Origin of the sequence: Luteitalea sp. (genome assembly GCF_022842525.1) — a bacterium.
GTDB lineage: Bacteria > Acidobacteriota > Vicinamibacteria > Vicinamibacterales > Vicinamibacteraceae > Luteitalea.
The window spans coordinates 1-53,175 of sequence record NZ_JALHPM010000023.1; the positions used below are offsets into that span (position 1 = coordinate 1).

Below are 53,175 nucleotides of genomic sequence, written 5' to 3' on the forward strand. Positions count from 1 at the left end.
CGTCGTCGCGCTCGTACGGGATCACCGCCTCGTCGAGGAACTGCCGCAGCGGCACGTCGGCGAGGGCCATCTGCGCGGCCGCCCGCTGTTCCGCCGAGGCCGCCGCCACGCCAGCCAGTCGATCGCCGGACCGCTCGGGCGTGGCGCGCGCGAGCAGCGTGCGGAGGTCGTCGAACACGTGGCGCGTGCCGTCGATCGTGTGACTGTAGCTGGCCATGGATGCCGCCTCAGTGGCCGTCCGTCGCGGTCGCGCGCGGGCCGCGCACCAGCAGGAACCAGACGAGTCCCGCCCCCATCCCCCCGAAGAACCACGACGCCACGACCGGGTTGAAGTACACCATCGTGACCAGACACAGCACGGCGGCGGCGAGGGCGAAGGCCGGGAACCAGGGGTAGGCCGGCGCCATGAAGGGACGCACCATCGCGGGCTCGACCTGCCGCAACCGGAACAGGCTGGCCATGCTGAGGATGTACATCACGATGGCCCCGAAGACGGACATCGTGACGATGGTGGCCGTCAGAGTCTGGCCGGCGATCTGGACGAGCCCATCACTGAAGATGGCGGCGAGGCCGACGACGCCGCCGGCCAGGATCGCCACGTGGGGCGTATGGAAGCGGGGATGCACGCGTGCCAGCACGCGCGGCAGGTACCCGGCCCGCGCCAGCGCGAACATCTGTCGTGAGTAGCCGATGATGATGCCGTGGAAGGAGGCGACCAGCCCGAAGAGGCCCAGCCAGAGCAACATGTGCAGCCAGCCGCTGTCCTCCCCCACCACCCGCTTCATCGCCTGCGGCAGCGGGTCGTTGATGTTCGAGAGCGCTCGCCAGTCACCGACGCCACCCGCGGCGATCATCACGCCCACTGCCAGCACGATCAGCGTGACGATGCCGCCGATGTAGGCGCGCGGGATGGATCGCTGTGGATCCCGCACTTCCTCGGCGGCCATGGCCACGCCCTCGATCGCCAGGAAGAACCAGATCGCGAACGGCAGCGCGGCGACGATGCCGCCGAGGCTCGCGAGCGAGAACGTGTCGGCACCGGCCCAGCCGCCGTCGACGAAGTTCGCCAGCGAGAAGCCCGGCGCCACCACCCCCATGAAGACGAGCAGTTCGAAGATGGCGACCAGGGTCACGACCAACTCGACGCTGGCGGCGATGTGCATGCCGACGATGTTCAGCGTCATGAACACCAGGTAGGCGCCCACGGCCACCCAGCGCGGCTCGAGCCAGTCGTACTGCACATGCATGTACGCGCCGATGGCCAGCGCAATCGCCGGCGGCGCGAACAGGAACTCGATCAGGGTGGCCATGCCGGCCAGCACACCGCCCACCGGCCCGAACGCACGGCGGCTGTACTCGAACGGCCCGCCCGCATGCGGGATGGCCGTCGTCAGCTCGGTGAAACTGAAGATGAACGTGCCGTACATCAGCGCCACGAACGCCGACGACACGAGGAAGCCCAGCGTCCCGGCGGACGCCCACCCGTAGCTCCAGCCGAAATACTCGCCAGAGATGACGAGTCCCACGGCGATGCCCCAGAGCTGGAACGTCCCCAGCGTCCTCGAGAGACCCGGCGTCGTCGGCGCGGAGGCGTTCACGCGACGCGCGGCTCAGGCCGTCGGCTGCTGGGTCGAGGCGAACCAGGCCACGGTCTGTCGCAGCCCGTCTTCGAGATGCACCAGCGGCGTGTAGCCGAGGAGATCCTTGGCGCGGCTGATGTCCGCCAGCGAGTCCCGCACGTCGCCGGCGCGAGGCGGACCGTAGGTGGCCTCCACGTTCGCGCCGGTGATGCGCTTGAGGGTGTGGAACAGGTCGTTCAGCGAGATTCGCGACCCGGTGGCGACGTTGATGACCTTGCCGCTCACCGCCGTCTCGGCCTGGCTGGCGCGGAGCGCGCCATCGACGACGTTGGCCACGAAGGTGAAGTCGCGCGTCTGCTCCCCATCGCCGTGCATCGTCGGCGACCGGCCCTCGACGAGATGGCGGATGAAGAGCGAGATCACGCCCGAGTAGGCCGACGACGGATCCTGGCGAGGCCCGAAGACGTTGAAGTAGCGGATGGTCACGGTGGACAGCCCGTAGAGCTCCGTGAACATCTGCATGTACTGCTCGCCCACGAGCTTCTGCAGCGCATAGGGCGAGAGGGGCCCGGTGGGCATGTCCTCCTGCTTGGGCAGGGCGGCGGCATTGCCGTAGGCCGACGAACTGCCGGCGTACACGACGCGCTTCACGCCGGCATCGCGCGCCGCCACGAGCAGGCTCAGCGTCGCGTCGATGTTGGCGCGGTTCGAGGTGAGGGGGTCCTCGACCGAACGCGGCACCGACGGGATGGCCGCCTGATGGAGCACGTACTCGACGCCCTCGACGGCCCGGCGGGCGACCGCCTCGTCGGCGAGATCGCCTTCGAGGAACTCGACCTCGTCGATGTGCGCGAGGTTGCGGCGGTGACCGGTCACGAGGTTGTCCACCACGCGCACCCGATGTCCGCGGCCGCGCAGGGCCTCGACCATGTGCGACCCGATGAAGCCTGCTCCGCCCGTGACAAGGTAGAACGCCATCTCGTGTGGTCTCTCCTCACGCGTCCTCACGCGTGTGTAGGATGCTGGAAGTGCGGCAGCCATCCGGTAAGCCGAATTCTGTCGGTCCGCGCGCCCTTGCGGGCCCACGAACGGGCGATCATTCCTCTGGGACCGGCATTGCTGACGGCCTCGAGCAACCTACCCGGAGGCTTCGGACGGGCCGTCCTCGAGCGCCTCCCTATTTGGTCTTGCTCCGTGCGGGGTTTTGCCTGCCACGCCCGTTGCCGGCCGCGCGGTGCGCTCTTACCGCACCTTTTCACCCTTACCCTTCGACTCGGCGTCGGCGGCGCTTGCGCGCCACCGACGCCTCGCTCAGGGCGGTATATTTTCTGTGCCACTTTCCGTCGGGTTGCCCCGCCCGGGTGTTACCCGGCGCACTGCCCTGCGGAGTTCGGACTTTCCTCCAGCAGCGGACTCACGTCCCTCTGCCAGCGATCGCCTGGACGACTGCCGCAAAGGGATGATACCTGACAGGCCTTTGTCCCTGGGCCTTGGGCCTTCGCCACCGTGCAGCATTCCGGCATCGCGGCATCGCGGCATTGCGAGATTGCCGGCCCTAGCCGTCCTTCTCCTGCGTGATCTCGTACTGTTCGAGCTTCTTGTACAGATTGCTGCGGGGCGTGTCGATGACCTCGGCCGTCCGCGAGATGTTCCAGCCGTGCTCGCGCAGCTTCTCCACCAGGAACTCCCGCTCCACCTGCTCCTTGAACTCCCGCAGTGTCGTCGGCTTCGGAGCAGGGGGTCGCGAGGCCCCGGTCGATGGCAGCAGCTCGGGAACGATGGGCGGCATCTGATACGCCGGAAGACCGGCCGCCCCCTCCGCGACGGTCACCGCGGCCGGCAGCGGGGCCAGGACGGGCGCAGCGGGCGGCGGCGGCGCAGTCGTGGCGCCCGTGCCGTCCACGCGGAGAAACTGGCGCACGTCGGCCACGTCCACCACGTCGCCGCGCGCCATGATCAGCACGCGCTCGATGGTGTTCTTCAACTCGCGGATGTTGCCGCGCCAGCGATGCTGCTGCAGCACGCCGAGGGCGTCCGGGGTGAAGCGCCGCGTCCGCCCCCCATCGGCTGCGAACAGGTCGGCGAAGTGCTTGACCAGCGCCGGGATGTCCTCGGGGCGCTCGCGCAGCGGCGGCACGTGGACCGGAATCACGCTCAGGCGGAAGTAGAGGTCCTCTCGGAAGGTGCCTTCGCCGATGGCCGCCTCGAGGTCCTTGTTGGTGGCCGCAATCACGCGGACGTCCACCTTGAGGGTGCGCTGCGAGCCGATCCGCTCGACCTCGCCCTCCTGCAGCACGCGGAGGACCTTGGCTTGCGTCTTCTGGCTCATGTCGCCGACTTCGTCGAGGAAGATCGTGCCGCGGTCTGCCAGCTCGAACTTGCCGATCTGCTTGTCGGTCGCCCCGGTGAAGCTGCCCTTCTCGTGACCGAACAGCTCGCTCTCGATCAGTTCCTCGGGAATGGCCGCGCAATTGACCTGCACGAACCGTTCGCGGGATCGCAGGCTGTTGCGGTGGATGGCACGAGCCACGAGTTCCTTGCCGACGCCACTCTCCCCCAGCACGAGGACGGTGGCGTTGGTCGGCGCGGCGCGCCCGACCGCATCGAGCACCTGCATCAGCACCGGACTCTGTCCGACGATGTTGTAGCGCGCATCTTCGGCCCCGCGCAGGCGACGATTCTCCTGCTCCAGGCGGCTCGCGTTCAGCGCATTGCGCACGGTGAGCAGCACGCGCTCGGTCGACAGCGGCTTCTCGATGAAGTCCATGGCGCCGAGCTTGGTGGCCTCGACGGCCGTCGCGACGGTGCCGTGCCCGGAAATCATCACGACCGGCAGCGACTCGTCGTGGGCCTTGAGGCGCGTCAGCACCTCCAGCCCGTCGAGTCCCGGCATCTTGATGTCGGAGAAAACCAGGTCGGGGGCCTCGCTCCGCGCCAGGGCCAGCCCTTCCTCGCCGGTGGCCGCGAGCACACAGCGGTACCCCTCGTATTCGAGAATCATCCGCAGGCTTTCGCGGATGCCGGCTTCGTCGTCAATCACCAAAATGCGTCCGCTCATACAGGCTCAGGGCTCACGGTTCAGGGCTCTCAGGTTGGGCTCAGGGCTCAGGGCTCAGGGGCAGGGCCGCCTACAGACTACAGGCTACGGGTTCCCTGACGGCCACTGCGAGGGATCGCCCAACAACCGTTGGAGGGCTGCCTCGTCGGCGACCGTGATCCCCAACTCGCGCGCCTTGATCAGCTTGCTGCCGGCGTCCTCGCCGGCGATGACGAGCGAGGTCTTCTTGCTCACCGACCCGGCCACCCTGGCGCCGAGGGCCGTCAGCCGCTCGGTCGCCTCGTCTCGGCTCATCGTCGACAGCGTCCCCGTCAGGACGATGCTGCGCCCTTCGAGTGGGCGCGGCCCGCGTCCCTCGGCCACCGGCGTCCCCATGTGCACGCCCGCGGCCGCCAGGCGGGCGATGAGCCGCTGGGTCTCGCGCGCGTCGAAGAAGCGACGCACCGACGCGGCGACGACCGGGCCGATGTCGGGCACCGCCTGCAGTTGTTCGACCGTGGCGCCAGCCATGACGTCCATCGTGCCGAAGGCCTCGGCCAGCGCCTGGGCCCCCCGTTCGCCGACGTGCCGGACGCCGAGGCCGAAGATCAGCCGCCACAGCTCGTTGCGACGGCTGTTGTCGATCTGCGCAACGAGCGCCCCGGCCGACTTCTCGCCGAAGCGGCGCGGCGTGAGCACGCGCGCCGGCGCGTCGGCGGCGGCCTTCGGCGTGCGCGGCTGCGCCTCGAACTTGAGGTCGGCCAGCGTCTCGACGGTCAGGTGATACAGGTCGGCAAAATCACGCACCAGTTCGAGCGCGACCAGCTTGTCGACCAGCGCCTCCCCCAGGCCGTCGATGTTCATGGCGCGCCGACCGGCGAAGTGCTCGAGGCTGCGTCGCAGCCGCGCCGGACAACTCGGATTCGGACACCGCCAGACGACCTCGTCCTCTGGCCGCTCGAGGGTGCTCGCGCAGACGGGGCATGCGGCCGGCATGACGAAGGGCGGCAGCCCCTCCGGCCGGTGCGCGAGGATGGGCATGACGATCTTGGGGATGACGTCGCCCCCCTTTTCGAGCAGGACCTCGTCGCCCGGACGGATGTCCTTGCGGCGGATCTCCTCCTCGTTGTGCAAGGTGGCGTACTGGATGGTCGAGCCCGCGAGCAGCACCGGCGCGAGCACGGCGAGCGGCGTCACCGCGCCCGTGCGGCCGACCTGCACGTCGATCCGGATGAGCCGCGTGGTCGCCTGCTGGGCGGGGAACTTGTACGCGGTGGCCCAACGCGGGAACTTCGACGTGAAGCCGAGCCGACGTCGCTCCTCGCGGCGATCCACCTTGATGACGATGCCATCGGTGTCGAAGGGCAGCTGTTGGCGGGTCTGGGCCCAGGAGGCGCAGAACGCCTTGACGGCCTCGATGCCCTCGCAGTGACGCCAGTGCTTCTCGACCGGCAGCCCCCACGCCGCCAGCGCCTCCATCAGCGCGCCCTGTGTCGATGGCAGGCCATCCGTCGGCGCGTCCGGGTCGTCACCCCGACTCCCGACTCCCGACTCCCGACTCCCGACCTGCTCTTCCCGCACGGCGTGGTAGAAGAACGCCCGCAGTCCTCGGCTGGCGACCAGGGACGGGTCGAGGTTGCGCAGGGTGCCGGCGGCGGCGTTGCGGGGATTGGCGAACAGCGGCTCGGCGTCCGCCTCGCGCGACTCGTTGAGGCGCTCGAAGGCGGCACGCGGCAGGTAGATTTCGCCGCGCACTTCGAGACGGCCGTCGGGGGCCGACTTGAGGCGAAGCGGGATCGACTGAATCGTCCGGACGTTGCTCGACACGTCCTCGCCGAACACGCCGTCCCCGCGCGTGACGCCACGGCTGAACACGCCATCCTCGTAGGTGACGGCGATGCTGAGGCCGTCGATCTTGAGTTCGGCGACGTAGTGGACGGGGCCGTCGGTGGGGCCGTCGGTGCCGAGGCCCTTGCGCACGCGCTCGTCGAAGGCGTCGAGTTCCTCGTCCGTGTAGGCGTTGTCGAGGCTGAGCATCGGCCGCAGGTGCTCGGCCGTGGCGAACCCCTCGGCGGGCCGCCCGCTGACGCGTTGAGTCGGCGAATCGGCGGTGACGAGGTCGGGGCGCGCCGACTCGAGGTCGCGCAACTCGCGCACCAGCGCGTCGAACTCCGCGTCGGCGATCTCGGGGGCGTCGTGGACGTAGTAGCGCTCCTCGTGGTGCCTGATGAGGGCGCGCAGGGCGTCGATGCGGTCAGCTGGCGCGGCGGCCATGCGGCTCGGCCTACCGGTCGCGCGCCAGCACGTAGTCCGCGAGGCCGGCCAACGCATCCCGCTCCCGGCTCTCCGGGAAGGACGCGAGCTGACGCCGCGCCTGCTCGACGTACTCGCCGGCGCGTCGCGTCACCTGCGGGATGATGTCGTACTCGCGCAGGAGGCCGAGGAGTTGCCGCCAGGCCTCTTCACTGACGTCGGCATCGCGCACGACCTGCTCGATGATCGGGCGAGCCTGGTCGGGGACCCGATCGCGCAGCAGGATGATCGGGAGCGTCAGCTTGCCTTCACGCAGGTCGCTGCCGATGGGCTTGCCGAGCGCCGCCTGGTCGGCGGTGTAGTCCAGCAGGTCGTCGACCAGCTGGAAGGCCACGCCGAGATTGAAGCCGTAGTCCCAGAGCGCCTGTTCCTGCGCCGGCGTGATCGTGCCGACCATGCCGCCGATACGGGCCGAGCCGGCAAACAGGTAGGCCGTCTTGCGCCGGATGATGTCGAAGTGCTCGTCCTCGGTGATCTCGGTGTCGCCGTTCTTGGTGAGCTGGTAGAGCTCCCCCTCGATCATCTTCAGCGTGATGTCGCAGAGCACGCGGAGGACGTCGATGCGGTCGTACTCGAGCGCCATCCCGAGGGACTTGATGTACAGGTAGTCGCCCAGCAGGACGGTGACGTCGTTGCCCCAGCGCGCGTGGACCGCCAGGCGGCCGCGGCGCAGCTCGGAGTCGTCGATGATGTCGTCGTGGACGAGCGTGGCGGTGTGGATGAACTCGATGACCGAGGCGTAGAGCACGGCCATGTCGCTCTTGTCGTGCCCGCCGGCCAGGCGGCTCGCCATGAGCATCACCGCGGGGCGCACGCGCTTGCCGCCGGTGTTCTGCAGGTACTTGCCGATCTCCGGGATCAACTCGACGCGCGAGTCGATGTGCCTGAGAAACGCCTGGTTGACGCGTTCCAGGTCATCCCTGACGGGCTCGAACAGCTGCGCTAGATCAGAGGGGGACGAGGAAGGCTGCACGTGCGAAACCTCAGGAATCTCAACACATTGGGGTGGCGCTGTCAACGCGCGCCTACCTGTTGGGCCCGCTGATACCGAAGAGGGCCGCCGCATTCGTGTACGCCTGCTCGGCGGCCTCGTCCAGGGACATCCCCCGCACGCGCGCCACGGTGTCCAGCACCCGGCCGACCCGCCCCGGCTCGTTGCGCCCGCCGCGCTGAGGCGCCGGCGACAGGTACGGACTGTCGGTTTCGACCAGCCAGCGATCGGCTGGCACCCAGGCCGCCACCTCGCGGATGCTCTCAGCCCGCGGGAACGTCGCAATGCCGGAGAACGACAGGTGGAAGCCCCGCGCGACCGCCGCCTCGGCCAGCGCCTGGTCGCCCGTGAAGCAGTGAAACACCCCTCGCGCCCGCCCGCCGCCTGCCGTGTCGATCACCTCCAGTGTGTCGGCATCGGCCTCGCGGGTGTGAATCACGACGGGCAGGTCGCGCGCCACGGCCAGCGAGATCTGACGACCGAACACCGCCTGCTGCTGCGCGCGCGGGGAGAAATCGTAGTGGTAGTCGAGGCCGATCTCACCTACGGCCACCGCCCCCGTCTCCTCAAGCGCGGCACCCACGAGTGCCTCGACCTCGTCCACCGACACCTTGCCGGCATGATGCGGGTGCACGCCCACGGCGAAGGCCACGCCGGGCCAGGCCGTGCGCACCCCGGGGACTCTTTCGAGTTCGACGCGAGCGGTCGCATCGAGGATGCAGATGGCCTGCTGCACGCCAGCCTCGCGCGCGCGGGCCACGACGGCCGACAGGTCGTCGACGAACTCGTCGCCCGCGATGTGACAGTGGGTGTCGATCAACATTCAGAGGGCCTTCGTCAATCGGCCTTCGGCCTTCGGGAGTCGGACGTCAACGAATACGCGTACCGGGAGCGGGTGGCGTCTCGAACGCGATGAGTTGCGCCTTGCCGTCGGTGTCGGCGGCGAGCACCATTCCGTGCGACACCAGGCCCATCATCGGCCGCGGCGCGAGATTGGCGACAAAGGCGATCGTGCGGCCCACGATGGCCTCAGGCGTGTAGGACTCGGCGATTCCCGCCAGGATGGTCCGCTCGGACGCCGCGCCATCCTGCACCGTCAGCTTCAGCAGCTTCTTCGACTTCGGCACGGCCTCGGCGGCCAGGACCTTCCCCACCTTCAGCTCCACCTTCATGAAGTCGTCGATGGTGATGACCGCGTCCTCGCTGGCGCCCGGCGCCGGACTCGTCGGCGCCGGTGCGGGGGCGGACGCGGCGGGAGCGGCCGGGGCCGCGACAGGGGACACGGGAGTGGCGGACGACTGGTCTTCGGGCACGGACGAGACTCCAGACAGGGCGCGGACCTGCACGGGCGCAGGCGCGGCGGTGACATCGGGGGTGGTGGGCTCGGCGGTGACCACGCGCGGCCACAGGGCCTCGCCAGCCGCCACCGTGCGCGCGCCAGCGGCACGCCACGCGCCATCGACCGCCAGACGACGGTCGACGAGCGGCGTGTGGTCGCCGAGGCGCGCGAGGATGGCCTGGGTGGACGCGGGCATCACGGGGCCCAGCAGCACGGTGGCCAGCCGCAGGCTCTCGGCGGCCGTGAACAACACCTCATCGAGGGCCGCGGCGTTGGCCGGGTCCTTCGCGAGGGTCCACGGGGCCCGCTCGGCGAGGTACTCGTTGGTGGCGTCGAGCAGGCGGAACACCGACGCCACGCCCTGGTGCAGGGCGTAGGTGTCCATCGCCGCCCCATACTCCCGCACCGTGGTCGCCGCCAGGTCCTGCAGGCGCGAGGGCGAGCCCGTCGGGGTCAGGTGCCCCTGGCGATAGCGGGCGCCCATCGCGGTGACACGATTCACCAGATTGCCGAGATTGTTTGCCAGGTCGGCGTTGTACCGTTCCTCGAACCGCTCGAAGGTGAAGTCGCCATCGGCGCCGTACGGGATCTCCTTGGTGAGGAAGAGACGCAGGGCATCGGCGCCGAAGCGCTGCGCGGCCTCGAGCGGATCGATGGCGGTCCCCAGCGACTTGCTCATCTTCTCGCCCCGCAGGTGGACCCACCCGTGTCCGAACACCTGCCGCGGCACGGGCAGGCCGGCGCTCATGAGCATGGCCGGCCAGATCACCGCATGGAACCGCGTGATGTCCTTGCCGACCACGTGCAGGTCGGCGGGCCACCAGGTGTCGAACAACGCCGGGTCGGTCCCGAGCCCTACGGCGGAGGCGTAGTTGATCAGCGCATCGAACCACACGTACACCACGCTGGACGGGTCGGTCGGCAGCGGAATGCCCCACGACTGCCCGGCGCGGCTGATCGAGATGTCCTCGAGCCCGGCCTCGAGCAACCGCAGGATCTCGTTGCGTCGGACGTCGGGCTGCAGGAACTCGGGATGCTCGGCAAAGTGCGCCAGCAACCGGTCACGGTAGGCCGACAGCTTGAAGAAGTGGTTGCGCTCCTTGATCCAGTCCGGCTTCGTCCGATGAATCGGGCACAGCCCCTCGACCAGGTCCTTCTCCTGCTTGAACGCCTCGCAGCCGACGCAGTACCAGCCCTCGTAGTCGGCCTGATACAGGTCGCCCGCCGCCGCGATCCGGGTGACGATCGTCTCGACGGCGGCCTTGTGGCGCGGCTGGGTCGTCCGGATGAAGTCGTCGAACGACAGGTCGAGGGCCCGCCAGACGTCGCGGAACTCCTGCTCCATGCGGTCACAGTACGCCAGGGGTTCCTGGCCGAGCTCACGCGCGCGGCGGAACACGTTCTGCGAGTGTTCGTCGTTGCCCATGACGAAGTGGGTGTCCACGCCGCCGAGCCGCTTGTAGCGCGCGATGACGTCGGCCGTGATCTTCTCGTAGGCCGTGCCGAGATGCGGACGGCTGTTCACGTAGTCGATGGCGGTCGTGAGATAGAAGCGCGGCATGGTGTGGGGTCAGGGGGTCAGCTTGCCGAGGTCGCGAAGGCTGCAGTAGCTCGTGTCGCCCAGGATGATGTGGTCGACCACAAGGATGCCCATCAGCTCGCCGGCCTTCATCATCCGCTGCGTCAGTTCGAGATCGTCCGGGCTCGGCAGCGGATCGCCGGACGGGTGGTTGTGAAACAGCACGACCGCCGCGGCGCCGGCCAGGGCCGCCTCGCGGAAGACATCGCGTGGGTGCATCGACGTGGCGTCGGCGGTCCCGCGCGTCAGCACCCGGGCCTGCAGCACCCGGTGCCTGGCATCGAGCAGCAACACGCCGCCCTGCTCCACCTCGGCCCCGCCGAACCGCGGCAGCAGATACCGGGCCGCATCCACCGACGCGGCGATCTGGAGTCGCACCGGCCCCGCCCGCACCACGCTGCGACGGCCCAGCTCGACCGCCGCCACGAGACGCCCTGCCGTGGCCGGCCCGACGCCGCGCGTCTTGGCCAGTTCCACGGGCGACACCCGGGCCAGCCCTCGCAGCCCGCCGACGTCGGCCAGCAGGCGATTGGCGAGGTCGAGCGCCGTCGCGCCCCCGGTGCCGTGACCGAGCAGCACCGCGAGCAACTCGTTGTCGCCGAGCGCCCCCTTGCCACGGTCGGCGAGCTTCTCGCGCGGGCGATCCTGCGGCGCCAGGTCCCTCACACCGCACGTCCCCTCGTCGTCGGCCCCGCCGTGTGGGCCAAGCCCCTCATCCTACTACGCTCACTCGGTATACTCCTGCGCATGTCCGATCGTCCCGGCACGGTGCGCGCCGTGCTGCGCGCCGCTTGTGCGGCTCTTGCTCTCGCCTCCCTCACCGCCTGTGCCGCCCCTCCCCAGAAGGAGATGGATCAGGCCGAAGGCGCCATCGCCACGGCCAGGGCCGCGGGCGCGCCCCAGTACGCGCCGGAGGAGTTCACCGCGGCCGAAACCGCCCTGCGCCGCTCGCACGAGGCCGCCGGGCAACGGGACTTCCGCCAGGCCCTCAATCACGCCCTCGATGCGCGGCAGCGCGCCCAGACGGCCGCCCGTGACGCCGGAGACCGCAAGGCCGTCGCCCGGGGCCAGGCCGAGCGTGCCATCACGTCGGCCGAACTGGCGCTCGCCATGGCCCAGCAGCGCCTGGGCGCTGCCGTCGCGGCGGCCCCGACGACCGGCCGGCGCCCGGCGACGGCCGTGGCGGCACAGACGGCCCTCCAGCAGGCCATCGCCACCGCGACCAGCGGCTTGCAAGAAGCGCGCTCACACCTCGACGCGCAGCGGTTCGATCAGGTGTTGACGGTGGTCACGCCCGTGGGCGCGCAGATTCAGGCCGCCACACGCGCGTTCGAGGCGGCCACGATGGCCGCGCCTCCGGCCCGACCGGCCCGACGCGGTCGCTGAGCACGCCGCAGGGTGGCAGGAACTGCCTCGTGGGGCGCCGCGAGCGATCGCAGAGGTCGCACCCTGGCAACGTCGGTCAGAACAGCAGCGGGCCCAGCACGGCCAGCAGGCCGACGATGGTCAGGAAGCCGGCGACGTCGAGCACGATGCCGTAGCGCATCATGGCGCTGATGGGCACGTGCCCGCTGCTGTAGACAATCGCATTCGGGGCCGTGGAAATGGGCATCATGAAGCCCATCGACGCCCCCAGCGTGGCGCCGAGCGCGGGCAGCATCGGGTCGACGCCCGAGGCCGTCGCCACCGCGATGGCGACCGGCACGACCATGTTGGCTGAGGCGGTGTTCGAGGTGGTCTCGGAGAGCAGGATGGCGACGCCCGTGAACACGGTGGTGAGCAGCATCGGCCCGGCGCCGGGCAGGTAGGCCGTCAGCCCTTCCCCCATCGCGGTCGCCAGTCCCGTCGAGAACGCCAGGTCCCCCATCGCCAGCCCACCGCCGTACAGCAGGACGATGCCCCAATCGATGCGGGCGGCCTCCTCCCACGTGATGGTGAAGCGGCGGGCGGCCCAGTGCACCGGCAGCACGAACAGGAGCATGGCGCCGAGCATCGCCGCCACCCCCTCCGGCATCGACGTCATGTAGGCCCGCGCGATGGGCGCCTCGGACAGGCCCGCCACGGCCAGCACTCCAGGAAAGGTCCAGAGCACCACCGTGACGCCGAACGCGAGGCACACGTTGCGCTGCGCCCGCGACATCGGCCCGAGCCGGGCCAGTTCCTCGCGCACGATGCGGGCGCTCGCCTCGCCCACCTGCACGCCACGCGTGCTCGTCCAGGCGAAGAACGCCGCGAGGACCGCGAACAGGATCAGCACCAGCGGCACGCCGATGGCCATCCATCGGAAGAAGCCGATGTGGGTGCCGGTGATGCGCTCGATCAGGCCAATCCCGATCAGGTTCGGAGGCGTCCCGACGGGCGTCGCCATGCCGCCGATCGAGGCCCCGAACGACGTGATCAGCATCATCGCCGTCGCGAACCGCCGCAGCCCCTCGTCCTGCCCCATCGTCCCCCGCCGGAGTTGCGCGACGATGGAAACGCCGATGGGAAACATCATCGCCGTGGTGGCGGTGTTGCTCATCCACATCGAAATCACCGTCCCCACCAGTCCGTAGACGATGAGGATGCGGGTGCCGCTGGTGCCCACCCATCGCGAGGCCAGGGCGGTGAAGGCGATGCGCCGGTCGAGGCCGTGGACGAACATCGCCTCGGCCAGGATGAAGCTGCCGATGAAGAGGAAGATGATCGGGTCGGCAAATGGGGCCAGGGCGGCGCGCGCCGGGGCCACCTGACAGATGACGGCCAGCACCGGCCCGAGCAGCGCGGTGACGGCCATCGGCAGGGCCTCGGTGATCCAGAGGACCACGACCATCGCGAGGATGGCGGCCATGCGGTGTGCCGGCGCCGGCAGGTGCAGAGGCGCGACCCACACGAGCACGAGGACGAGGGGGCCGAGGAACAGCCCCCAGGTTCGGCGCCGGCGGTTGAAGGCCTCCTCCGCCGGGGAGTAGGTCTCGACGGCGCCGATCGCCTCGTGCAGCGTTCTCACGCCAGCCAGGTCCCGTCGCAGATCACCTCGGCCCACCCCGTCAGGTACACGCCGTCGTCGCGCCATTCGACGCGCTGGCGTCCACCGGGAGCAAGCACGTCGAGCCGGCGTTCGGCCCCGCCGAAGGCGGCGGCGGCCACCGCCGCCGCGCAGGAGCCGGTCCCCGACGAACTCGTCGGCCCGACGCCCCGCTCGTAGATGAGGATCTCGACTTCCGTCGGTGACACCACGCGGGCGAGCTCGAGGTTCACCGCGTCGGGGAACGCCGGGTGATGCTGCAGCGCGGCGCCCACCCGCAGCATCTCGCGCGTGTCGAGCGCGTCCACGAGCCAGACGGCCTGCGGATTGCCCATCCACAGCGTGACGAGCGGGAGCGTCTCGTCTCCGAGCGCCACATCCTGACGGGCCACCCGCTCCGGCTGCCCCATCGCTGCCCGAAACACCGGGCGTCCCTTGTCGTCACGCGACACGAGTTCGAGCCGCTTGGCGCCGGCGTCGGTGTCGATGACGAAGGTCGTGCCCGTGGCGGCATTCTGCTCCTGGGCGAGGATGGCCCCGAGGCCCCGGACCCCGTTGCCCGAGACCTCCGCGATCGACCCGTCGGCGTTGTGCAGGCGCATCCGCGCGCCACCGCGCCGGGTCTCGAAGAGGATCAGGCCGTCGGCCCCGACGCCCGTCGTCCGCGCACACATGTGGCGAGCGAGGTCGGCCAGGTCGTTACTGACGACGTCGGCGAACGCGGCGTAGAGGAAGTCGTTGCCGTACGCGTGGGCTTTCCAGAAGTGCATGGGTACCAGGGCCGGTCACCGGGCTGCGCGCCCCGGTCACCGGACAGGATCATCGGACACGCCGATTGAGGAACGCGATCTGCGCGGTGCCCGGTATTCGGTCGACGTGCCCGCGCGCTGCGTGGTCAGGGTGTCAGAACTGCTTGCGGCTGTCGAGCAGCACGGTGACGGGCCCGTCGTTGACAAGTGCCACTTGCATGTCTGCCTGAAAGACGCCGGCTTCGACGGGCACGCCGTGCGCACGCCACGCGTCGAGCGCGCGCTCGTACCACACGCGAGCGTCGTCGGGCCGTGCCGCCCCGTCCCAGGAGGGGCGCCGTCCCTTGCGGCAGTCGCCCGCGATCGTGAACTGGGAGACGACGAGCAGCGCTCCGCCGGTGGCCCGCACGTCGACGTTCATCCGTCCATCGGCATCGGGGAAGACGCGCAGGCCGATGGTCCGCTCCACGATGTACGTGAGGTCGGCCTCGGTGTCACCCACGGTCACGCCGAGCAGCACCAGCAGACCGCGGTCGATGCGTCCCACGGTGGCACCCGCGACGGTCACCGAGGCCGTACGGACCCGCTGGAGGACGGCTCTCATCCCGCGATGGAGGCGTTCGTCGTCGGCCGCCTGACCAGCGGCAGGGGCTGCGCGCCCGTCGCCTCGTCCGCGCCGGGCGCCAGATCACGCGCGAGATCGGACAGGGGCGTCAGGCGCCGGTCGAGCAGGTGCCGCGGATGCACGTTCTGGATGGCCTTCAGCATCGACGACTTGATGCCCGGATGTTCGCGGTCGAGATCGCCGATCAGCCGCTTGAGGCGCTGCCGCTGCAGGCCGAGGTCGCCACACGCCGGGCAGCAGCAGCCGACGATGGGCAGTTCGCAGGCCAGTGCGTAGTCGAGCGCTTCCTGTTCCGACACGTAGACCAGCGGACGGATGACGACGTGCCGTTCGCTGTCGGACACGAGGCGGGCCGGCATCGCCTTCAAGGCTCCGCCGAAGAACAGGTTCAGCAGCAACGTCTCGATGAAGTCGTCGAGGTGGTGGCCGAGCGCGATCTTCGTCGCGCCCTCTTCGTCCGCGATCCGGTAGAGCACGCCGCGACGCAGCCGTGCGCACAGCGAACAGGGCGTGGCGTTGGCCTCGAGCAGATCGTCCATCACCTCGCCGATCTCGGTGTGCTCGATGCGGATCTCCCAGCCGCGGTCCTCGCAGGCCTTCCGGATGACGTCGTGCTTGAAGTCCTTGTAGCCGGAGTCGACGTTGACGGCGATGAACGAGAAGGGAAACGGCGCCCGCTGCCGGATGACGTCGAGGATCTGCAGCAGGGCCCAGCTGTCCTTGCCGCCGGACAAGCCGACCATGATCCGATCGCCGGCCTCGATCAGCCGATGGTCGATCGAGGCCTTCGCGACTTTCCTGGCGATGCGGGCTTCGAGGGGGGTGGCGTAGGACATGACGTGCCTGACGATGGTAATGCCGCGATGCCGAATGCCGTGAATGCCGTTCCGCATCCGGCATTCCGCATGCCAGCATCGCGGCATTCCTACTTCGGAGGCGGCTGGTAGCGGTCGTCGCGGTAGCGCGGCGAGATCCGGATCCGGGCTCCAAGGAATCGGGTGTCGCGCCCGCCCTCCTCGAACAGCGGGACGAACCCCTCGCTGGCGGCGATCGAGATCGTGTAGACACGGTTGAGCGGCTGCCCCGGGATCGCCTTGTAGGGGAACCCCTCGGGCATCGCCACCCGGACGGTCTCGCCGCTGTTGGCGCCGGGGGCCACCCGCACGCGCTCGGCCCCCGTGTCGATGCTCACGACCGACGCCGCGGCGCCGGTGGCCACCTCGATGTCCAGGGCCGTGAGCGCCAGCGACGTGAAGGCGCCGTCGGCATGGGGCCGGGCCGGCGCCCGCAGGATGATGTCAGCGCGTGACTCGCCGCGCACCCAGAACCACTCGCCCTCGCGGGCATAGGCGTTGTCGTCGAGGAAGTACGCCAGCACTGGCGGGTCGCCGGCCAGCGGCTGCTTGGCCCGATGCGGTGTGACGTTCACCGGCATGTCGTTGACGAGCGAGAGCTCGATGGGCAGCCAGCGGAAGAGGCCGTACTTGGGGTGGACGTGCGGCAGGAACGACGAATAGAACGGGTTGGCGATCAGCTGCGCGGTGAACAGGCCGCCGATCGCCGCAGCGGCGACCGCGGTGCGGATTGTGATGGCCGTCGGCACCAGGAAGAGGAAGAGAGCGTAGTAGCCGAGGAAATAGCGGTTGCCGACCGGTCCCCCACCGCCCGAATACGTGAACGGCATGTAGATGAGGATGGCCACCGATGCGACCAGCAGGGTGAGCACCACCAGCCACTGGAAGGGCTCGCGCCGCTGTCGTCCCGCGAAGAGGAAGATGAGCAGCGTCAGCACGCCCGGGAAGAAGTACGGGACCAGGCCCGTGTGCCGCCCCAGCAGGAAGTAGCCGACGTTGTGCGCGAGCACGGTGGTCAGGGCGTCCCGATTGAAGATGACCTCGGTCAGCAGCCCATCGGTCGCGCGCACCATCCCGGTGGTCTCGAACGTCGCCTCGGGCGACTGGAACGGAAAGCGCCCATAGAACGTCGACCGATCGGGGCCACCGCCCTGATAGTTCATGTCGCCGCTGCTGAGGCCATTGGCGAGGAACAGTCCGCCGGTGGCGGCGACGAACACCGCGCTCACCACCACGACTCGCCCCCACTGCCGGCGCAGCAGCGCCAGCCACAGCACCGGCGCAGCCGCGAAGACATTGAGCGGCTTGGAGAAGGTGGCAATCCCCAGCAGTGTGCAGGCGATCACGTCCGACCACGGTCCACGCAGCAGCCGCGCCCAGCGATCCAGCCAGGTGCCGGTCGGCACGGCCGCCGGTGCCACTTCCTTGTACGCCCAGAAGAAGAGCCCCAGCAACACGAGCGACAGATTGAACAGCTCGGGCGTCAGCCAGACGAAGTAGACCGGGGCCGCCGAGGCGAAGAGAAACACCACGGCATAGCCCAGCGCGGCCGGGGCGCCCGACCGCGCGCGCACGAAGGCGTAGGCGGCGCCGAAGCAGGCCGTCAGCAACAGGGCATGGAGCACGAGGAAGCCGTTGGTGCCCAACAGCATGATGAACGGCGCGGCCGCGAGCGGGTAGACGAACGACTTGCCGTAGTACAGGCGATCGCTGCGCGTGTCAGGCCCCTTGACCCAGCGCACGAACGGCGGACGGCCCTGCGGCTCGAGACGGACGCTGCGCCCGCGCTTGAGGAAAATCCCCTCCGGACCGGTCGGGAACTCCTTCCAGACCCGCACGAGATCGCGGCGCTGGAACTGCATGTCCCAGTCCTGCGCGAGGCTGTGGCCGAGGCTGTAGTAGGTGGCCTCGTCGCTCTGGAAACCGAGGGCCACCACGGGGAACTTCACCGAGACCGCGAACCCGAGCAGCAACAGGCCCAGGATCAGCGTCGCGACGGCGCCGGGATCGCTCCACAGGCGCCCGAGCCGGGCTGCCCGAGGGATGTTCACGGCTGCACGTCTCCATCGAGGAACGACAAGTCCTCCCGCAGGAGGCCCTGTCGCTTCGTGGGGCGGGAGACACGCGCCATGAGTTCGTAGAGACGCTCCATCTTGCGCACCCACGTGGCGATGTCGTACCGGCGACTCGTCCGCTGCGCCTCGGCCCCGAGCGAGGCCCGACGCGCCGGATCGGCCTCGAGCGCCACCACCGCGTCGGCGATGGCCCGCCCGCTCTCCTTCGGCACGATGACCGCGTCCACGCCGTCGCGCAAAATCTCGCACAGGCCGTCGGCGTCGGTGGAGACGATGGGCTTGCCCATCGCCAGCGCCTCGAACGACGTCAGGGGCGTGCCCTCCCAGAGCGACGGGAACACCACGAGGTCGTACGCCGACAGGACACTGGCCACGTCACGCTGGAAGCCGAGGAAGTGCACCCGGTCGGCCACCCCGAGCGCCTGCGCCTGCGCTTCGAGCTCGGCCTGCAGTTCCCCCTCACCCGCGATGTAGACGTGCGCCTCGGGGATGTGCTCGACGATGGGCCTGACGGCGTCGATGAGGTACCGGTTGCCCTTGGCGGGCATGAGACGGGTCACGGTGCCCACGGCGAACGTCCCGGGGGCGATGCCGAGCGCGGCGCGAGCCGCGGCGATCTCCTGCGCACTGCGCGGGCGCCCGAACTCGTCGAGCGGCGCGCCAAGGTAGACCACCTTCGTCCGGTCGGCCGGCACCTTCCGGGCCCGCGTCGTGAACTCGGCCGTGGATTGCGAGACGGCGATCGCCAGGTCCGTCCACGGCGCCAGCACCGTATCGGCCACCTGCTGGAACCACGGTGTCGTGGTGTGGTTGGCGTGCTCGTGCAGCAACACCGCCGTGCCCCGCATGGCCGCAGCGAGACGCCCGAAGGTCGTGGCGCCATAGCCATGCAGGTGGAGCACCTGGGTGCCCTTGCGGTCCATGATCTTGAGCAGGGCGGTCAGCGTCGCCGGATCGAACTTGCCCTTGTGCAGGTACGTGACGTCGATACCGAACTGCTCCAGCGTGTCCTCGGACGTGTCCTTCTTCCGGAGACTCACGAGCGAGACGTCGAAGCGAGTCGGGTCGAAGCGCGGCAGGGTCCAGGCGAACAGCCGCTTGACGCCGTGCATGCGCGAGCCCGTCCAGCCGAGGTGATCGCAGACGTGCAGGACCGAGATGCGGTCGCTCACAGCAACCCCTGAGCGCGATACCACGCGATGGTGCGCCGGATGCCTTCCGGCAGGTCCACGGCAGGGGCGTAGCCGAGTTCGGTGCGCGCCCGCGACGTGTCGAAGGCGCGGCTCTTCGTGTAGAAGTCCACCCGGCGACGATACAGCGGTGGCTGCACACGGAGGGGCACGCAGACCGCTTCACAGGCCGCGCCGGCCAGCCAGAAGGGCCACACCGGCAGGTGGATCGGCAGCGGACGCACCTTCAGTTCGGTCGCGATCATCTCCACCAGCGCGTTGAGCGTCGTGTAGCGCGGGCCGGCCAGGATGTAGGTCCGTCCCGCGGCCCCGGGCACCTCGCCGCACAGGCGGAAGCCCTCGCACAGATCGTCGATGTAGGTGAGGTGATAAAAGACCTCGCCCGACCCGAGCACCGGAAACCGTCGGCGCGAGATGCCCCGAAACATCTTCAGGAAGCGGAGGTCGCCAGGCCCATAGATACCGATGGGCCGCGCAATCACCACCTCCACGCCGCCCGCCAGCCCCTCGGCGCGCGCGAGGCGTTCGCCTTCGAGCTTCGTGTCCTGATAGACGTCGCCGGGGTTGAACGGGGCGTCCTCGTTGGCGGGAGGCGCCGCGACGTGGCCGTGGACCCCGCCCGTGCTGCAGTGCACGACGCGTCGCGCGCCGGCCGCGCGCGCCCCGTCGATCACATGCTGCACGCCCAGCACGTTGATGGCCCGATAGGCGCTGTCGGGCTGCCCCGCCTCTCGATACGTCGCCGCGATGTGGTAGACGACATCGGTGCCCCGGCAGGCGGCGGCGACGGCGGCCGCGTCGGTGAGGTCACCCGACACGATCTCGACGCCGGCCTCGCGCAGCGAGGCGACTTCGGGCCGATCGAGGCTGCGCGGCCGCACCAGCCCGCGCACGGAGACGCCGCGGAGCCGCAGGTGCCGCGCCAGGTGGCCGCCGGTGAACCCGGTCACCCCCGTAACCAGTGCGGTCACCGGGGCTCCTGGCCGCTGGACGCCGCCGTGCCCGTCAGCGGCACCGGGGGCGGCGGCACCTGCCGCGAGGCGAGGAGCATCGCGTAGGCCCGGCGGGTGCGCTGCAGGTACGACTGCCGGCTGTAGCGCGCATCGGCCAGGCCACGCGCGGCGTCGGCGATGCGCGTGGCGGCCGCGCGATCCTGGAGGACGTGGGCCAGGCCCGCGGCCAGCGCCTCGGGCGTCGGCTCGACCAGCACCGAGGCGTCCGGCGTCAGCACCTGGGTGTGCGTGCGCAGGTTGGTCGCGACGATCGGCCGCCCCGACCGCAGATACGAATAGATCTTGAGGGGGGTGTTGGTGCCCGAGATGCGTGGCGAGACCAGCACGTCACAGGCGTCGACGAAGTGCGGCACGTCGGTGGGCGGCCGCTGTCCCGTCAGCACCAGTGGCGCTCCGGCGGCCTGGGCGCGGGCGGCCAGGGCCGCCACCTGCTCGGGCGCGCCGCCGACGACCAGCACCGCGACGTCCGGCACCGCGGCCTTGAGGCGCACGCTGGCCTCGAGCAGGAGATCCAGCCCCTGATACTGCTCGAAGGTGCCGGTGTAGAGCACCACCGGCTGGGTGGCCGTCAGTCCCCACGCCGCCCGCAGCGCCTCTCGGCCGGGCCCCGGCGTCGGGTCCACGTCGCCCCCCATCACGTTCTCGATGAGCACGGCGCGATCGCCCACGCCCATCTCGTGCACCGTGTCCTGCAGGTCCTGGCAGATGGTGATGACGACCTGCGAGCCGCCGACCATGTAGTGCTCGGCCCGCTCGAAGACCCAGCGCAGCAGGCTCGACCGCGAGTACTTGAAGTTGCCGAGCTGCTGGGGCAGGCTCGAGTGCATGTCGTAGAGGTGGGGAATGCCGAGCCGTCTCGCCAGCCAGACCCCGATCACGCCCATCTCCTCGTGCGAGTGGATGGCGTCGTAGCGGGTCCGCGCGAACAGGGCGACGCGCAGGATGGTCAGCGTCAGCAGGGCGTCCAGCACCAGCTTGATGACCGAGGGGCCGATCGGCACCGCGCGGACGAACGGCGGGCGCCACGTCCGGATGATCCGCAACCGGGGCAGATCGACGTCACGACCGACCGGATAGGTCACCAGATCGACGTGATGGCCGTCCTCGACCAGGGCCTTGATGCGGTGGAACTCGCTGAACGGCGTGCCGCGCGGCTCGAAGAACGGCTCCGGCGCGAGCATCAGAATCCTGAGCGACGTGGCTGGGGGTGTCACGATGGCTGGGCGGCACACGACGAGCATCCCACCCGATGGCGGGTCACGGCGGCCGCGAAGCCTTGAAGTATAAACCAGCCGCGGCCGGGTTCGGCGGCGCGTCGGCGGCGGCCGGGCGCGTCCCGCGCGGTTGCCCGCCGCAAGGGTGCATGGTACCGTCACACACCTTCCGACCGCCCGGCTGGCGCGGCCGGTGTCACCCACCATGTCACCCGTGCCCGGCCGCGCGAGACGCGTCGCCTCTTTCGCCCTCAAGCTCAGCATCAGCGTTGGCCTGCTGGCGGTGCTCTTCCGCCAGACGGACGTCAGCGCCGTCGCGGCACGGCTGCGCCAGGTCGAACCCGGGTGGATCGCCCTCGCCCTGCTCGTCCAGGCCGTCCTGCTGCTCGTGAGCGGCTGGCGCTGGCGCCGCCTGCTGGTCACCCAGGACGTCCATGCCTCGACGTGGCAGCTGACCCTGTCGTGCCTGGTGGCCAACTTCTTCAACAATTTCCTGCCGAGCAACATCGGCGGCGACGTCGTCCGGATCGCGGACACGGCGGGCCTGACGGGCTCCCGCACGGTGGCGACGGCGGTGGTCCTGCTGGACCGGGTCCTGGGGCTGATCGCCCTGTTCGCCGTGGCGGCGTGCGGGTCGTTGATGTTGCGGCACGCGCTGCCGGGGACCGGCTACCTCTGGGTGCTGCTGGTCGTCGGCGCCGTGGCGGCGGCAGTGGTCGTGTCGCGGCCCGCGCTGGTGCCGCGCCTGCTGCAGCCGCTGGCCCGCGTGCGCAAGGACTGGGTGACCGAGCGACTCGGGCGGCTCGAGGACATGCTGGCGCGCGTTGGCGGCGACCGCGGGCGCCTGGTGCAGGCCTTCCTCGGCGCCCTGGTGGTGCAACTGCTGGTCGTGCTGTTCTATCTCTGCGTGGCGTGGGGACTCCATATCGATCTCCCCCTGCGCGATGCGATGGTGATCGTCCCCGTGAGCCTGGTCATCCAGTTGGCGCCGGTCTCCATCAACGGCTTCGGGGTGCGGGAAGCCGTGTTCTCCTACCTCTTTCGCCGCCTCGGTCACCCCGTCGAGGCAGGCCTGGCCCTGTCGATCGCCGGGGCAGCCCTGCTGATCGTCGCGTCCCTGCCTGGCGGCCTCCTGTTTCTTTTGCGCAAGGAGGGGCTGATGGTCGCGCCCGCTCCGTCCGATATGCCCAAAGAGGAGGTGTAGTCCGCGCCCACGATGGTCGCGGTCCTCCTGCACTGTGCGAGGACTTCATGAACAGCTTCCGCCCCCAGACGCTCGCGACCCTGGCCTGCTGCGCCCTGCTGGTCGCTGGCTGTGAATCGAACAAGAGCCGCAACCCGCTCAGCCCCACGGTGGCGGGGCCCATCGCCGGGGTCACGATTACGGCGCCCCGGCCGCTCGAACCGGCCAACAACTCCACGCTCACGGCGGGTGGCGCCGTGACGCTGCTCATCGAGAACGCCGCGACGACCGGCGAACGCCCGATCTGGCTGCAGATCGAGGTGGCCACGGACGCCGGGTTCGGCAACAAGGTCCACTCGGCCGACAAGGTGTCCCCTGGCAGTGGCGGCCGCACGCAGTACCAGGTCCCGGTAACGCTGCCAGCCGCCGGCGCCCGCTACTTCTGGCGGTCGCGCGCCCTCGACGGCGCCAACACCGGCGAATGGTCCGCAGCCTCGGCGTTCGTCCTGCAGGATCCGGTGGTCGTGGGCGTGCCGACGCCCGCCGCGCCGTCGGGCAACATCGTCGCCACCTCCATCACGCCGGATCTCACGGTGGCCAATGGCGTGGCGACCGGGCCGCTGGCGGGTCCCGTGTCGTACCGGTTCGAGATCGCGACCGACAGCAACTTCGCCAATCTCGTGGCCGTGCTCACCGTGGCTCGGAGCGGCGGCGCCACCACGACGGCGCGTCCGACGCCGCTTGCCTACAACACCACATATTTCTGGCGGGTCAGCGCCTCGGACGGTGCCAAGACCAGCGGCTATTCTCCGGTCGCGAGCTTCCGCACGCCCGCCGCCCCTGTGGCTCCGACGCCGACCCCGGCCCCGTCACCATCGCCCGCGCCGTCCCCGTCGCCCAGCCCGTCGCCGGCCCCGAGCCCGGCCCCGGCCCCGACAGGCGCTCGGGCGCCGAATCCGGCCCCCGGGCAACGCCTGCCGCTGCCCAACATGGCCTGGGTGGTCGAAGAAGTCGCGCGCCAGTATCCGAGTGCCCTGCGCAACTCCTGCCAGGACCGCGGCGGCTCCTGGGAGTTCATGGACCGCGTCGTGGATCGGCTGCGCCAGTTCGACACGCGCTGGGGCTACAACGGCAAGCGCGGCAACAGCAGCGATCCCTCGCACGACGTGGTCGATTACAACTGGGGCTCCGACCGCGACGAGGGGACGACCAACGTCTACATCATCGACATCATCGTCGGGCACTGCGGCACCAATCCGGGCCCGGCGTTCATCGATCAGACCGGCGTGACGGCCAGCCAGGGCACCATCGGTCGCTGGACCGGCCGCGGCCGCTTCTAACCCCGTCCGTCCCCCGGACGCGCCCTTCGTCGCTCGACCGGCGGCCCCCGTGGCCGCCGGTTGACTTCCGGCCCTCCCTATCGTTCAATCGGATGTCCGACTCCCGGCGGACATTTGCGGCGGCGCGGCGAAGGCCCCCGCCAGACTTCAACCATCGCCACAGACCACGATCCGACCTGCTCGGAGCGGGAGTTCGACTGTTTCCTATGAGTACACGAGCGCTTGCCTTTCTCGGCTTGCTGTTGACGCCGGCCCTGGCCTCGGCCCAGACCACCTCGGCGACGTCCACCTACGAGCAGCGCGGTTTCGTCCAGATCGGTGGCGGGGCGCAGAGCGGCTCGAACACGATCGCCAGCACCTCGACGTTCGACATCTACGGGGAGCAGGGCTCGATTGCCGGCACGCAGGACTACGGTGGCGGCGCCATCTGGAACATCGGCGGCGGCGTCAAGGTGTGGAAGAACCTGGTCGCCACGCTCAACTACACCCGCAACAGCGACACGATGGACACGGCGGTGCTCGCCCGCGTGCCGCATCCGCTGTTCCTCAACCGGTTCCGTGAAGCCAACCAGCGCGTCGGCGGCCTGAAGCACACCGAGAATGCCTACCACCTGGCCGCGATGTGGATGATCCCGTTCGGCGAGGACCTGGTGCTCGGCGTCGGCGCCGGCCCCTCGTTCGTCTCGGTGGGCCATGAGTTCGCCAGTTCGGCGCGCATCGAGGAGTCCGACGCGGCGCCCAATTTCGCGACCGTCGCCATCCAGGACATCACCTTCAGCCGCGGCGAGAAGACGGCCACCACCGTCAACGTCGGCGCGGACCTCACCTACAACCTGCCCTTCGATCTCGGCGAGGCAGGCCGCGTCGGCGCCACGCTGGGCTTCCGGTACGCCGGCGGCACCGTCAACCTGCCAGGCACGACGGGCAACGTCGACGTCAAGTACGGCGGCGTGCAGTTCTGGGGCGGCCTCCGGGTCTCCTTCTGATTTCGCGAATGCATCGAGGACCCATGACCATGAAGTACGCGATCCAGATCGGTCTCGTGAGCCTGCTCGCCGCCAGCGCGGCGTGCAGCAGCAACTCCAACCCGCTCTCGCCGTCGGCCACGCCTGGCGGCGGCAACGTCGCGGCCGTGCCGGAAGGCACCCCGACGCTCAAGGCCAATGCCCCCGCCAGCCCGTCGCCCGCGATGGGCGCGACCACGGAGCTCGGCCCGCAGAACACCATTCCCGTCACCTTGTCGGTGGCCAACGCGGTCGCGACGCACGCCAACGCCGTGGCGCTCGGGCATCGCTTCCAGTTGTTCGAGGGCAGCGCCCTGCTCGCCGAACCGCTCATCCCGGCCGGCAGCGGCCGCACGAGCTGGACGGTCACGACCCAGCTGAAGTTCGACACGGTCTACACGTGGCGGGTCCGCGCCGAACTGGCGGACGCCTACGCGGCCTGGTCCCCCAACTGGACCTTCCGCACACCAGCGGCGCCCGTCTCTGGTGCCAACCGCACACCCGACCCGGCCCCGGGCACGCGCCTGCCGTTGCCGAACCGCTCTGGCGTCGTCAACGCGGCCTACGCGGAGCGCCCCGACCTCGTGCGGCGCTCGTGCCAGTCGCGCGGAGGCACGTGGGAGTTCATGGACTACCTCGTGGACAAGCTCCGCGTGGAGGACAACCGCTGGGGCTACAACGGCAAGCGCGGCAACGCCAACGACCCGTCCGAGGACATCGTGGACTATCACTGGGGTGCGGGCCCGAGCAACAACAGCACGCAGGTCTACATCATGGACGTGATGCTGAGCCACTGCGGCAACCCCGCCCCGGCCTGGATCGACCAGACGGGTGTGACGGCGTCGCAGGGGACCATCGGCCGCTGGACCGGCCGGGGCCGCTTCACCAACTAGGCGCGGGCACGCGTCGACCAACGGCACCCGGGCCGGATGTCCTGACGGGCATCCGGCCCGCGCCATGTCAGGCCGCGCCTGCGGGCGCGCAAGGACTCCCCCTGCTATGATTCCGCGCCGTGGCTGAGGACACCTTCTACAAGTCGTTTTCCGAGAAGCAGCTGACCGGCTACGGCGCGGGGCGACGCAGCCGCATCGAGCGGTCGCGCCTGGGCCTGCTGCATGGCGCGATTCAGCCGCCCGGCCGTTTCGTCGAGATCGGTCCCGGCCACGGCACGCTGGGCGAACTGGCGGTGGCGGCCGGCTGGGACTACACCGCCATCGAAGCGAGCGACCTGCTCATCGACGTCCTCACGAAGAAGGGCTTCAGGGTCGTCAAGGCCTTCACGCCCCCCATTCCCGGTGACGACAACTCGCTCGACGTGGTCTATGCCGACCAGGTCATGGAGCACATGTCCGGCATCGATGCCGCCCGCGCCTTCACCGCGGACGCGCTGCGCCTGCTCCGGCCCGGCGGCGTGTTCTTCGTGGTCGTCCCCGACTACCTGAAGGAACGCACCTTCTTCTGGGACGTGGACTACACGCACAACTTCGTGACCACGGAACGCCGGATGACCCAGCTGTTCAACGATGGCGGCTTCGTCATCGAGCGCGTGGTCCGCAGCATCGGCGTGGCCACGGGCCTCCGGCGCGACGCCCTCGCGGCCGCGGCGGTCCTGGCCAACGTGCCGGGGCTCAATACCTTCTCGCGCTGGACCGGCACGGAGGACCTGCTCTTCAAGGTCCGCAAGAACCTGTTCGAGACGCTGACCTTCGTGGCGCGCAAGCCGCGGACATGACGCGCCTGCTCCGCTCGCTCCAGCCCGCCATCGCCGTGGCGAAGGGCGGGTGGGTGCGAGCGGGCATCACGGTCCTCATCCTCGCCCTGCTCGTCCGGCAGGTGGATGCCGGCGCTGCCCTGCAGGCGATGCTGCGCACGGACACGCGGGCGCTTGGCGTGGTGGCCCTGCTCGTGCTGCTCGATCGTGCGGTGATGATCTGGCGCTGGGTGCTGCTGCTCCGGTCGAGCGGGACCACCATCGCCACCGGCACCGCAGCCCGCATCTTCCTCATCAGTTCGTTCGTCGGCAGCTTCCTCCCGGCTGGCGTGGGCGGCGACGCGGCGCGTGCGTTTGCCCTCGGCCAGCGCACGGCGCAACGAGGCGCGGCGGTGGCCTCGGTCGCCGTCGACCGCATCCTCGGTGTGGTCGCCATCGCCCTCATGGGCGGCATCGGCGTGGCGGTCTACGCCAGGAGCCACCCGGACCCACAGGTGCAGCTGGTCGCGACATCCAGCGCCGCCGTCGTGTGCGTGGCCTCGGGCGCCGCCGTGTGGGCCGACCGCTGGATGCGCTGGCTGCCGGCCTCGTCGCACCACTGGTGGCCCATCCGGCTGTCGCTGCGGCTCGCCGACAGCATCGCGGCGTACCGCGATCGACCGCAGACGCTGGCCGCCGTGTTCGCCCTGTCGGTGCTCGTCCAGATGCTGCGGATCGTCCAGGCGTATGGCCTGGGGCTGGGCCTGGGCATCGACGTCCCGTTCACGTACTACCTGGTCTTCATGCCGGTCGGCCTCCTGATGCTCCTGCTGCCGATCTCGGTCAGCGGCTTCGGGCTCCCGCAGGTGTTCATGGTGTGGCTGCTGCGGCCGCAGGGTGTCCCCGATGAACTGTCACTCGCCCTGTCCACGCTGATCGTCCTGTCGGGCCTGTTCGGCAACCTGCCGGGCGCCTGGCTGTACCTGCGACGAGAGAGGAGGACAAGTGACGAGGGACAAGGGGAACAGTCACAAGGGGGGCAAGGGACCAGCGGCAAGGACGCAAGGGACCACTGACCCGCCCGCTCCCTTGTCCCTTGTGCTTGGCCCCCTTCGCCGGCCGATCACGCTGATGCCTGTGGGCGACGTGTGGACGTCGCGAGGAGACCACGGCATGTACAGGGACGCGACGCGAGCACAGGTTCACCCGGCGGTTGTGTGGAGCACCATTCTGGCGGCGGGACTGCTGCTGGCCCCCGTCCCGGCACTGGCGCAGCCTCGCTACACCGTCGTGAATCTCGGCACGCTGGACCCCCAGGTGACGTCGAGCGAAGCGGCCGGCATCAACACGGCCGGCACCATCACCGGCTCCAGCGCCTTCACGACGGCCAACCCCTCGCTCTTCCGCGCCGTGGTGGCTGACACCCAGGGCATGACGGCACTCCCCCTGCCGCTCGCCGGCGGCCTGAGCCGCGGCGTGGCCATCAACGACAGCGGGCAGGTCGCGGGGTGGGACCGGGCGGTGGGCACGGCGGATCGTCGGCTGCCGGTGGTCTGGACCGCTGGCAGCGCCACCCTGCTCAGTCCGCTCGCCCAGCACACCAATGCCCGCGCGTTGGGGATCAATGGCAGCGGCGTTGCCGTCGGGCAGAGCTCCCCTGGCGCGACGGGCGGCGACGGCGCTCGTGCCGTCGTCTGGAACGGCACGACCGCGACCAATCTCGGGACCCTGGGCGGTCTGCAGAGCCTCGCCCAGGGCATCAACGACGCCGGGCAGATCGTCGGCTGGAGTTTCCTCAGCGACGGCAGTCTGCGGGCCACGCTCTGGCAGAACGGGACCATCGTCAATCTCGGCTCCGGAGCCAACTTCAGCTACGCGACGGCGATCAACAACAAGGGGCAGGTCGTCGGCTCGAGTACGGGCCCCGTCAACCCCCGCGCCTACTTGTGGGACCAGGGCACCATGACCAACCTGGGCGCCATCGGGGGCGGCGACAGCGTCGCCTTCGGCATCAACGACCACGGCATCGTGGTCGGCCAGTACGACCTGCTGGCCGGCGGGACGCGCGGGTTCGTCTGGTACCTCGGGGAGTTCCTCGACCTGACCCAGTTGCTGGACCCGAGCAGTGCCGGGTGGACGGTCGAAACGGCGCGCGGCATCAACGAGGCCGGACAGATTGCCGGCCGGGCCTGCCATGCCACGTTCGGCTGTCGTGCCGTGCGCCTCGACCCCGTGTTCACCCAGTACCTGGCCGAGGGCGCCACGAGCAGTTTCTTCGACACGCAGATTGCCCTGCTCAACCCGGGCGACACGGCGACGACGGCGACGATGTCGTTTCTGACGGGGGCGACGTCGATCACGCACACGGTCCCCGTGCCGGCGAAGACCCGCGTCACGGTCAGCCCGAAGACCATCCCGGGGCTCGCCAGCGCCGAGTTCTCGACCGTGGTCCAGTCCAGTGCCCTGCTCATCGTCGACCGCACCATGTCATGGGATGGCGCGGGCTACGGCGCCCATGCCGAGACCGCCGTGGCGGCCCCCGCCACCACGTGGTACCTCGCCGAAGGCGCCACCGTCGGCGGGTTCAACCTGTTCTACCTGCTGCAGAACCCCTCGGCGCAGCCGACCACCGTGCGCGTGCGGTATCTCCGGACGTCCGGTGGCCCGCTGGAGAAGGAGTACGTGCTGCCACCGAACTCCCGCACCAACATCTGGGTCAACGTCGAGGAGTTTCCGGGCCTCGGTGCGGCCCTGGCCAGCGCGGAGTTCAGCGCGGTCGTCGAGTCGCTCGACGCGACGCCGATCATCGTGGAGCGGGCCATGTACCTCTCGAACCAGGGCCGCACCTTCAACGCCGGGCACGAGAGCATGGGCATCACGACGCCAGCCACGCAGTGGTTCCTCGCCGAAGGCGCCACCGGCACGTACTTCGACCTCTTCGTGCTCATCGCCAATCCCACCGCGACCGACGCGAATGTGACGGTGACGTACTTGCTGGGCGACGGCCGGACGTTCTCGCGCGACCTCGTCGCACCAGCCAACCAGCGCTCCGGCATCTGGGTGGATGTCGAGCAGTTCCCCGGCATCACCGGCTTCCCGCTGGCGGATGTCGCCGTGTCCACGCAGGTCCGGTCGACCAACAACGTGCCCCTGATCGTCGAGCGGGCCATGTGGTGGCCAGGCGACTCGACGACGTGGCACGAGGCGCACAACTCCGGTGGCGCTCGGACGACGGGAACGAAGTGGGCCCTGGCCGAGGGAGAGGTCGGGGGCGCCCGGGCCCAGCAGACCTACATCCTCATCGCCAACACGTCGGCGTTCCCGGGAACGGCGCTCGTGACGGTCCTGTTCGAGGACGGCACATCTGCCCAGCAGACCTATGCCCTGCCGGCCAGCTCGCGCACCAACGTCCCCGTGTCGCTCGACTTCCCGCAGGCGCAGGGCCGCCGGTTCGGCGCCATCGTCGAGTCCACCGGCAGCACGCCCGCCCGCATCGTCGTCGAGCGGGCCATGTACAACGACGCCGGGGGCGTCACATGGGCCGCCGGGACCAATGCCCTGGCGACCCGGATCCCCTGACACCGCGACGGCGACGGCAGCAGACCGAAACTCCGAGCCGATTGGTCCGACTTTGACGACGAACCACAATAGGCAGTAGACTGAAGAACTTATGGCGCAAGTCTACGCGGCCAAATACCTCGCCAAGGCGGCCCTCTCGGCTCCCCGGGATTTCGTCAACAGCTACATCGGGCGGGTCAAGGCCCTGCACCCGACGGTGCTCATCTTCCACGTCACCTTCGTGTGCGATGCCCGCTGCAACATGTGCAGCAACTGGACCCGGGGCAACCGCAAGGAGGACATGACGCTCGAGCAGATCGAGCAAGTGTTCGACTCGCCGCTCTGGAAGCACATCGAGAACGCGTCCATTTCAGGCGGCGAACCGACCACCCGGAACGACCTGGTGGACATCGTCCGCGTGATGATCGACAAGCTGCCGCGCCTGCGGAAGCTGACGCTCAACACGACCGGCCTGACGCCGCATCGGGGCATCCCGATGCTGACCAAGATCGTGCAGATGTGCCATGCACGCGGCGTCATCTTCAGCACGCGCGTGTCCGTGGACGGCGTCGGCGACATGCACAACGAGGTGCGTCGCGTGAAGCGGGGCTTCGACAAGGCCGAGCAGACCATCGCGGCCATGAAGGAGCTGCAGAAGAGCTACCCCTTCAACTTCGGCATCTCGACGACCATCTTCTCGATGAACCTCGACGATGCGGAGAACATCCTGGCGTGGGCGCGCCGGGAGAAGCTCGACATCGTGTTCAACATGGTCCGGTTCACCGAGGCCATGCTGGGCAATGCCGACCTGGCCAAGGACATCAAGCCCGTCAACGCCGAGGAACAGCGCATGCGCGAGTTCTTCCTCGAGCGGGTGCGGCACGACCCGCTGCTCGATGGGCAGAACTACATCTACATGCACTACGCCGACATGATCGGCAACGGCTACCACCGGATGGCGCCCTGCCCGTTCCAGACCCAGGGCGTGATGCTCAACCCGGATGGCGGCATGTTCTTCTGCGAGAACAGCGATGTCGTCGGCAACGCGGTGACCGAGGATCCGGAGGCCGTGTACTTCAAGCAGGCCTCGCAGGAGCACCGCAACTACATCCGCGACGAGAAGTGCCCGACCTGCCTGAGCCCCTGCCAGATGAACGTGGCGGCCATCAAGCAGGTGGTGCCCTACGCGAAGTTCCTCGTCCGGGCCACGGCCGAGAAGCGCAAGGCTGCGCGTCAGCCGATTGTCGCGGCCGCGCTCTAGTTCGCTCCCGCCGCCCGTCGCGTCGGACCCTGCAAGGGCGCCTCTCAGAGGCGCCCTTTTTGCGATAGCCTTGCGGCGCATGCGCTGCCGCCTCATCCTTCCGCTCGTTCTTGCCGTGGCGTGCCTGGCCGGCGCCGTGCTCGCTGGTCAACCGCTCGCCCCACCGTCCGCCGAGCGGGTGGCGTTCGATGCCTGGCTGGACGCACAGGCCCGCACGGCCCTGGAGTCCCGACGCGCGCAGGTGGCGGCGTTGACCACCCGGGAGTCCGTCGAGGCGAGGCAACGCCAGGTACGCGCCAGCCTGGCCGAGGCGCTCGGCCTCCTCCCGCCCTCACCTGCGGCCGTCAGCGCCACCATCACGCGCACCACCTCGCGCGAGGGGTATCGCATCGAGCACCTGTGGTTCGAGAGCGTGCCGGGTCTGCGCGTGACGGCGAATGCCTACGTCCCGGACGGTCCGGGCCCCTTTCCGGTCGTCCTCGGCACCGCCGGCCATGCCGACGAGGGCAAGGCGGCGCCGATCTATCAGCACGCCTGGGTGTCGCTGGCTCGACGAGGCTTCCTCGTGCTCGCCTACGACCCCTTCGGCCAGGGAGAACGCATCGAGTACCCGGGCACCGCGGCAGGCACGTCCCGGGTCGGGATCGGCACGGGGGAGCACACGATGACCGGGCAGCAGGTCCTGCTGACTGGCCGCACGCTCGGCGCCTACATGGTGAAGGACATGCAGCGCGCGCTCGACTATCTGGTGAGTCGGCCGGACGTCGACCCCACGCGCCTCGCCGTCGCCGGTAACTCCGGCGGTGGCACGCAGGCCGCCCTCCTCGGCGCCGTCGACTCACGCCTCGCTGCCATCGTCGTCTCCTGCTACATGACCTCGTGGGCCGACATGTGGACGACGCCGGGGCCTCAGGATGCCGAGCAGATTCTGCCGGGATTCGTCGGGCGTGGACTCGATTTCTCCGACTTCGCCCTCGCCGCCGCACCGCGGGGCTTCCTGGTCAGCAGCGCCATTCGCGACTTCTTCCCCATCGCGGGATCACGCGCCGCGTCTGCCGAACTGACGAGCCTCTACGCTGCCCTCGGGGCCCCGGACCATCTGGCCCGAGTCGAGAACGACGCCACGCACGGCTGGTCGCAACCCCTGCGCGAAGGCGCGTACCGGGCCCTGGGCGCCTGGCTCGGCCGGCCGGTGGTGCCGGCCACGGAAGCGCCCGTCACCCCGGAGCCGCTGGAGACCTTGCGCGTCACCGAGACCGGTCAGTTGTCCAGCTCCGGCGGGTCGCGGACGGTGCGGTCCCTCAATGCCGATGAAGCGGCGGCGCTGGCCACCACACGACCGGCCGTGACCGCGTCCGCTCTCCAGGGGCTCGTCGGTCAGCTCGACGGCGTCCCGGCCGCCCGGATCGTGGAACGCCGGGGCGACGCCATGACTCCGGCGGGCGAGCATCTGATCGTCGAAGTGCTGCCAGGCGTGCGACTGCGTGCCTGGCTCCGCCGCCCCGCCGCGCCGGCCGGACCAGCCGTGCTGCTGGTGGACGACAAGGGCGCGACGCTCCGCGGCGCGACGGTCGACACGCTGGTGGCGGGAGGTCAGCCGGTCCTGGCCCTGGACATCCGCGGCACCGGCGATCTCGGCCCACGTGTCGGCGTCAGCGGCTACGCGCCTGCGTACCAGTTCGCGGCACGCGCGTGGTTGCTCGGCACGAGTGTGGTGGCGTGGCAGGCGCACGACATCACGGCGGGGGTGCGCCTGCTTCAGTCGCTGGCGCTGTCACCGCGGGGCCTCCACGTGCGCGCCGCCGGGCAGACGGCCCCCGCGGCCCTCTTCGCCGCACAGACGGTGCGGCCGGACCAGGTCGTGCTCGAGGAGTCGCTCGTGAGCTATCTGGATCTGGCGAAGGCGGATGTCCACAGCGGCGCGACGCTCGCCGTGGTCCCGGGGGTGCTCCGCGTGACGGACCTTCCGGAGTTGATGGCGCGCCTGGCGCCAGCGCGGGTGCACCTGCTTCGCCCTCGGACCGCGGGCGGCCAGGCCATCACCGCGGCCACGCTCGACGTCCACCTCGGTCAGGCGGCGCCGGCGAACGTGGACCTGGACGGCGCCCTCGCTTCGGCTTCTCAACCGGCCCCCGTCCAGCCCAGGGCCGGCCAGGCGGGCAAGGACGTCATGTGGGTTCCAACCTCGGCCGCGCTCGTCGGAAGGATGCTCGACATGGCGCGAGTCACCACGAACGATGTCGTGATGGACCTCGGCTCTGGCGATGGTCGAACCGTCCTCGAGGCGGCAAGACGCGGAGCGCGCGCGGTCGGCGTCGAGTACAACCCCGACCTGGTCACGCTGTCGCGTCGACTGGCCGAAGAGGCTGGCCTGAGCACACGCGCGACATTCGTCGAAGGCGACATGTACGCCACCGACATGTCGCAGGCGACCGTACTGGCGCTGTTTCTGCTTCCGGAGAATCTGGAGCGTCTCAGGGACCGCTTTCTCACACTCGCCCCCGGGACGCGCATCGTGATCAACACGTACGCCATTCCCGGCTGGGCTCCAGACGCACAGGAGACGCTCCGCAACTGCGCCGTCTATTGCACGTCGCTGCTCTACGTCGTCCCTGCTCGTGCGGAGGGCCGATGGGCAACAGGTCGCGGGGAACTGGTGCTCGAGCAGACGTTCCAGCGGGTGAGCGGGACGCTCAGCGCGGGAGGACGGGCGACGCCAGTCACGGGGCGTGTGCGTGGCGTCGACCTCGAGTTGGTCGCGGACGGCGAGACGCTCCGCGCCACCCTCGCGGGCGACCGGCTCGAGGGGGGGCTGTCCGGCGGGCGCCTTCCGCCGCCCTGAGCGGCGCGCAGCCGCGGAGGGCGCGGCAAGACCGACAGAGCCGCTCCGGGACGCCTCGGCCTCCCCGTGCCCACCCTCCGCGTGCGCTGCGCGCGACGACTACGGCTGCGTGGCCGTGCTGGCGTCGTAGCAGGCGCTCGTGCCGCTGGCAGTGTCCCTCATGCAGATCTTGATGAAATTCAGGGTGAGGTTTTCGGAGGGGGCCTCCTGAGTCGTCGTCGAACCTACGCTCCACGACGTGAGCAGGACACCCTCCAACTCCACGGTCGTCGTCCTGGAGACGTCGGCACCGACCTGGGTGAGGGTCGCCCCCTTCAGGACCGCACCTGTCGTGATGGCGGACAGCACGGCGGCGCTGCAGCCGTCGAACGACTTGGTGACGTTCAGGTCCTGCAGAGTCGTCTTGCCTGCGCCGGCCAGCGCCCCCACGAGCGTGCCGGAGTTCGAGGCGCCCCACGCCCAGGCGAGGACGTTGAAGGTGCTCCCGCCCGCCGCAGTCGTGCAATTCAGGCCGGGAATGCTCAGCGTGATGGTGGACGATGGGGGTGGGGGCTGCTGCCTCTTCTGGGCCGCGGCGATGGAGGGACACAGCAGCAAGAGGGCGATGCACGTGAGCTTGGTCAATTGGACTCCGAGTGAGAGACGATCTGTCGATGGGCCTGCAGAGGTCGAGCTTACTTGAAGACCGTAAGCAAGAAACGTCGCAATCGTCCCTGTCCGCCAAAATTGACCCGGACGAAGGCCTGCCCCTAGAAAGGCAACTCCAGAGGCGACATAAGTAGCAACTATTGACGTCTTTCTGGCATGATTTTGTGAGTTGGCGTGCAGTGGGTGCCTGCCCACAGACGCGGTCCAGCCCCTGCTACCGGGGGCGCCAATCGGGCAGGCGATCGTTACCTGGGCCGGTCGTCAGCGGCAGGCGGCGCGCGGAATCGCTGGTCGACACCAGCGCCAGGTCCCAGTTCTCGCCGTCGTGGTGCTCGGGGCTCAGCGAGAGCGCCAGCCACTGCCCGTCCGGCGAGACCCGAGGGTAGTAGCTCCACAGTGTCGGGTTGGCGTGCGCGAGCCGCACCTCCCCCGTCGAGACATCGCGCCGCTGGATCGCCGAGGGCTCGACCTCGAGTTGCACGTTGTAGAGCCGTCTCCCGTCGGGCGACCACGCGGGCCAGCAGGCCCCGCCGCTGGCGGGGACCGGCGTCGTACGCCCCGAGGCGACATCGAGCAGGTGGACCTGGAAGTTCCAGAAGGCGCCCACGCGCAGCGTCTGCGCGGCAAACGCAACGGTCCGGCCGTCGGGCGACACGGCCGGCATGATCGCCCGTCCCACGAAGTTGGTCGTGAGACGGTCGGTGTGGCCATCGGCGACCCGCACGCGGTAGAGGTCGCCCCGTGATGCGCGATCCGACGAGAAGACCAGAGCCTGCCCGTCGGGCGTCCAGCTCGGGTCGTGGTCGTTGCCGGCGTCGGTCGTGATGCGTCGGACCTGGGTGCCATCCGCGCGCATCACGTAGACGTCGAGGTCCGGCGTGCCCCCCTCGGGCTGCGCCCCGTAGTGGGCCCGGTTGGACGTGAAGGCGATCCACTGCCCGTCCGGCGACCAGCGCGGGGACTCGTCGCGCCAGTCGGTGCCGCGCGTGAGCTGCCGCACCTGCCCGTTTGCGACGTCGATCGTGAAGATCTTCGGACGCCCGGCGACATCCGACTGGAACACCAGCATGCCGCTCGTCACGGACTGGTAGGGCTGCGACGCCTGGGGCTGCGGTTGGGCGGGACGGCTCGCCGAGCCGTCCGACACGTGCCCCTCGGCGGACCTGTCCGCCGTCGCCGCCTCCGCCTCCGTCTCCGTCTCCGCTTCTCGCGGCGACCCAGCGGCAGGCGAAGGCTCGCCGGCACAGCCCGCCATCAGTATCCCGAGTCCGACTACGGCCGGCAGAACGCCATCAGATGCCAGCCGTAGCGGCGCACCCAGGACCTGGGCAAGGCGTTGAAGGTGCCGACGAACACCGAATTGAAGGCCACGGCTTTCCATCCCTTGTGCAACCTCGAGGCGACGGGAAACCGTTCCGGGACGATATCCACCTCGCGAAACGGCGCCAGCAGCGCCTGGAACTCGGGGATGGAGTAGAGCTTCAGCACTGGCGCATCGCCATGCTCGAGCCCGACCTTCATGACCGTCGACATGGCCTGCAACCACGAGACCCGGTTGTAGACCATGAAGATCGCCCTGCCCCCCGGGCGCAACACGCGGCGCGCCTCGGCCACGATCGCGGCCGCGTCAGGCGCGTACTGCAGCACCCCATGGCAGTAGACGACGTCGAAGGACGCCTGGTCGAATGGCAGGGCTCCCCCGTCGGCCACGCGCAGGTCCTCGGCCTGGACCCCGTGCAGCTCGAAGTTCTTCCGTGCGAGATCGATCGAGCTCTGCGCCAGATCGACGCCGGTGACCCGGGCGCCCCCCCGGGCGAACCGCACCAGGTCGGTGCCGATGCCGCAGCCGATCTCCAGGACCTGCTGGCCGGCGAAGCCGTTGAAGTCGACGATCCGCGGCAGATAGTGGAGCTTGTCGAAGCGGTAGTCGTCCAGATCGTCGAAGAAGGCCAGCGTCCCGACCGGGTGGCTGGTCATCTCGAGGTCGTGGATGCGCGTGTTCCAGTAGGCGGCGACATCGGCGGCGGTGACGGGGCCCTGCGGCCGGGTCGCGGGTGAGTGCATCCCGCTATCGTAAAATACTCGGCACGTGCGACGCGATCCGAGTCGGCTCACCACCTCAGAGTTCGACCTGCTCATCGTGGGTGCCGGCATCTACGGCGCGACGGTCGCGTGGGATGCCACCCAGCGTGGCTTGACCGTCGCCCTCATCGAGCGCGGCGATTTCGGCAGCGGCACGTCCTTCAACAACGCCAAGACCGTGCATGGCGGCGTGCGCTCGCTCCAGCGCGGCCACATCGACGAGATGCGCGAGTACCTGCGCGAACGGCGGGCCTTGTCGCACATCCTGCCCCATCTCGTCCATCCCCTGCCCTTCCTGCTGCCCACCAGCGCCAAGCCGACCCGGCACAAGCTGGCCCTCGGGGCCTACTTCCTCCTCAACGACCTGCTGTCACGCGACCGCAACGCCCTGCCCGACCCGAGCAAGCACCTGCCGTCGAGTCGCATCGTCTCGCGCGAGGAAACCCTGCGGCTCGCTCCCTGGATCGATCCCCACGGCGTGACCGGCGCCATCGAGTGGCACGACGCGCAGTTCTCCAACAGCTCGCGCGCCGAACTCGCGTTCATCCGCACGGCGGTTCGGCACGGCCTCGAAGCCGCCAACCACGTCCAGGCGGTCGGACTGATTCGGCAGGACGATGGCGCGGTGGCCGGCGTGATGGCGCAGTCGACGCAACCGGAGGCGCCGGCGTTCCCGATCCGGGCCAGGGCCGTCATGCTCGCCACCGGTGGGTGGACGGCCGACCTGCTGCGAGCCTGGGGGGCCGCGGCGTCGGGGCGCCGTGTGCCCCAGTGGTCGGTGGCCATGAACCTCGTGCTCGAGGGCCTCGGTGGCTCGCATGCGGTGGGCGGCAACGCACGCGGGCGCCTGTTCTTCCTCGCCCCGTGGCGCGGCGCGACGATCGCGGGCACCAGTCACGACCCCTGGACCGGCACGGCCGACCAGCTCGTGCCGCGGCGCGAGTTCGTCGACCAGTTGCTCGGCGACGTCAACGCCGCCTTCCCGCGCGCCTCGATCGACGCCAGCGACATCCGCCTCGTCCACCGGGGCCTGCTGCCGGCCACCGAGGCGTCGGCGCGGCGCGTCACGCTCCTGCGCGACGGTCCGTTCATCGATCACGCCGAGGACGGCTGCCCGCGACTGTTCTCGCTGGTCGGCGTGCGGTACACCACCGCGCGCCACTCGGCCGAACGGGCCGTGGACGCCATCACCCGGTGGCTCGACACGCCCGTGGCACCCTGCGCCACCGCCACCACCAGGCTCGATGGCGGCGAGATCGATCGCTTCGACACGTTCCTCGCCGATGCCGTGCGTCAGGCCACGCCCGCGGTGCCCGCCACGCTCATCGAGCGCCTCGTGTTCAGCTACGGGACGCGCTGGACCGACGTCATCGCGATGGCGCAGCGCGCCGAGGATGACGCGCTGCTGCGGCCACTGGGGATCGGACGCGTCGGCGAGGCGTCCCTCCCAACAGGCACGGCGGTGACCGGCGCGGAGATCCTCTACGCCGTGCGCGAAGAGATGGCGGTGACGCTCGCCGATGCGCTGCTGCGGCGCACGGAGGCCGGCACCCGTGGCCATCCCGGGGCCGCGGCCGTGGACGCGGCGGCGCAGCTGATGGCCGACGAACTGGGGTGGTCCGAGGCGCGGCGTGCGAAGGAAGTGCAGGCGCTGGCGCGGGTCTACGAGGCCGCGACGACGCCCGGCAACTGAACCGGCGCATCGAGCGCGTCGGCCCAGCGCTCGAACACCATCAGCGAGAACAGCTGGTGGGCATGGTTGGCCCGGCCCTCGACGTGTTCGGCCATCAACCGCTGCACCTCGCGCGGTTCGAACAGGCCACGCCGCCGCAGGCGCGCCTCCGACAACAGGTCCCGCATGAGCGGCTGCAGTTCCTGTCGCAGCCAGTTCTTCATCGGGATGCTGAAGCCTTCCTTGCGGCGCGACAGGATGCTGTCGGGCAGCACGCCGCGCAGGGCCTGCTTGAGCACGATCTTGCGCTGCGAGCCGCGGACCTTGAGGTGGCCTGGCATCGAGAACGCCAGTTCCATGACGTCGGTGTCGAGAAACGGCGCGCGCGTCTCGAGCGAGGTCGCCATGCTCATGCGATCGACCTTCACGAGGATGTCGTCGGCCAGGTACACCCGCAGGTCCGCATACAGCTCGCGATTGACGGCATCGTCAGCCCGGTAGGCGCCCAGGGCCTCGCGCACCTCGCGATGGACGTCTCCGCCGAGCGTCGCCTCGAGCAGGACCGGCGTGTAGAGGCGCCCGCGCGCCGGGCCATCCATGAACGTCATCCAGCGGTAGTGCCCCAGATCCGCGCTGTTGGCCGTCATGCCCGAGAGGAAACGCTTGATCTTGTTCAACGTCCCCTTCTTCTGCGACGACGGCGGCACCAGCTGCGCCGCGCGATCGGCGAGCCGCCAGGCGACGTCGGGTGCGACCCGCGAGAGACGCGCCGCCATGGCCTGCGCCGCGTACGCGTCGTAGCCGCCGAACAACTCGTCACCGCCATCGCCCGCCAGCACCCCCTTCACGTGCTGCCGTGCGAGTCGTGACACGAGGTAGGTCGGGAACAGCGACACGTCGGCGAAGGGTTGGTCGAGGTGGGCCACCAGCGGGTCGAAGAGCGCGGCGACATCCGCCGTCACCATGTCCTCGACATGCGTCAGCCCGAAGCGCGTCGCGATCTCGCGGGCATACGGGAGTTCGTTGTAGCTCTGGTCCCGGAACCCCATGCTGAAGCTCGTCACGGTCACGCCACGGCGCCGGGCCGAGTCGGCCATGAAGGCCGCGATCGCACTCGAGTCGATGCCGCCCGACAGGAAGACGCCGAGCGGCACGTCCGACATCATCTGACGATCGACCGCCGTGGCCAGCGCCTCGCGCACGGCCACCGCCGCATCGTCGGCGGCCCATTCACGCACGGGCGTGGCAGCCACGTCCCAGTAGCGCGCCACGCGGATCTTGCCCTCGCGATAGACGAGCGCGTGTGCGGCGGGCAGCGATCGGATCTGCGTGAAGAGCGTGCGCGGCGCGATGACGTACTCGTACGTCAGGAACTGATCGAGCGCCTGGAGGTCGAACGTCCTCGACACCTCGGGACGCACCAGCAGGGCCTTGATCTCGGAGGCGAGAAAGAGCCCCTGCGGCGTGTCGGCATAGAACAGCGGCTTCTCGCCGGCGCGGTCGCGCGCCGCCACGAGGGCCTGCGTCCGCTCGTCGTACAACGCGATCGCGAACATGCCACGCAGATGCGCGAAGGCGTCGGTGCCCCACTCCTCGTAGGCGTGCAGCGCCGCCTCGATGTCGGACCCGGATCGGAACTGGTGCCCGAGCCCTTCGAGTTGCTGGCGCAACGCGGGGTAGTTGTAGATCTCGCCGTTGCCGACCACGTGCACGTTGCCGGCTTCGTTGGTGAAGGGCTGCTGCCCGCCCGGAATGTCCATGAAGGACAGCCGCCGGAACCCGAGCCCGCCGCCGCGACGCGACAGCACGCCTTCGTCCTCCGGCCCGCGATGCACGAGAGTGCGCGCCATGCCACGCAGGGCGTCCTCGCTGACGGGGGCGCGGCAATCACGATGAGCGATGGCGACGATGCCGCACATGGGCCTTACCCGCGCCGGTCGCGCACGACCTTGGCCGGGGTACCGACGGCAATCGCGAACTCGGGGATCTCGCCCACCACCACGGCCCCGGCGCCGACGATCGCATCACGGCCGACCCGCGAGCCGTCGGTCACCACCACGTGCGCGCCGAGCCAGACGTGATCGCCGATGTCGATGCCCGCCGCGGTGCGTCCCTGATCGAGCACCGGGATGTCGACGCGATCGTAGAGGTGGTCGCCCCCGACCAGATAGGTGTAGGCCGCGATCAGCACCTTCTTGCCGACGCGCACGCGCGACGCCGAGAAGATCTCGGTGTTGAAGCCGATGTTGGCCTCGTCCTCGATGACGATGTCGCCGTTCTTGCAGCTCAGGATGGTGTTGCGCCCGAGGAACACCCCCCGGCCAATCCGGATGCCGGCATTGTCCTGGCCCTTGGCATCCAGGCAACAGCCATCGTCGACGACGACGTTGTCAGCGATGTGAATCTTGTGGGGATGGCGCAGCACCACGCCAGTGCCGAAGGCGACGCCCCGCCCGCAGGATCCGAGCAGCAGCGGATACAACTTCGACCGCAGGAAGAGGCCCAGGGCGCCGGGCACGCCCCAGCACAGCAGCGTGACCAGTTCGTACGAGAGCAGCGCCCACAGGCCGGGCCTGCCGATGACCAGCTCGGCGTAGCGCTGCGCCTTCGACTTCTTGTCGTCGAAGAGCTCGCGCTGGATCACGGTGATCCGGTCGTCGTGCGGGCGCGGGGTCTTCACCCCCGTGACAGCTCCCGCGGGCCGGAGCCGATGGTGCCGGCCACGTGGGTCGGCTCGGCGCATTCCGCCGTGGCCTCGACGATCTCGCGGATCGCGTAGGTCGGCTTGTCCTGGGACTCGTGGTACGTGCGGGCCTGCAGCTCCGCCAGCAGGCCCATGGTCAGCAACTGCAGACCGGACGAGACGAGCAGGATGCCGAACAGCAGCAGGGGGCGGTCGGCGATGCCCTGGTGCAGGAAGAGGCGCACGAAGGTGAGGTACGCCATGATCACCACGCCGAGTCCGCCGAGCACGACACCCACGAGGCCGAAGATCTGCAGCGGCCGGGTCGCGTAGTTCAGCAGGAACTTGACCGTGACCAGATCGAGAATCACCCGGATGGTGCGCGACAGGCCGTACTTGGAGACGCCGGCGCGACGGGCCCGGTGGTTCACCTCCACTTCGTCCACCTTGACGCCGAACTCGCTGGCGATGGCCGGGATGAAGCGGTGCATCTCGCCGTAGAGCCGCAGCGGCTTGACCACCTCGCTGCGGAAGGCCTTCAGCGAGCACCCGTAGTCGTGCAGTGCGACGCCGGTGGCGCGCGAGATCAGCCGGTTGGCGATGATCGACGGGATGCGGCGCGTGACGAGCGTGTCCTTGCGGTTCTTGCGCCAGCCGCACACGATGTCGTAGCCCTGCTCGAGGCGGGCGACGAGCATCGGGATGTCCTTCGGATCGTTCTGCAGGTCGCCGTCGGAGGTGATGATCACCTTGCCGCGCGCATAGGCGAACCCGGCCGAGAACGCCGGCGTCTGGCCGAAGTTCTTGCGGAAGCGGATGATCCGGAAGCGGGAGTCCCGCGCCGGCAGCGTCGCCAGCAGGTCCGCGCTCCCGTCGGTGCTGCCGTCGTCGATGAGGAGCACCTCGTAGGAGCGGCCCCACGGGTCGAGGGCTGCCGTGATCTCGCCGTAGAGCGCCTCGATGTTCGGCGCTTCGTTGAAGATGGGAATGACGAGCGAGATCTCGGGGGGCATCAGGCGAACGCGGGATTATACCGCACCGGCGTGTTGCGTCCGCCGTTGACGAATCAGCACCCAGAGCAGTGCACCGACCACGAGGACCGCTGCCAGGCCGAGCGACACCGGACGCAGATTCTCGTCGAGAAACGTGATCGCCTGCTGGCCGTACCAGCGCGCCAGCAGCGCCTCGGCCACGAAGCGGACACCCCGCCCCAGGCTGATGGCGGCGATGAACTGCCACAACGGGATCTGCACCACGCCGGCCAGCAGCACGAAGACCTTGAACGGGGCCGGCGGCGGCAGGAGGGAGGGCACGAGCACCGCCAGCAGTCCCCACTTCTGGAACGTGGCGCGTCCCCGCGCCATCCGCTCGGCGCTCACCATCTTGCGCAGCACGCGCTCGCCGCCCTTGCGGGCCAGCAGGTACATCCCGACACAGCCGACCACCGATCCGAGCGTGGCCATCGCCGCGTAGAGCAGCCAGAGCGACGGGTGCTTGGTGACCATCCAGATCAGCAGCAGATCCGGCACCTGTGGCAGCGACAGGAGCGAGGAATCGAGCAGCGCGACCAGGAAGAGCCCGGGGGCCCCGAGGGTCAACGCAAACGACTGGACGGTGGCGACGACTTTCGACATGCAGGGTACGTAGGCGGCCGGGAGGCCGGGGTACTATGGCGGGATGGTCGGACCCCGGCCGTGATTATATCCAACCCCCGCCCGTGCCTGCGCCCACGCCCCTGACCGCCCGTCCCGCCTTTCTTCCGTTGGTCGCGGCCGCCGTCGCCCTGATCCTCGGCAGTCTGGCCACGTCCTACTACGCCGCCCAGGACCTGACGCTGAGCCACTACGATGCCAAGGCCCACCTGGTCGTCGCCCGGCGCATCTTCGACAGCCTGACGCCGGGCTGGCGCCAGATCGGCGCGGTCTGGCTGCCCCTGCCGCACGTGCTGAACGCGCTGCCGGTCCAGGTCGACGCCTGGTACCGCACCGGTCTGTCGGGTGTCGTCATCTCGATGCTGTCGTTTGCGGCCGCGGCCGCGTCGCTCACCTGGCTGGTGGCGCGGCTGTCCGGATCCGTCCCGGCGGCCCTGGCGACCCTGGCCATCTTCGTCTACCAGCCGGACCTGCTCTACCTGCAGGCCACGCCGATGACCGAGCCGCTGCTGCTCGGCCTCACCATCAGCGGCGTCGCCTGGCTCCACCACTGGACCACCGGCATGGTCGAGCGGTACCGAGCCCGGCGCCCGGGCGACACCAGGACGCGCCCACCCGAGCCGTCGGCCTGGCCGGCCGGGCTCCTGCTGGCCCTCGCGTGTCTGACCCGGTACGAGGCGTGGCCCATCACCGTGGCTGCCGGCCTGGTGGCGTGGCTCACCCTGTGGCGTCAGCGCGTCGGCTTCGCGCAATCGCTCACGCTCGTCTGGCGGATCGGCGTGTGGCCGCTCGGCGCGCTGATCCTGTTTCTCATCCTCAGTAAGGCCACCGTCGGGGCATGGCTGGTCACCGGCGGCTTCTACGAGCCCAACAACCCGGCCTATCGCGAACCGGCGAAGGCGCTTGTGCAGGTCGGGTGGGGGCTGGGCCGCGTCGGCGGCTGGCCGGTGGCGTGGGCCGCGGCAGCGGGGGCGATCGTGGTCCTGCTGCAGGGGTTGGTGCGCGCCGATCGGCAAGCCTGGTGGTTCGTGCTGGCGCTGGCCGGCAGTGCCGCCCTCCCCTACTACGCCTTCGTGAGCGGCCACCCGTTCAGGATCCGTTACATGATTCTGCTGATCACGGCCGCGGCGGCCTGCATCGGCATGGTCATCGCGCTGCTGCCGAAGGCCTGGCGCCCGGCGGTGCTGCTGGTGGTGCTCGGGGTGCTCGCCGTCGAGCGCCGCCCGCTCGGCCTCACCTCACCCATGGTCGCCGAAGCGCAATGGGACCGCGCCAACCAGCGCGAACGACGTGACGTGACCGCCTGCCTGATGGACGCCTGGCGCGGCGAACCGATCCTCGTCAGCATGGGCTCCCTGGCTCACTACATGCAGGAGACCTCGACGAGCGGCCTTTCCATTCGCCACTACATCCACGAGGGCATCGGCGAACTCTGGTACGAGGCGCTCAAGAGTCCGAGACGCCACGCGGCCTTCGTCCTCGTCGAGGAGAAGGCCGAGGGGGGCGACCAGCTGTTCCAGATGGCGCAGAAGGATCCCGCGTTTCTCTCGGGCTTCACCCGCACCTGCGAGGGAGGCGGCGTCGCACTCTACGTGCGCACGCCGCCCACCGGGGACGCGCCGGGACCAGGCCTGCGGCCTTAGCGGAACTTGAAGGCGAGCGTGAAGAGGACGGTGTTGCCGCCGAGATCGATCGTGTCGCCGAAGAAGCCGAGGTCGGGGTCCACGTCGGCCTTGGCCGTCGAGTAGCGCCACTCGCCGCCCATCAGCAGGTTGCTGCCGACCGGGAAGCGCACACCGGCGAGGAACACCGGGCCGATCTCCATGCCGTCGTCGACGAAGCTGTCGCGGAAGATCTCGCCGTTGCTGAAGTCGAGGAACTCACCGACCTCGGTGTACTGCCAGCGGTTGAACTGCACGCCCCCACCGATGTACGGCTGGAACCCGGCATCCCGCGTCAGCGGGAACACCTTGGCCGTCAGCGCCAGCGGGATGTTGCGCAGCTTCAGGTCCGAATCGATCTCGGTCCCATCGTCGTCCACGAAGCGCGAGTAGACCGTCGGGACGGTGCGCTGGTAGTAGTTCAGCCCGGCGCCCACCTCGATGAAGGACCCGAGGCTGATCGAGAAGTCGCCACCCGCGGAGAGGCCGTCGAACTCGTCGAGATTGAACTCCAGGAAGCTGAGGTTCTGGCGCAGCACGTCGTTGCGATCGCGCGACTCTTCGTTCCTCACGAGGAAGCCGCCGATGTTGCCGCCGAGGACCACATCCTGGGCCGCTGCCGCCCCGCTGCACGCGAGCACCAGCGCTACGCCCGCCACCATCCGTCGAACCATGACCGTGTCTCCCCTGCCGTGTGGCATCGCCCGGGAGTCACGCCCCATGCGTGCGGCCCCCGGCACTCGTTGAGACGTCACAGAAGCAAGGAATGTGCCCGCGCCCCTGTCATCAGTCGGGGTCAGTCCGCCCGGCCCCGGGTTCGGCGTGCCTGAAACTCGGTGAGGAGGGCCAGCATCTCGGCGTGGATGCGGCCGTTGGTCGCCAGGACCTGCGGCAGACGTGACTGGAACCGGGTGCCCGTCCAGTCGGTGACCGTGCCTCCGGCCTCTTCGACCAGCAGCGCGCCGGCACACGAATCCCAGGGCTTCAGCGTCGCCTCGTAGAAGCCGTCCATGCGTCCCGCGGCCACGTAGCAGAGGTCGAGGGCCGCCGAGCCCAACCGGCGGACCGCACGGCTCCGACCGAGGAAGTGGCCGAACAGTGCCACGAGCTCCTCGCCGATCTCGGGCTGCTGCACGGTGTACGGAAACCCGGTGACCAGCAGGCTGTCCATCACGCTGTCGGCCTGCGTCACCGCCAGCCGCTCACCGTTCAGGCGCGCCCCCTGCCCCTTCTCCGCCGTGAAGAGTTCTCGACGCGTGGGGTCGTACACGGCGGCCACGATGGCCTCGCCGTCGAGCTCGAGGCCGAGCGAGGCGCAGAAAATCGGCAGACCGTGGGCGAAGTTCGTCGTGCCGTCGATGGGATCGAACACCCAGCAGTAGCCCGGCGCCGTCCGGTGTCGGAGATCGTCCTGCTGCAACTCTTCGCCGAGGACCACGTGATCGGGAAAGCGTTCGGCGATGAGCGCGCGGAACATCCGCTCGACGGCCACATCGACTTCGGTGACGAGGTCGATGGCGCCCTTCTTGTCGATGCGCATCGGCCCACCGAAGTGGGCCAGCTGGATGGCGCCGGCCTTCTGGACGGCTTCGATGGCCGTGGCCAGCAGCAGGGGGTCGGGTGTGGTCATTCAGCAGGGGCCGAGAGACGCTTGCGCATGCGGACTTCCATGCCGCCCTCGGGGAGCTTCCGCAACTGGACGTCGTCCATGAAGTTGCGCATGAAGAAGATGCCGCGGCCACTCGACTTCAGGAGGTTCTCCGGGGCCAGCGGGTCGGCGACTTCCTCGGCCTCGAAGCCCTCGCCCTCGTCGCGCACGGCGACCTCGAGGAACTCGGGCGCGTCGGCCGGGACGAAGGCGAAGTCGACGTGGACGTGCTTGGCCGGATCGAACTTGTTGCCGTGCCGGATCGCGTTGACCACCGACTCGCGCACCGACACGCCGACCCAGTGCCCGGCATCCTCGTTCAACTGCGCGGTCGCGCACAGCTGATCGCACACCACCTGCACGTAGTCCAGGACATCGACGTGGCTGTTGAGTACCAGGGAAAGCGCGGATCGGTCTGCGGCCATGTGGTCGGGCTTTGGCGTGCATCATACACGCTCCACTGTTTGTTACAGTGAAGCCCGCATGCCCGCCGCGTTCACCAGGACCGTTGCCGTCAGGCCCGCCGCTGCCCTCGAAGGCGTCGTGCGCGTGCCCGGCGACACGTCCATCTCCCATCGGTACGCGATGCTCGCGGCCCTGGCCGACGGCGTCACGCGCATCAGTCACTTCGCTCCGGGACTCGACGGTCAACGCACCCTCGCGTGTCTCGAGCAACTCGGCACGGTGGTCTCACGCCATACCGGCTTCGACCGTCAGACCGGCGCGGAGGTCCCGACGGTCCAGGTCGTGGGACGCGGCCTCCGGGGACTGCAGCCCTCGCGCACCGACCTGGACTGCGGCCACTCCTCGGCCACGCTGCACCTGCTCGCCGGCGTGCTCGCCGCGCATCCGTTCACGAGCGTCCTGTCCGGCGACGGCGCCCTGCGGCGACGACCGATGGAAGACGTGGTCGAACCGCTGCGGGCCATGGGCGCCGAGGTCAGCTCGTTCAACGGACGACCGCCCATCAGTGTCGGCGGCGGCAACCTGCAGGCCATCACCTGGCGCCCCGACACGCCGAGCGCCCAGGTCACCTCCGCCGTCCTGCTGGCCGCCGTGCAGACGTCCGGCGTCACCACCGTCGAGGCAGCCGTCGGCAGGCGCGACCATACGGTGCGTGCCCTGCGGGCGTTCGGGGCCACAGTGGAGATGCAGGGGCGCGTCATCAGGCTGGCCGGTCCTCAGTCGCTCTCCGGACGACCTGTCGTGGTCCCGGGCAACCCGTCGTTCGCCGCCTTCTGGGCGTGTGCGGCCGCGGCGCTCCCGGGCTCCTTCATCGAGTTGCGTGATGTCGGTCTCAACCCGACCCGGATCGCCTTCTTCGACATCCTGCGTCGCCTCGGGGCCGACGTGGACCTGCACGTGGAGCGGACCGACGCCGACGAACCCGTCGGCCGCGCCCGGGTGCGGTATCGGGCGCTCCGGCGTCTCGAGGTGACCCCGGCCGAGGTGCCGGCGCTCCTCGACGAATTGCCGATGCTGGCCGCCGTGGCGACGCATGGCGGCGAGCTGCGCGTCACCGGCGCCGGTGAGTTGCGCACCGGCGATGCGGATCGCATCACCCCGCTCGTGAACGGCTTGCGGGCCCTCGGTGCCGACGCCGACGAACTGCCGGATGGCTTCCACGTCCGCGGGTCCCGGCGTCTGCTCGGCGGCGACCTCGAGGCGACCGACGACCACCGTCTCGCGATGGCCTTCACCATCGCCGGCCTCGGCGCCCTCGAGGCGACCGTGATCCACGGCGCCGACGCCGTGGACGCGGCCTACCCCGGGTTCTTCGACATCCTCGCCGCGCTCAGGAAATGATCGGGATCCCCACCGACAAGCTCTACCTCGTGGGCTTCATGGGGTCGGGCAAGACCACGCTCGCGCGCGCCCTCGGCCGGCGGCTGGGCTGGCGCGTCGTCGATCTCGACGAGGAGATCGAACGGCGGGAGGGACGCACCGTCTCGCAGGTCTTCGCCCAGGACGGCGAACCCTACTTCCGCAAGGTCGAGCGCGACGTGCTGCTCGCCTTCCTGCCGGCCCGCCACGTCATCATCGCGACCGGCGGCGGGACGTTCATCCAGGCAGCCAACCGGGCCGACATCCTCGCCGACGGCCTCACGGTCTGGCTTGATGCCCCCTTCAACCGCATCGTCGACCGCGTGCCGTCGGACGGCCGGCGGCCGCTGGCGGCAGACCGCGAGGCCTTCGCGGCCCTCTTCGAGACGCGGCGTGCGGTCTACCGCCTCGCGCATGTCAGAATCGACGCGCAGGGGCGCATCGAGGCACTCGTCGAGCGGGTGCTGCACAAACTCGGCTGGTAGCCGTTCAGGTTGGCCGCGTTCATCGTTTATAGAGCCACAGCGTGCGCTACCTCGTCATCAGCGACATCCACGGCAACCTGCCGGCCCTGGCCGCGGTCCTCCGGGACTGCCCGTCGGACCAGTACGACCGTCTGCTCGTGCTCGGCGACCTCGTCGGCTACGGCGCCGAACCCGGGGCGGTGATCGATCGGATCCGGGCCCTCGCTCCCCACGTGGTCGTCCGCGGCAACCACGACAAGGCCATCTGCGGCGTGATGGACCTGCTCGCCTTCAACTCCCATGCGCGTGAGGCGGCCGAATGGACCACCCGCGCCTTGTCCCCGGCGCACCTGGCCTACCTTCGGGACCTGCCCGCCGGGCCGCTGCTGGTGGACGATGTGCTGGAGGTGTGGCACGGGTCCCCGGCCGACGAGGACGCCTACCTGGTCTGGATCGACGACATCCGCGATGCCGCGGCACTGGGCCGGCGCCCGCTCTGCCTCTTCGGCCACACGCACGTGCAGGGCGCCTACGGCTCGGGTGAAGGACACCCCGTCGTGGAGAGCGGCGACACGTGGACCCGCACCACGCTCTCGATTCGTCTGGAGGATCGCTGGCTGGTGAACCCGGGCTCGGTGGGCCAGCCGCGCGATGGCGACCCGCGCGCCGCCTACGCGATGGTGGACCTCGGCGCGCGGACCATCACGCTGCACCGCATCCAGTACGACGTCGCCGCCGAACAGGCCGCGATTCGGGCCGCGGGCCTGCCGGAACTGCTCGCGTCGCGCCTGTCCGAAGGACGATAGCGGCCGCCTCGGCGAGGCGGCCGCCCCTCACCCGCGCGCCCGCTTCTCGTCGGCGCGCTTCTGCTGCGACCGCATCGCATCCATCGCGGCACGCGACCCGAGAATCCAGCCAATCACGATGCCCACGAGCAAAGTCGCGGGGATGAAGATGAAGTGCCCGGCGGTCACGGCGCCCTACCGTCCGCCGGCGCTGCGCCGTGCCTCGCGCAGTTCGGCTTCGACCTGTCCGAGGCGACGCCAGAGCATCCACACGTAGATCAGAATCGCGCCCCAGGCCACCGAGTAGGCCGCGATCAGGTACGGCGCCGCGGGCAACTTCTCGCTCTCGGGCAGCTGATCGATCGGGACGTACTCGTCCTGCGCCGCAGAGGTGGGCGGCGCCTGCGCATCCTGGGCGCGGAGCGCGGCGGAGCCCGCGGTCCACAGGACGAGCAGCAGGGCGATGAGGGACAGGCGCGCCCGGGCCGGGCGACGCAGGCGAACCATGCGAGTGACGAACGTCATGTCTAGCCCTCAGCCTCCGCCAGCAGGAGGTCGAGTGAATCCTGTTGCTCGGCCAGGCGCACGCGCGTCTTGATGAGGGCCAGAAACAGGAGGAGGAACGCGGCCATGCACCAGTAGAACGGGAAGCGCATCTCGGGCACGAGCGAGGGCACGACGGTCGTCTTCGGATGCATCGTCCGCCACACGTTGACGGACCAGTAGATGAAAGGCACGTTGGCCATGCCGAAGAGCGCCACCCCCGCGGACAGCTTCTCCGTCCCGGGCCCGCCGAAGCGCCGCAGGAGCAGGTAGGCCGAGAACAGCAGCCAGAGCACCAGCGTGGACGTCAGCCGCGCGTCCCACTGCCACCACACGCCCCAGGCCTTGCGGGCCCACAGCGGCCCGGAGATGAGGGTGATGATGCCGAACAGCACCGTCAGTTCGGCCGCGGCCTCGGCCAGGCGGTCGCTGTGTGCGCGCCCCTTCGCGAGGTACGCCACACTGGCGATGCCGCACACGAAGGTCGCGAGGAACATCATGATCGCGGCCGGCACGTGGAAGTAGAAGATCTTCTGGACGAGCCCCATCGTGGACTCGTACGGCGCCTGGGCGATGAAGTACGGCGCGACACCGAACATCGCCAGCGCCAGCACCAGGATCGCAGGCACGCTGCGCGTCAACATCTCAGGCCTCCTTGGCCACGCGTGGAGCAGCATCGGTCATCAGCGTACCGAAGGTCCACAACGCGAGGATCGCGAACACCGCGTCAAAGCATATCAAGAGGGGCAGCCACAGGCTGACCACGCCCGGGACGTACGGATCGGCCAGGGCGGCCGCCGTGCCGCGCACCCCGCCGATGATCACCGGCACGCTCATCGGATACAGCAGCAGCGGCAGCAGGACATCGCGCGTGCGCGTCCGCGCCAGCATCGCCGCAAACAGCGTTCCGATGGCGGCGTACCCGGCGGTGCCAGCGGCCAGCAGCGCCACCAGCACCAGCGGTTCGCGGTCGATCGGCATCTGGAAGAACAGCGCCACCAACGGCAGCAGCACCAGTTCCACCGAGAACATCAGGGCCATCAACGCGCCCCACTTCCCGAGGTAGATCGCCGGCCGCGGCGTGGGCGACGCCAGCACCGCCATCAGGGTGCCAGCGGCCCGCTCGCGTTCGAACGTCCGCGCCATGGCCAGCGTGCCCGCCAGCGCCACCGTCACCCACAGGACCGCAGGGCCGGCATCGGGCACCGGCGTGCCGTCGCGCACCAGACCGAAGGAGAACACCAGCACGCACGCCAGCGCGAAGCACGCGGTGGTCAGGATGCCCTCCCGCGAACGCCACTCGATGCGCAGATCCTTCGCGAGCAACACCCACGCCGCGCGTGCGATGTCCGTGAGGGACGACTCGGCTGGTGTCGGCGCCTCCGGGGGGAGGGCCGCCTCGGTGGGGAGGGCCGGCTCTCCGAGCCGGCCGTCCTCGTGAGACCCGAGCCGATTGACGCCCATCGTCGGACCGCTCGGAGAGCGGTCCCTACCCAAGACGCGATCGCCGCGCCCTTCAGCGTTTGGCGTTCGGCGTTCGACGTGCTCCCCGTTGACCGCCGCGCGGTACGACTCGGCGAGCGGCAGAGACCGGTCGAGCGGCAGCAGCACGCCGCCCTTGACGATGCAGGCGCGATCGACGAGCGACTCGACGAGCAGGAGGTCGTGCGTCGCGAGCACGACGAGCGTGCCGGCATCACGCAACTCCCCGAGGCGCCCCACCATGCGGTGCGCGCTCTCGTCGTCCAGGCCGGTGAACGGCTCGTCGAGCAGGAGCACGCGCGGACTCGGCAGGAGCACGCGCTCGAAGGCCAACCGCTGACGCATGCCGCGGGAGAAGCGTTCGACGAAATCGTCCCCGCGATCGCTCAGTCGCGCCTGGTCGAGCGCGCGAGTGACGGCCGTCGAGCTGTCTTCGACGCCGGCCAGGCGGGCAAAGAGCTCGAGGTTCTCGCGGGCCGTCAGCTCGCCATAGAGCTGGGGCTCGTGGCCGAGCACGCCGATGATGCGACGCGGGGAATCGAGATGCGCGGCCGTCGGGTAGGTGACGCTGCCGCGCGACGGCTCGGCGAGGGTCGACAGCACGCCCAGCAGCGTCGTCTTTCCCGAGCCGTTGGGACCGAGCAGGCCGAGGACCTCGCCGGGATAGCCTTCGAACGAGATGTCGCGCAGCACGCGACGCCGCCCGAACTGGCGCGCCACGTGCGAGCAGACCAGCAACGGGGCGGACACCTACGACGCCTGGCGTTCCTGCACGTGCCCGTCGCGGCGGGCACGCTCGGCATCGAGCATCGCGTAGATGCCCTCGAGGTCGCGCAGCACGGCATCCCGTTCCTCGCGCAGTTCGCCGGTGGCCGGTTCCCCGCCCTGCTCGAGGCGCTGCAGGCGCGCCAGCAGTGCGGTGCGCTGCGTCTCGAGTTGCCGGATGCGCGCCGTCGGGTCGACCGGCACGCCCAGCACCAGCCACAACCCTGCGAGGACGATCACCCCCGCCAGTGCGAGCGCGGTATACCGCGGCCAGCGCGGGTGGTACGGCAAGCCGTCGACCGTGAGCGTCAGCGTCTCGCCGGCCTTGAGTCCGGGGCCGGTGCCCGTGAAGTACTTCTTCCCCTCGGCGTCCGCCTCGCGCGCCTGTGGCAGCACCGGCGCGACGAGCTTCGTCTCGCCGAGGCGGCGCACGATCACGTTGGTCGCCATGCTCGCGACCGGCAGCGTCAGCGCGACGGATCGGCTCGGGCCCGTGATCGGCAGGCGGTACGCCACCTGCACCACCGTGCGTCCCGGCGCGAACGGTCCGGCGACGACCAGCTTCCGCTCGAACACGCGCGCCTGCGGCGACGATCCCTCGAGCAACGTCACCTGCTCGGCGTCCTCGGGCATCGCGATCTCGAGCGGCGCCGGCACCGACACCGGGCCCGCGGCAGCGTTGGCGAACTCGAAGATGTGGAACACCTCGAGCTTCTCTTCGGCGAAGTCGAAGATCGTCCGCCACTGATTGGCCAGCACCACCGTCCCCGGCGTCGCAGGCGCGGCCGGCGCAGCCGCAGCCCCACCCGGCGCGGACTCCCC

At 69.8% G+C, this 53,175-nt stretch carries 47 protein-coding genes and 1 other RNA gene; 15 read left to right on the forward strand and 33 right to left on the reverse strand.

Going from position 1 to position 53,175, the window contains the following annotated elements; all coding sequences use genetic code 11:
* The 10 genes from eutB to radC form a co-directional block, all read right to left on the reverse strand.
* Window positions 1-217 (reverse strand): ethanolamine ammonia-lyase subunit EutB (eutB, locus tag Q0C41_RS06945; RefSeq protein WP_291982209.1); only part of this gene is annotated, 217 nt, incomplete at its 3' end.
* Between the two features lie 10 nt (window positions 218-227).
* Window positions 228-1,598 carry an ethanolamine permease gene (gene eat / locus Q0C41_RS06950; RefSeq protein ID WP_291982211.1) on the reverse strand — a complete coding sequence of 457 codons (1,371 nt, stop codon included), beginning with the start codon at window positions 1,596-1,598 and terminating at the stop codon, window positions 228-230.
* A 12-nt stretch (window positions 1,599-1,610) separates the two neighbouring features.
* A complete protein-coding gene (locus tag Q0C41_RS06955; RefSeq protein ID WP_291982213.1) occupies window positions 1,611-2,558 on the reverse strand; it encodes an SDR family oxidoreductase in 948 nt (315 codons plus the stop codon).
* Window positions 2,559-2,609: 51 nt separating this feature from the next.
* Window positions 2,610-3,030: RNase P RNA component class A (rnpB, locus tag Q0C41_RS06960), an RNA gene on the reverse strand.
* A gap of 105 nt (window positions 3,031-3,135) precedes the next feature.
* Window positions 3,136-4,638 carry a sigma-54 dependent transcriptional regulator gene (locus tag Q0C41_RS06965; RefSeq protein WP_291982215.1) on the reverse strand — a complete coding sequence of 501 codons (1,503 nt, stop codon included), beginning with the start codon at window positions 4,636-4,638 and terminating at the stop codon, window positions 3,136-3,138.
* Window positions 4,639-4,722: 84 nt separating this feature from the next.
* Window positions 4,723-6,891 (reverse strand): NAD-dependent DNA ligase LigA, encoded by a 2,169-nt coding sequence (gene ligA / locus Q0C41_RS06970; RefSeq protein WP_291982216.1) that lies wholly within the window; start codon window positions 6,889-6,891, stop codon window positions 4,723-4,725.
* A gap of 10 nt (window positions 6,892-6,901) precedes the next feature.
* The gene (locus Q0C41_RS06975; RefSeq protein WP_291982218.1) at window positions 6,902-7,903 is read right to left on the reverse strand and encodes a polyprenyl synthetase family protein; all 1,002 of its coding nucleotides are present in this window, start codon (window positions 7,901-7,903) and stop codon (window positions 6,902-6,904) included.
* Between the two features lie 52 nt (window positions 7,904-7,955).
* Window positions 7,956-8,744: a TatD family hydrolase gene (locus Q0C41_RS06980; protein ID WP_291982220.1), complete on the reverse strand. Its 789-nt coding sequence runs from the start codon at window positions 8,742-8,744 to the stop codon at window positions 7,956-7,958.
* Window positions 8,745-8,790: 46 nt separating this feature from the next.
* A complete protein-coding gene (gene metG / locus Q0C41_RS06985; protein ID WP_291982222.1) occupies window positions 8,791-10,821 on the reverse strand; it encodes a methionine--tRNA ligase in 2,031 nt (676 codons plus the stop codon).
* Between the two features lie 9 nt (window positions 10,822-10,830).
* Complete coding sequence (gene radC / locus Q0C41_RS06990; RefSeq protein ID WP_291982224.1) at window positions 10,831-11,505, reverse strand: DNA repair protein RadC; 675 nt, start codon at window positions 11,503-11,505, stop codon at window positions 10,831-10,833.
* Window positions 11,506-11,586: 81 nt separating this feature from the next.
* On the opposite strand from radC, the gene Q0C41_RS06995 reads away from it, so the two are divergent.
* Window positions 11,587-12,225 (forward strand): DUF4398 domain-containing protein, encoded by a 639-nt coding sequence (locus tag Q0C41_RS06995; protein WP_291982226.1) that lies wholly within the window; start codon window positions 11,587-11,589, stop codon window positions 12,223-12,225.
* A gap of 76 nt (window positions 12,226-12,301) precedes the next feature.
* Here the strand turns inward: Q0C41_RS06995 and Q0C41_RS07000 are convergent, their stop codons facing one another.
* From Q0C41_RS07000 to Q0C41_RS07035, 8 genes are all read right to left on the reverse strand, one after another.
* Complete coding sequence (locus Q0C41_RS07000) at window positions 12,302-13,828, reverse strand: DASS family sodium-coupled anion symporter (RefSeq protein ID WP_291982228.1); 1,527 nt, start codon at window positions 13,826-13,828, stop codon at window positions 12,302-12,304.
* Window positions 13,825-14,616, reverse strand: a complete 792-nt coding sequence (dapF, locus tag Q0C41_RS07005) for a diaminopimelate epimerase (protein WP_291982230.1) — start codon at window positions 14,614-14,616, stop codon at window positions 13,825-13,827. Before dapF ends, Q0C41_RS07000 begins: the two co-directional genes overlap by 4 nt.
* 133 nt (window positions 14,617-14,749) lie before the next feature.
* The gene (gene dtd / locus Q0C41_RS07010) at window positions 14,750-15,199 is read right to left on the reverse strand and encodes a D-aminoacyl-tRNA deacylase (RefSeq protein ID WP_291982232.1); all 450 of its coding nucleotides are present in this window, start codon (window positions 15,197-15,199) and stop codon (window positions 14,750-14,752) included.
* Window positions 15,196-16,056 carry a tRNA 2-thiocytidine(32) synthetase TtcA gene (gene ttcA, locus Q0C41_RS07015; protein ID WP_291982234.1) on the reverse strand — a complete coding sequence of 287 codons (861 nt, stop codon included), beginning with the start codon at window positions 16,054-16,056 and terminating at the stop codon, window positions 15,196-15,198. Before ttcA ends, dtd begins: the two co-directional genes overlap by 4 nt.
* A gap of 89 nt (window positions 16,057-16,145) precedes the next feature.
* Window positions 16,146-18,125: a hypothetical protein gene (locus Q0C41_RS07020; RefSeq protein WP_291982235.1), complete on the reverse strand. Its 1,980-nt coding sequence runs from the start codon at window positions 18,123-18,125 to the stop codon at window positions 16,146-16,148.
* Window positions 18,122-19,321, reverse strand: coding sequence for a glycosyltransferase family 4 protein (locus Q0C41_RS07025; RefSeq protein WP_291982237.1), 1,200 nt, complete (start codon window positions 19,319-19,321; stop codon window positions 18,122-18,124). Before Q0C41_RS07025 ends, Q0C41_RS07020 begins: the two co-directional genes overlap by 4 nt.
* Window positions 19,318-20,310, reverse strand: coding sequence for an NAD(P)-dependent oxidoreductase (locus tag Q0C41_RS07030; RefSeq protein WP_291982239.1), 993 nt, complete (start codon window positions 20,308-20,310; stop codon window positions 19,318-19,320). The genes Q0C41_RS07025 and Q0C41_RS07030 overlap by 4 nt, the downstream gene beginning before the upstream one ends.
* The gene (locus tag Q0C41_RS07035; protein ID WP_291982241.1) at window positions 20,307-21,566 is read right to left on the reverse strand and encodes a glycosyltransferase; all 1,260 of its coding nucleotides are present in this window, start codon (window positions 21,564-21,566) and stop codon (window positions 20,307-20,309) included. The genes Q0C41_RS07030 and Q0C41_RS07035 overlap by 4 nt, the downstream gene beginning before the upstream one ends.
* Before the next feature lie 205 nt (window positions 21,567-21,771).
* On the opposite strand from Q0C41_RS07035, the gene Q0C41_RS07040 reads away from it, so the two are divergent.
* From Q0C41_RS07040 to Q0C41_RS07080, 9 genes are all read left to right on the forward strand, one after another.
* On the forward strand, window positions 21,772-22,770 hold the full coding sequence (locus Q0C41_RS07040) for a lysylphosphatidylglycerol synthase transmembrane domain-containing protein (RefSeq protein WP_291982243.1): 999 nt from the start codon (window positions 21,772-21,774) through the stop codon (window positions 22,768-22,770).
* Window positions 22,771-22,817: 47 nt separating this feature from the next.
* Complete coding sequence (locus tag Q0C41_RS07045; protein ID WP_291982245.1) at window positions 22,818-24,089, forward strand: hypothetical protein; 1,272 nt, start codon at window positions 22,818-22,820, stop codon at window positions 24,087-24,089.
* 206 nt (window positions 24,090-24,295) lie between these two features.
* Window positions 24,296-25,075, forward strand: a complete 780-nt coding sequence (locus Q0C41_RS07050; protein ID WP_291982247.1) for a hypothetical protein — start codon at window positions 24,296-24,298, stop codon at window positions 25,073-25,075.
* A 29-nt stretch (window positions 25,076-25,104) separates the two neighbouring features.
* Window positions 25,105-25,986, forward strand: coding sequence for a hypothetical protein (locus Q0C41_RS07055; RefSeq protein ID WP_291982249.1), 882 nt, complete (start codon window positions 25,105-25,107; stop codon window positions 25,984-25,986).
* Window positions 25,987-26,105: 119 nt separating this feature from the next.
* Complete coding sequence (locus Q0C41_RS07060; protein WP_291982251.1) at window positions 26,106-26,825, forward strand: methyltransferase domain-containing protein; 720 nt, start codon at window positions 26,106-26,108, stop codon at window positions 26,823-26,825.
* The gene (locus Q0C41_RS07065; protein ID WP_291982254.1) at window positions 26,822-27,859 is read left to right on the forward strand and encodes a lysylphosphatidylglycerol synthase transmembrane domain-containing protein; all 1,038 of its coding nucleotides are present in this window, start codon (window positions 26,822-26,824) and stop codon (window positions 27,857-27,859) included. Before Q0C41_RS07060 ends, Q0C41_RS07065 begins: the two co-directional genes overlap by 4 nt.
* Window positions 27,860-27,956: 97 nt before the next feature.
* Complete coding sequence (locus tag Q0C41_RS07070; RefSeq protein ID WP_291982256.1) at window positions 27,957-30,362, forward strand: hypothetical protein; 2,406 nt, start codon at window positions 27,957-27,959, stop codon at window positions 30,360-30,362.
* Between the two features lie 91 nt (window positions 30,363-30,453).
* Window positions 30,454-31,602 (forward strand): radical SAM protein, encoded by a 1,149-nt coding sequence (locus Q0C41_RS07075; RefSeq protein ID WP_291982258.1) that lies wholly within the window; start codon window positions 30,454-30,456, stop codon window positions 31,600-31,602.
* 79 nt (window positions 31,603-31,681) lie between these two features.
* Entirely contained in the window at window positions 31,682-34,444 is a 2,763-nt protein-coding gene (locus Q0C41_RS07080; protein WP_291982260.1) for a methyltransferase domain-containing protein, read from the forward strand.
* A 99-nt stretch (window positions 34,445-34,543) separates the two neighbouring features.
* Here Q0C41_RS07080 and Q0C41_RS07085 read toward each other — a convergent pair whose 3' ends face one another.
* The 3 genes from Q0C41_RS07085 to Q0C41_RS07095 all read right to left on the reverse strand — a co-directional run bounded on the left by Q0C41_RS07085 (window position 34,544) and on the right by Q0C41_RS07095 (window position 37,156).
* Window positions 34,544-35,068 (reverse strand): type VI secretion system tube protein Hcp, encoded by a 525-nt coding sequence (locus tag Q0C41_RS07085; protein WP_291982262.1) that lies wholly within the window; start codon window positions 35,066-35,068, stop codon window positions 34,544-34,546.
* Between the two features lie 238 nt (window positions 35,069-35,306).
* On the reverse strand, window positions 35,307-36,239 hold the full coding sequence (locus tag Q0C41_RS07090) for a hypothetical protein (protein WP_291982264.1): 933 nt from the start codon (window positions 36,237-36,239) through the stop codon (window positions 35,307-35,309).
* Between the two features lie 125 nt (window positions 36,240-36,364).
* On the reverse strand, window positions 36,365-37,156 hold the full coding sequence (locus Q0C41_RS07095) for a class I SAM-dependent methyltransferase (protein WP_291982266.1): 792 nt from the start codon (window positions 37,154-37,156) through the stop codon (window positions 36,365-36,367).
* A 25-nt stretch (window positions 37,157-37,181) separates the two neighbouring features.
* Between Q0C41_RS07095 and Q0C41_RS07100 the strand changes: the two genes are divergently transcribed.
* A complete protein-coding gene (locus Q0C41_RS07100) occupies window positions 37,182-38,867 on the forward strand; it encodes a glycerol-3-phosphate dehydrogenase/oxidase (protein WP_291982268.1) in 1,686 nt (561 codons plus the stop codon).
* Here the strand turns inward: Q0C41_RS07100 and asnB are convergent.
* From asnB to Q0C41_RS07120, 4 genes are read right to left on the reverse strand one after another with little or no spacing between them, the layout of a single operon-like run.
* Window positions 38,837-40,765, reverse strand: a complete 1,929-nt coding sequence (asnB, locus tag Q0C41_RS07105) for an asparagine synthase (glutamine-hydrolyzing) (protein WP_291982270.1) — start codon at window positions 40,763-40,765, stop codon at window positions 38,837-38,839. The two genes, Q0C41_RS07100 and asnB, sit on opposite strands and share 31 nt — an antisense overlap.
* A 5-nt stretch (window positions 40,766-40,770) precedes the next feature.
* Window positions 40,771-41,526 (reverse strand): acyltransferase, encoded by a 756-nt coding sequence (locus tag Q0C41_RS07110; protein WP_291982272.1) that lies wholly within the window; start codon window positions 41,524-41,526, stop codon window positions 40,771-40,773.
* On the reverse strand, window positions 41,523-42,542 hold the full coding sequence (locus Q0C41_RS07115) for a glycosyltransferase family 2 protein (RefSeq protein ID WP_291982273.1): 1,020 nt from the start codon (window positions 42,540-42,542) through the stop codon (window positions 41,523-41,525). The genes Q0C41_RS07110 and Q0C41_RS07115 overlap by 4 nt, the downstream gene beginning before the upstream one ends.
* Before the next feature lie 15 nt (window positions 42,543-42,557).
* A complete protein-coding gene (locus Q0C41_RS07120) occupies window positions 42,558-43,163 on the reverse strand; it encodes a VTT domain-containing protein (protein WP_291982275.1) in 606 nt (201 codons plus the stop codon).
* Between the two features lie 83 nt (window positions 43,164-43,246).
* Here Q0C41_RS07120 and Q0C41_RS07125 point away from each other — a divergent pair, with 83 nt between their 5' ends.
* On the forward strand, window positions 43,247-44,824 hold the full coding sequence (locus tag Q0C41_RS07125) for a hypothetical protein (RefSeq protein WP_291982276.1): 1,578 nt from the start codon (window positions 43,247-43,249) through the stop codon (window positions 44,822-44,824).
* On the opposite strand, the gene Q0C41_RS07130 is transcribed toward Q0C41_RS07125, so the two are convergent.
* From Q0C41_RS07130 to Q0C41_RS07140, 3 genes are all read right to left on the reverse strand, one after another.
* Window positions 44,821-45,516, reverse strand: a complete 696-nt coding sequence (locus Q0C41_RS07130) for an outer membrane beta-barrel protein (protein ID WP_291982278.1) — start codon at window positions 45,514-45,516, stop codon at window positions 44,821-44,823. The two genes, Q0C41_RS07125 and Q0C41_RS07130, sit on opposite strands and share 4 nt — an antisense overlap.
* Before the next feature lie 122 nt (window positions 45,517-45,638).
* A complete protein-coding gene (locus Q0C41_RS07135; protein WP_291982280.1) occupies window positions 45,639-46,472 on the reverse strand; it encodes an inositol monophosphatase family protein in 834 nt (277 codons plus the stop codon).
* Window positions 46,469-46,915 (reverse strand): ATP-binding protein, encoded by a 447-nt coding sequence (locus Q0C41_RS07140; RefSeq protein WP_291982282.1) that lies wholly within the window; start codon window positions 46,913-46,915, stop codon window positions 46,469-46,471. The genes Q0C41_RS07135 and Q0C41_RS07140 overlap by 4 nt, the downstream gene beginning before the upstream one ends.
* Window positions 46,916-46,973: 58 nt before the next feature.
* On the opposite strand from Q0C41_RS07140, the gene aroA reads away from it, so the two are divergent.
* From aroA to Q0C41_RS07155, 3 genes are read left to right on the forward strand one after another with little or no spacing between them, the layout of a single operon-like run.
* Window positions 46,974-48,296, forward strand: coding sequence for a 3-phosphoshikimate 1-carboxyvinyltransferase (gene aroA, locus Q0C41_RS07145; protein WP_291982284.1), 1,323 nt, complete (start codon window positions 46,974-46,976; stop codon window positions 48,294-48,296).
* A complete protein-coding gene (locus Q0C41_RS07150) occupies window positions 48,293-48,799 on the forward strand; it encodes a shikimate kinase (RefSeq protein WP_291982286.1) in 507 nt (168 codons plus the stop codon). Before aroA ends, Q0C41_RS07150 begins: the two co-directional genes overlap by 4 nt.
* A 41-nt stretch (window positions 48,800-48,840) precedes the next feature.
* Entirely contained in the window at window positions 48,841-49,584 is a 744-nt protein-coding gene (locus Q0C41_RS07155; protein WP_291982287.1) for a metallophosphoesterase family protein, read from the forward strand.
* 27 nt (window positions 49,585-49,611) lie between these two features.
* On the opposite strand, the gene Q0C41_RS07160 is transcribed toward Q0C41_RS07155, so the two are convergent.
* The 5 genes from Q0C41_RS07160 to Q0C41_RS07180 form a co-directional block, all read right to left on the reverse strand.
* Window positions 49,612-49,752, reverse strand: a complete 141-nt coding sequence (locus tag Q0C41_RS07160) for a hypothetical protein (protein WP_291982290.1) — start codon at window positions 49,750-49,752, stop codon at window positions 49,612-49,614.
* A 6-nt stretch (window positions 49,753-49,758) separates the two neighbouring features.
* Window positions 49,759-50,088, reverse strand: a complete 330-nt coding sequence (locus tag Q0C41_RS07165; RefSeq protein ID WP_291982292.1) for a CcmD family protein — start codon at window positions 50,086-50,088, stop codon at window positions 49,759-49,761.
* A gap of 2 nt (window positions 50,089-50,090) precedes the next feature.
* A complete protein-coding gene (gene ccsA / locus Q0C41_RS07170; protein WP_291982294.1) occupies window positions 50,091-50,750 on the reverse strand; it encodes a cytochrome c biogenesis protein CcsA in 660 nt (219 codons plus the stop codon).
* A gap of 1 nt (window position 50,751) precedes the next feature.
* Window positions 50,752-52,338, reverse strand: coding sequence for a heme exporter protein CcmB (locus Q0C41_RS07175; protein ID WP_291982296.1), 1,587 nt, complete (start codon window positions 52,336-52,338; stop codon window positions 50,752-50,754).
* A partial coding sequence (locus Q0C41_RS07180) for a hypothetical protein (RefSeq protein WP_291982298.1) occupies window positions 52,339-53,175 on the reverse strand: 837 nt, incomplete at its 5' end.

What these genes read in the sequence shown, in the direction of transcription:
- Q0C41_RS07070 (WP_291982256.1), top strand. Translation starts at nt 27,957, where the DNA reads ATGTACAGGGACGCGACGCGAGCACAGGTTCACCCGGCGGTTGTGTGG.
- ligA (WP_291982216.1), bottom strand. Translation starts at nt 6,891, where the DNA reads ATGGCCGCCGCGCCAGCTGACCGCATCGACGCCCTGCGCGCCCTCATC.
- Q0C41_RS07135 (WP_291982280.1), bottom strand. Translation starts at nt 46,472, where the DNA reads ATGACCACACCCGACCCCCTGCTGCTGGCCACGGCCATCGAAGCCGTC.
- Q0C41_RS07080 (WP_291982260.1), top strand. Translation starts at nt 31,682, where the DNA reads ATGCGCTGCCGCCTCATCCTTCCGCTCGTTCTTGCCGTGGCGTGCCTG.
- metG (WP_291982222.1), bottom strand. Translation starts at nt 10,821, where the DNA reads ATGCCGCGCTTCTATCTCACGACCGCCATCGACTACGTGAACAGCCGT.
- dapF (WP_291982230.1), bottom strand. Translation starts at nt 14,616, where the DNA reads ATGCACTTCTGGAAAGCCCACGCGTACGGCAACGACTTCCTCTACGCC.
- Q0C41_RS07130 (WP_291982278.1), bottom strand. Translation starts at nt 45,516, where the DNA reads ATGGTTCGACGGATGGTGGCGGGCGTAGCGCTGGTGCTCGCGTGCAGC.
- Q0C41_RS06955 (WP_291982213.1), bottom strand. Translation starts at nt 2,558, where the DNA reads ATGGCGTTCTACCTTGTCACGGGCGGAGCAGGCTTCATCGGGTCGCAC.
- Q0C41_RS07150 (WP_291982286.1), top strand. Translation starts at nt 48,293, where the DNA reads ATGATCGGGATCCCCACCGACAAGCTCTACCTCGTGGGCTTCATGGGG.
- Q0C41_RS07045 (WP_291982245.1), top strand. Translation starts at nt 22,818, where the DNA reads ATGAACAGCTTCCGCCCCCAGACGCTCGCGACCCTGGCCTGCTGCGCC.
- Q0C41_RS07115 (WP_291982273.1), bottom strand. Translation starts at nt 42,542, where the DNA reads ATGCCCCCCGAGATCTCGCTCGTCATTCCCATCTTCAACGAAGCGCCG.
- Q0C41_RS06965 (WP_291982215.1), bottom strand. Translation starts at nt 4,638, where the DNA reads ATGAGCGGACGCATTTTGGTGATTGACGACGAAGCCGGCATCCGCGAA.
- dtd (WP_291982232.1), bottom strand. Translation starts at nt 15,199, where the DNA reads ATGAGAGCCGTCCTCCAGCGGGTCCGTACGGCCTCGGTGACCGTCGCG.
- Q0C41_RS07095 (WP_291982266.1), bottom strand. Translation starts at nt 37,156, where the DNA reads ATGCACTCACCCGCGACCCGGCCGCAGGGCCCCGTCACCGCCGCCGAT.
- ccsA (WP_291982294.1), bottom strand. Translation starts at nt 50,750, where the DNA reads ATGTTGACGCGCAGCGTGCCTGCGATCCTGGTGCTGGCGCTGGCGATG.
- Q0C41_RS07140 (WP_291982282.1), bottom strand. Translation starts at nt 46,915, where the DNA reads ATGGCCGCAGACCGATCCGCGCTTTCCCTGGTACTCAACAGCCACGTC.
- Q0C41_RS07165 (WP_291982292.1), bottom strand. Translation starts at nt 50,088, where the DNA reads ATGACGTTCGTCACTCGCATGGTTCGCCTGCGTCGCCCGGCCCGGGCG.
- aroA (WP_291982284.1), top strand. Translation starts at nt 46,974, where the DNA reads ATGCCCGCCGCGTTCACCAGGACCGTTGCCGTCAGGCCCGCCGCTGCC.
- Q0C41_RS07075 (WP_291982258.1), top strand. Translation starts at nt 30,454, where the DNA reads ATGGCGCAAGTCTACGCGGCCAAATACCTCGCCAAGGCGGCCCTCTCG.
- Q0C41_RS06995 (WP_291982226.1), top strand. Translation starts at nt 11,587, where the DNA reads ATGTCCGATCGTCCCGGCACGGTGCGCGCCGTGCTGCGCGCCGCTTGT.
- Q0C41_RS07040 (WP_291982243.1), top strand. Translation starts at nt 21,772, where the DNA reads ATGTCACCCGTGCCCGGCCGCGCGAGACGCGTCGCCTCTTTCGCCCTC.
- Q0C41_RS06980 (WP_291982220.1), bottom strand. Translation starts at nt 8,744, where the DNA reads ATGTTGATCGACACCCACTGTCACATCGCGGGCGACGAGTTCGTCGAC.
- Q0C41_RS07050 (WP_291982247.1), top strand. Translation starts at nt 24,296, where the DNA reads ATGAGTACACGAGCGCTTGCCTTTCTCGGCTTGCTGTTGACGCCGGCC.
- Q0C41_RS07120 (WP_291982275.1), bottom strand. Translation starts at nt 43,163, where the DNA reads ATGTCGAAAGTCGTCGCCACCGTCCAGTCGTTTGCGTTGACCCTCGGG.
- Q0C41_RS07055 (WP_291982249.1), top strand. Translation starts at nt 25,105, where the DNA reads ATGAAGTACGCGATCCAGATCGGTCTCGTGAGCCTGCTCGCCGCCAGC.
- ttcA (WP_291982234.1), bottom strand. Translation starts at nt 16,056, where the DNA reads ATGTCCTACGCCACCCCCCTCGAAGCCCGCATCGCCAGGAAAGTCGCG.
- Q0C41_RS07065 (WP_291982254.1), top strand. Translation starts at nt 26,822, where the DNA reads ATGACGCGCCTGCTCCGCTCGCTCCAGCCCGCCATCGCCGTGGCGAAG.
- asnB (WP_291982270.1), bottom strand. Translation starts at nt 40,765, where the DNA reads ATGTGCGGCATCGTCGCCATCGCTCATCGTGATTGCCGCGCCCCCGTC.